Origin of the sequence: Streptosporangium sp. NPDC048047 (genome assembly GCF_040653115.1) — a bacterium.
In the GTDB taxonomy this organism is placed as follows: Bacteria; Actinomycetota; Actinomycetes; order Streptosporangiales; family Streptosporangiaceae; genus Streptosporangium.
Genome location: NZ_JBEZNH010000011.1, coordinates 115,134 through 171,336, shown reverse-complemented (window position 1 = coordinate 171,336; position 56,203 = coordinate 115,134). Strand labels below are relative to the sequence as shown.

Below are 56,203 nucleotides of genomic sequence, written 5' to 3'. Positions count from 1 at the left end.
GTCACGCTTCGGGTGCTTCCTCGTTCTCAGCGAGCCATGCCCGTTTCGGGCGTTTTCTCACCGGGTTCTCGTTCTCTCACCGGGTTCTCACCGGGCTCGCCGTACCGCCGCTTCCCACCGGATCCTCACGGGCCCGCCGTATCGCCGCGCGCGGCCCCGGGCGGCGACACATGATGGGGATCATGGAAGCGAAGCGCATCTACCACGGCACCGGTCCCGGCCCCATCACCCCGGACGGCTGCGCCGTCGACTACTACGCGATGCTGACCCCGAACGGCGAGCCGGAGCTCGTGCACGGCGCCGTCCCGGCCGGCGCGAGCATCCTGGAGCTCGGCTCGGGGGCCGGAAGGGTCACCCACGGTCTCCTGGCCCTCGGCCACCCGGTGGTCGCCGTCGACGAGTCGCCGGAGATGCTCGCGCACATCGAAGGCGCCGAGACCGTCTGCTCCCCCATCCAGACGCTCGCCCTGGGCCGGACGTTCGACGTGGTCCTGCTCATGTCGTTCGTGATCGAGACGGCCGACGACGAGCTGCGCCGGGCGTTCCTGCGCACCTGCCGCGACCACGTCGCCGACGGCGGCCTGGTGATCCTCCAGCGCAAGCCCCCGGAGTGGTACGACACGGTCGGGCCCTCCGAGCGGGTGACCGACGACGGCCACGTCATGCGCATGACCGAGGTCAGCCGGCCGGAGCCCGGCATGCTGGCGGCCACCATGGAGTACACGGTCGGTGACCGGCGCTGGACCCACTTCTTCCTCAGCAGGCGCCTCGACGACGACTTCCTGGCGCGGGAGCTCGACGACGCCGGCCTGGCGATGGACGGCTTCGTCGACGGGGACCGCGGGTGGGTGCGGGCCGTACCGCGCTGACCCATCCGGCGGCGTGCTCTGTTCGGCCCTCCGGCCGAGGGCACGCCGCCGCCGGGCGGGGCGTGCCGGGGCGGCCGGGGGCGGCCGGAGCGCGACGGCGGGACGGGACGTCCGCGCAGGTCACGATGGGTGACGCGGGCCACACGGTTGGGGCGGAACCGATTCAGGCGGAGGGGAACGGGGCAGAAGACCGAGGTGGTCCCGGGCCGCGGGCGGGGTTCCGCGTGTCCGCAGCACGCCGGCGCGGGACGTACGTTGAAGGAGAAGGAGCGGGTGTTCGCCCTGCTCGGCTCACGAAGGGTGTGATCGCGGTGACGGCCCCGGTTGACAACGACACGCTGGTCCTGGCCGACGATGACGACGACTTCAGCGGCGTCTCGGCGTCCGCGACCTCCGACCCGGTCAAGGACTACCTCAAGCAGATCGGCAAGGTCCCCCTGCTCAACGCCGAGCAGGAGGTGGAGCTGGCCAAGCGCATCGAGGCCGGTCTGTTCGCCGAGGAGCAGCTCGCCACCGACGGCGACGGCCTGGCCCCCGACGTCCGCGCGGAGCTGGAGTGGATCGCCGAGGACGGCCGCCGGGCCAAGAACCACCTGCTGGAGGCCAACCTCCGGCTCGTGGTCTCGCTGGCCAAGCGTTACACCGGCCGCGGCATGCTGTTCCTGGACCTCATCCAGGAGGGCAACCTCGGCCTGATCCGCGCGGTGGAGAAGTTCGACTACACCAAGGGTTTCAAGTTCTCCACCTACGCCACCTGGTGGATCAAGCAGGCCGTGACCCGCGCCATGGCCGACCAGGCGCGGACCATCCGCATCCCGGTCCACATGGTCGAGGTGATCAACAAGCTGGCCCGCGTGCAGCGGCAGATGACGGCCGACCTGGGCCGCGACCCCACCCCGGAGGAGCTGGGCCGCGAGCTCGACATGCCGGCGGAGAGGATCGTCGAGGTCCAGAAGTACGGCCGCGAGCCGATCTCCCTGCACAGCCCGCTCGGCACCGAGGGTGACAGCGAGTTCGGCGACCTCATCGAGGACTCCGAGGCGCCCACCCCGGCCGACGCGGTCAGCTTCACGCTCCTGCAGGAGCAGCTGAGCTCGGTGCTCGACACGCTGTCGGAGCGCGAGGCGGGCGTGGTGTCCATGCGGTTCGGCCTGACCGACGGTCAGCCCAAGACGCTCGACGAGATCGGCAAGGTCTACGGCGTGACGCGCGAGCGCATCCGGCAGATCGAGTCCAAGACCATGTCGAAGCTGCGCCACCCGTCCCGGTCCCAGGCCCTGCGCGACTATCTGGCCTGAGGATCCGCTATCCGGCCTGAGGATCCGCGGGACCGTCCTCGGGGCCGTCCTCATCGTGGCCGGCCGGTCCGTGCGGGGGCCGGTCACGCGGGCCCGTGTGGAGCAGGTGCCGTACCGGGGAGTTGTCCAGCACGGCGGCGAACGCCTCGATCACCCCCTCGCCCAGCGGGCGGACCGCCTCCACCACGGCCTGGGTGCGGGCGCCGACCTCCTGGATGATCCCCTCGACGATCTGCGGCAGGGGCGGCGCCGGCAGGCCGAGCCGCTGCCGCGGCGGGGCTTTCTCTGGTGGCGCCCAGCGCATCGAGTCCTCGCTCATGGTGAGCCATTCGTCGACGACTCCGTCGATGGCGTCGAGCACGTGATCGGGATCGCTTGCCATAGCGGCCCCCCGGGTGGCTTATGTCCTATGACTCGACGGTACCGCGCCGGGTCCGGCGGGGCCACGGCGAGCCCGGGCCGATCCTCGGGGAGGCTCGCATAGCCGCAGGTGAAAGAGGGTAAAACGGGGGCCGGGCAGGCGGCGGCGCCCAGCCGCCGGGCGTCGCTCGGGGGAGATGGGTCGTGGCCGGACTGCGGACGGGAAAAGGCGTGCTGCGCCGCAAGCCCTTCGAACAGATCGAAGAGGCCGGGGGCGGCGGGACGGGGCAGCTCACCCGTGTGCTGGGGGTGTGGCAGCTCACCGCGATCGGGGTGGGCGGCATCATCGGCGCGGGCATCTTCACGCTCGCGGGCGCGGTGGCCAACGGCAAGGCCGGTCCCGCCGTCGTGCTGTCGTTCCTGGTCGCCGGGATCGCGAGCGCGGCGGCGGCGTTCTCCTACGCCGAGTTCGCCGGGCTCATCCCGAAGGCGGGGTCCGCCTACACCTACGGCTACGCGGTGCTCGGCGAGCTGCCGGGCTGGTTCATCGGCTGGGACCTGCTGCTGGAGTACACCGCGATCGTCGCGGTGGTCGCCATCGGCATCTCCGGCTACTTCTCCTTCCTGCTGGGCAGTCTCGGCGCCGATCTCCCGGCGTGGATGCTGGGCGCGCCGGGGACGGGCGGCGGGCACCGGGTGGACCTGTTCGCCGCGCTGCTGTGCCTGCTGATCGCCTGGCTGCTGAACCTCGGGATGCGCAACGCGGCCCGGTTCGAGATGGCCGTCGTCGGGCTGAAGGTCGCCGTGGTCATCCTGGTCATCGTGGTCGGCGCCTTCTACGTCAGGTCCTCGAACTACGTCCCCTTCTTCCCCTTCGGCGTCGGGGGCGTGTTCGCGGGCGCGGCCACGGTGTTCTTCGCGGTGTTCGGCTACGACGCGATGAGCACCGCCGCGGAGGAGTCCAAGGACGCCACGCGGCACATGCCGAGGGCGATCATGTACTCGCTCGCCATCGCGATGACGCTGTACGTGCTGGCCTGTCTGGTGCTGACCGGCATGCAGAAGTACACCGAGATCGATCGGGAGAGCGGCTTCTCCACGGCGTTCCAGTCGGTGGGCCTGACCCGGCTCGCGGACGTGATCGCGGTCGGGGCGATCATCGGCATCCTCACCGTGATGTTCACGTTCATGCTCGGGGTGACCCGGGTGTGGTTCGCGATGAGCCGCGACGGGCTGCTGCCGAAGTGGTTCGCCAAGACCCACCCGGTACGGCACGTGCCGTACCGGGTGACCTGGATCGTCGGCGTCCTCTCGGCGCTCATCGCCGGGTTCCTGCCCATCGTGGAGGCGGCGGAGCTGACCAACATCGGCATCCTGCTGGCGTTCGTGGTGGTGTGCGCCGCGGTGATCGTGCTGCGCTACCGGCGGCCCGACCTGCCGCGGACCTTCCGCGTCCCGGGCATGCCGGTCGTCCCGGCCGTCGGCATCGCCTTCTCGCTCTGGCTGATCACCTTCCTGGCGTGGCAGACCTGGGTGCGGTTCGCGGTGTGGTTCGTGATCGGCCTGGTGGTGTACTTCGCCTACTCCTAACGGCACTCGGAGCTGGCCGGGGCCCGGGACGGGGAGGGGACGCCGGAATAAACGCGGGCCGGGGCGGGTTCGCCGCTGACATGGCTCATGACATCTCCGGCGACGTCCCCGGTGACATCCGCGGCGCGGCGCGCGGCTCCGCCGAGGTCCCGCTGTCCATCCTCGACCTGGCGCCCGTCGGCAGGGGCTTCACCGCCACCCAGGCGCTGGCGGGCAGCACCGAGCTGGCCAGACGCGCCGAGGAGTGGGGCTACCACCGCATCTGGGTGGCCGAGCACCACGGGATGCCGTCGGTGGCCAGCTCCTCCCCTGCAGTGCTGATCGCCCACCTTGCCGCGGCGACCCGGACGATCAGGCTGGGCTCCGGCGGCGTGATGCTGCCCAACCACGCGCCGCTGATCATCGCCGAGCAGTTCGGCACCCTGCACGCCCTGCACCCCGGCCGCATCGACCTCGGTCTCGGTCGCGCCCCGGGCACCGACCCGGCCACCGCGCGGGCGCTGCGCCGCGGCGACCTGGGGCCCGACGACTTCCCCGAGCAGCTCGCCGAACTGACCGGCTTCCTCGACGCCTCGTTCCCGGCCGACGACCCCCTGCACCGGCTCTCGGCCGTCCCCCGCTCCCCGGAGTCGGGCCGCCCGCCGATCTGGCTGCTCGGCTCCAGCGGCTTCAGCGCCCAGCTCGCCGGCCTGCTGGGGCTGCCGTTCGCGTTCGCCCACCACTTCAGCTCCGCCAACACCGTCCCCGCTCTGGAGCTGTACCGGTCGGCGTTCCAGCCGTCGGAGGCGCTGGACCGGCCGTACGCGATGATCGGCGTCGCCGCCGTGGCGGCCGGGACCGCCGAGGAGGCGCTGCGCCTGGCCCGGCCGGGCGCGCTGGCCATGCTGCGCCTGCGCCGCGGCGCCCCGGAGCCGATCCCCACGCCCGAGGAGGCGGAGGCGTACCCCTACTCCGCGGCCGAGGCGGCCTTCGTCCACGACCACCTGTCGAACGTGGTGCTGGGCGACGCCGCCGCGGTGCGCGCGGGGCTGGAGGAGCTGCGCAAGCGCACCGAGGCCGACGAGCTGATGATCACCTCGCAGCTCGCCGACCCCGAGGCGCGGATCCGCTCCTACGGTCTGATCGCCGAAGCGTACGGCCTGCCCGGCGCCTGACCGTACGGCGCCCGGCCCGCGTGCCCGCGTGCCCGCGCGAGCGGCCCTGTGCCCGGCCGTACCCGGTGCCCGGCGTCTGACCGGGCGTCAGGGCGTGCAGCCGCCGAAGGCGACGGGCAGGTGGCGGGGGCCGCGCAGCACCGGGTTGCGCCGGTAGGGCGGCGGATCCTCCACCAGCCGGGGCTCGACGAGCCGGCGGGCCAGCTCGGTGAGCGCGACCTGTGCCTCCAGCCGGGCCAGCGGCGCGCCGAAGCAGTAGTGGATGCCGCCGCCGAACCCGAGGTGCTCGTTGCCGGTCCGGCCGGGGTCGAACCGGTCGGGGTCGGTGAAGCGTCTGGGGTCCCGGTTGCCGGAGGCCAGGACCAGCCAGACGGGCGCCCCCCGGGGGATGGTGACGCCGCCGACGTCGATGTCGGCGAGGGCGGTGCGCTGGGGCAGGAGCTGCACCGGCGGTTCGAAGCGCAGCAGCTCCTCCACCAGCGGCACGGCCAGGCCGGGCTCCTCCCGCAGCCTCCGCAGGGCGTCGGGGTGCCGCAGCAGGGTCAGCATGCCGTTGGTGATGAGGTTCACCGTGGTCTCGTGGCCAGCGATGAGCAGCAGGACCGCGGTGACGACCAGCTCCAGCGGCGACATGCGCTCCCGGTCGCCGTGCCCGGCGACCAGCGCGGACAGCATGTCGCCGCCGGGCGCGCGGCGGTGGTCCTCGATCAGTCCGGCCAGGTAGCGGCCCAGCTCCCCGCGGGCCCGCTGGGCGGCGCGCCGCCGTTCGACCGGGCCCTCCCCCTCCTCGCCGGGGTCGAGCCCGGCGACGATCGCCTCGGCCCAGACGTGGAAGCGCGCCTCGTCCTCGTGCGGCACCCCGAGGAGCTCGCAGATCACCATCACCGGGAAGGGGTAGGCGAAGTCCTCGACGAGGTCGGCCTCCTCCCGGTCGCGCAGGCCGTCGATCAGGCCGGAGACCATCCGGGCGAGGTCGCCGCGCATGTCGCTGATCCGCCGGGGGCTGTCCGGCGGCCCGAACGGCCGGTTCGCCAGCCGGCGCAGCCGGTCGTGCTCGGGCGGGTCGAGCCGCAGGAAGGCGGGCGGCAGCCCCTCCTGCTCCTCCTCCAGGAGGTCCTCCTCACCTGCGGTGGGGACCCGGTTGCGGGGGTCGGAGCTGAGGCGGGGGTCGTGCAGCAGGGCGGCGATCTCCCAGTACGTGCTCACCGCGTAGACGCCGTCCTCCTGCCGCGCCACCGGCGTCCTGCGCAGTTCGGCGTAGAGCGGGTAGGGGTCGGCGCGGCTGGCGTAGTCGGTGATCCGCCGCAGCAGGGTGGCTGAGGTCATGACGGGCTCCTCTCGGCGGACGGCCCTCGGAAGGCGGGTACGGTTCCCGGGGTCGGCGGGCGGTTCTCAGCGGTTCTCGGTGGTTCCGTGAAGCGGCGGACGGCTCTCGGATCGGCGGGCGGTCCCTAGAGTCCTCAGCGGTCCTCAGAGGCGGGCCGGGACGAACGTGACGCGCCGCTCGTCGGGCGCGTAGCCGCTCAGGGTGACGGTGGGGCCGTGGGTGGGCAGGGCGGGGTCGGGGAACTCCGCCGGGATCGCCCGCGCACCCCCGGGGGCGCGGTCCACCTGGGCGAAATCCGGCGGGAAGGGCGCGGCCGACTCGATGAGCCGGCCGTAGAACGGCAGCCACCTGCCGTGGTCGAAGGTGACGGCGGCGATGACGCGCCCCTGGTGGCCGTAGGCGGCGACGAACCGGCGCGTCGCCAGGGACCCCTGGACGACGGCCAGCTCGCGGCCCATGGGCGGGACGCCGACGGACTTGATGTTGACGCCGAACTGGGCGGACCAGAACGCCGGCAGCCACAGGTGCGGGCGGCGGTCCGGACCGGGGCTGACCATGTTGTGCGCGGCGACCTCGGCCTGGGCGACCGCGTTGCCCCAGTGCTCCAGCGACAGGAACTGGTAGCCGAACAGCGGGTGCGGGGACCGGGCGACGTCCCCGGCGACGAAGACGTCGTCGGTGACGATGCCGTGCACGTCGAAGGCCCGGCACCCGGCGTCGCAGGCGATTCCCCGCGGCCCGGCGGCCAGCCCGGATCCGGCGAGCCACTCGGTGTTGCGCACCGCGCCCAGCGCGACGACGGCCACGTCCGCCTCCAGCACGGTGCCGTCGGACAGGTGGGCGCACCGCAGCCGCCCGGCCTGGTCGCCCTCCAGCGCGGTGACCGTGATGCCGCAGCGCAGGTCCACGCCGTGCTCGCGGTGCAGCTCGGCCGCCACCGCGCCGACGACGCCGCCCAGCGCTCCGACGAGCGGTGCGGGGCCGCGCTCGGCGACCGTGACGTCGATCCCCCGCTCCCGGCAGGCCGAGGCGATCTCCGAGCCGGTGAACCCGGCGCCGATGACGAGCACCCGGTGGGGCCGCGCGTCCATCCGGCGGGCGAGACCGGCCGCGTCGTCGCTGGTGCGCAGGGTGAAGACGCCGTCCAGGGCGGCCTCGGCCTCCCTGATCCACGGGCGGGCGCGGGTGCCGGTCGCGATCAGCAGGCGATCGTAGCGCACCTCGTCCCCGCCGGCCAGCCGTACCAGCCGTCCGGACGGGTCGAGCCCGGTGGCGGCCTCCCCGAGCAGCCAGCGCGCCTCCAGCGCGCGGCGCCGCGGCAGGAGGGTGTCGCCGGCGCCGGTGAGGCCCAGCAGGACCTGCTTGGACAGCGGCGGCCGGTCGTAGGGCTCGTGCGGCTCGTCACCGATCATGGTCAGTGTCCCGGTGAAGCCCTTCTCGCGGAGCGTCTCGGCGGCCCGCAGGCCCGCCAGGGACGCGCCGACCACGACGGCGTGGCCGCGCCGCCGGAACTCCTCCGCCGCTCCGTCAGCCGCGGGCACCGGTCCCCGCCCCCTCCGGCGCGGCCGCCTCGCCGGGCCACTCGACGAGGATGGCCTGGACCGGGCAGGACGCGGCGGCCCGCATGACCTGCTCGCGCCGCTCGTCCCCGGGGCCGGGCTCGTACATCAGCGCCTCCTCGCCGTGCATGGCGAAGACGTCGGGTGCCTGGAAGACGCACTGCGCGTACGCCTCGCACCGGTTGAGGTCCACGACGATCCTCACGAGAGCTGCCCCCATTCGGCGGGTGCGGCGTCGGACGCTGCCAGCCTAGGGAGCGGACCTGGGGAAACATCATCCGGAAACCGGGGTGTTGCGGCTTTTGGCGGGGTCTTTGCCGCCGTCCGCCCCAACGGAGGGGAACGCCCGCGCCGCGGCCCGTCCGGCCTCGGCGGAGGCCGGCGCCCGGCCTTTCGAGGGACCGCTCCCCGGCCCCGTCGAGGGGCCCGCTCCCCGTCTCGCGGGTGAAACCAGGTCAAAGACGGGTAGAGCACCTGCGATGAAGGTAAACGACTGGTTCCTCACCCCCGAGGAACGGGGAAACCCGGCGACGTCCATCGACGGCCGGCACGATCCCGGTGTCGCCTGGTCGGACGGCAACACGGTCCGGCCCATCCCGCACGGCGCGCCGTACTTCGCCGAGCTGCTCGCCCGGGTCCGCGAACTGCGCGCCGGGGACCTGCTGCTGTTCACCGACTGGCGGGGCGACCCCTCCGAGCGGCTGGACGGCCCCGGCACGGAGGTCGCCCAGATCTTCGGGGAGGCGGCCAAGCGCGGCGTCGTGGTCAAGGGGCTGCTGTGGCGCTCGCACTGGGACGGACTCCGCTTCAGCGAGGCCGAGAACCGCCACCTGGGCGACGAGATCGAGGCCGCCGGCGGCGAGTGCCTGCGCGACATGCGGGTCCCGCCCGGCGGCTCCCACCACCAGAAGCTCGTGGTGCTGCGGCACCGGGACCGCCCGGAACGTGACATCGCCTACGTCGGCGGGATCGACCTGTGCTGGAGCCGCCGCGACGACGCCGCGCACGACGGCGACCCGCAGGCCGCGCCCATGTCCGGGGTGTACGGCGAGCGCCCGCCCTGGCACGACGTGCAGGCGGCGATCCAGGGTCCCGCCGTGGGCGACGTCGAGGCCGTCTTCCGGGAACGCTGGGAGGACCCCGGCCCGCTGACCCGCAACCCCGTGCACCGCCTGGCCGACCTGCTGCGCCGCGAGGACACCCGCCCCGACCCGCTGCCGCGGCAGTTCCCCGACCCGCCCGCCCGCGGGCCGCACGCCGTACAGCTCCTGCGGACCTACGCCCACCGGCTGACCCGCTACCCGTTCGCGCCGCGGGGCGAGCGGAGCATCGCCCGCGGCTACCTCAAGGCGCTGCGCCGCGCCCGCGCCCTGGTCTACATCGAGGACCAGTACCTGTGGTCGCCGCAGGTCGCCGAGTCGTTCGCCGACGCGCTGCGCGACAACCCGGACCTGCTGATGATCAGTGTCCTGCCGTTGCACTCCGACGAGGACGGCCTGCTGGGCGACGTCCCCCAGGTACTGGGCCGCAACCGGGCGCTGTCGGTGCTCCAGGAGGCCGGCGGCGAGCGCTTCGCGGTGTACGGGCTGGAGAACGGGAACGGCACCCCGGTCTACGTCCACGCCAAGGTCTGCGTCGTCGACGACGTGTGGGCGACCATCGGCTCCGACAACTTCAACCGCCGCTCCTGGACCTACGACTCCGAGCTGACCTGCGCGGTGCTCGACGAGACCCCGGACGGCCGCGCGCCGCTGGACCCCGCCGGCCACGGCGACGGAGCCCGCCGCCTCCCCCGGGACCTGCGGCTCACCCTCGCCCGCGAGCACCTCGAGCTGCCGGAGGACGACGACGGCGTCCTGCTGGACCCGCGGTCCTTCTTCGACGCGTTCGCCGCCTGCGCCGCCCGCCTCGACCACTGGCACGAGGAGGGACGGCGCGGCCCCCGGCCGCCCGGCCGGCTGCGTGCCTACCGGTCGCCGGGTCTCTCCCGGTGGACCGCCCTGTGGGCCGACCCGCTCTACCGGATCGTGCACGACCCCGACGGGCGGCCACGCGCCCTGCGCCGCGCCGGCTCCTACTGAACGGCGGAAACCGGACGGCGGAAAGTCCGCTCCGCGCCGGCCGCCGGGGCCTCCCCACCGCCGGGGCGTCCCGGAGGAGCGCGACGGTGCGCGCACCGGATCTCCACGGAATCTGCACCGGCGCCGGTTACGCTCCCACACCATGATCAGGTCAAGGGCGGTCGGTCTCCTGGTGTGGCTCGCGGTGCTGCCGGTCGCGGCGTGGGCGGTGGTCAGGACCGCCGGGTGGACCCCGGCCTGGCAGTGGGTCCCGCTGGTGGCGTTCACGCCGTACGTGGCGGCGCTCTCGGTGGTCACGCTGCTGCTCGCGGCGGTGTCGCGCCGCCGGGCGTCCGCCGCCGTGGCCCTCGCGGCGAGCGTGGCGCTCATCGCGGCCGTGCTCCCCCGGTACGTCGCCGACGGAGGCCCGGCCGCCGGGCCGTCGCGGCTGCGGGTGCTCGCGGCGAACCTGAGGGTGGGCTCGGGCGACACCGCGTCGCTCATGAGGCTGGTGCGCGACCTGAGGCCGGACGTGCTCGCCCTCCAGGAGCTCACCCCCGCCGCGCTCGGCCGCCTGGACGAGGCGGGCCTGCGGGGCCTGATGCCGTACGTCGTGGACCGCTCCCGGCCCGGCGTGTCCGGGTCGGGCATCTACTCCCGCCATCCGCTCACCGAGGCGCCGCTGATCGAGCTGGGCCGCTTCCGCCAGTCGCGGGCCGTCGTCGCGCTGCCGGGCGGCCGGGAGGTCGAGGTCGTCTCGGTGCACCCGTGCGCACCCAGCCAGACCGGCAAGGTGCCCTGCTGGGGCGCGGGCCTGGCGGCGCTGCCGCGGGCGGGCGGCCGTCCGCGGGTGCTGGCCGGCGACTTCAACGCCACCCTCGACCATCCGCCGGTGCGGGACCTGCTGGCGAGCGGCTACCGCGACGCGGCCGACGCCACCGGGCGGGGGCTGACGCCGACCTGGCCGCGGCTCGGGTGGAGGTCCCTGCCCGGCGTGACGATCGACCACGTGCTCGCCGACCGGCGGATGCCGGTGAGCGCGTTCAGCGTGCACTCCCTGCCCGGCAGCGACCACCGCCCGGTCTTCGCCGAACTCGGCCTCCCCTGACGGACCGGCCCCGCCGTACCCGTCACGGCCGCCCGACCAGGTCCGTCCCCGGGTCCCGCCGTGACCGGCGGGACCGCCCCGGCTCAGCCCGCCGTACCGGCCGTGACGGGTACGGCGGGGCCGGCGGGTTCCTGGTCGAACTGGGTCCGGTACAGCTGCTCGTAGCGGCCGCCCGCCGCCAGCAGCTCGGCGTGGGTGCCGCGCTCCACGACCCGCCCGTCCTCGATCACCAGGATGAGGTCGGCCGCGCGGACGGTGGACAGCCGGTGCGCGATCACCACCGCCGTCCGGCCGTCCAGGGCCTCCCCCAGCGCGGCCTGCACCGCGGCCTCGGAGGTGGAGTCCAGGTGCGCGGTGGCCTCATCCAGGATCACCACCCGGGACCGGGCCAGCAGGACCCTGGCGATGGTCAGCCGCTGCCGCTCGCCGCCGGAGAGCCGGTAGCCGCGCTCGCCCACGACGGTGTCCAGACCGTCGGGCAGCGCGTCGACGATCTCGGTCAGGCGGGCGCGGCGCAGCACGTCCAGCAGCTCCTCCTCCGTCGCCTCCGGCCGCGCCAGCAGCAGGTTCGCGCGGATCGTGTCGTGGAACAGGTGCCCGTCCTGGGTGACCATCCCGACGGCCCCGCGGACCGACTCGGCCGTCAGGTCGCGCACGTCCACCCCGGAGAGCCGTACGGCGCCCGCGTCGACGTCGTAGAGCCTCGGGATGAGCTGCGCGATCGTCGACTTCCCCGCCCCCGAGGAGCCGACCAGCGCCACCATGCGGCCCGGCTCGGCGCGGAAGGACACCCCGTGCAGCACCTCCACGCCGCCGCGCGTGTCGAGCCGGGCGACGTCCTCCAGGGAGGCGAGCGACACCTTGTCCGCCGACGGGTAGGCGAACCGGACGTCGTCGAACTCGACCGCCACCGGCCCGTCGGGCACCGCGCGGGCGCCGGGACGCTCGGCGACGAGCGGCTTGAGATCGAGGATTTCGAACACCCGCTCGAAGCTCACCAGCGCGCTCATCACCTCCACGCGGGCGCCGGCCAGGGAGGTCAGCGGCGCGTACAGGCGGGTGAGCAGCAGCGCGAGCGCGACCACGGCGCCCGGGTCGAGCAGCGACCGCAGCGCGTAGGCGCCTCCGACGCCGTAGACGAGGGCCAGGGCCAGGGCCGAGACCAGCGTCAGCGCGGTGACGAACACCGACTGCGTCATCGCCGTGCGCACCCCGATGTCCCGCACCCGGCGGGCGCGGGCGACGAACTCGGCCGACTCCTCGGCCGGGCGGCCGAAGAGCTTCACCAGCGTCGCCCCGGGTGCGGAGAAACGCTCGGTCATCTGCGTGCTCATCGTCGCGTTGTGCGCGGCCGCCTCACGCCTCAGCCGGGCCAGCCGGGAGCCCATCCGCCGGGCGGGCAGCACGAACACCGGCAGCAGGATCAGCGAGAGCAGGGTGATCTGCCAGGAGACGCCGATCATCACCACCAGCGTGAGCAGCAGCGTGACGAGGTTTCCGGCCACGCCGGAGAGGGTGTCGCTGAACGCCCGCTGCGCGCCGATCACGTCGTTGTTCAGCCTGCTGACCAGCGCGCCCGTGCGGGTCCGGGTGAAGAAGGCCACCGGCATGCGCTGCACGTGGTCGAAGACGGCGGCGCGCAGGTCGAGGATGAGCCCCTCGCCCAGGGTCGCCGACAGCCACCTCGTCGCCAGGCCGAGCCCGGCCTCCGCCAGCGCGATCACCGCGATCAGCGCCGAGAGACGGACCACGGCCTCCACCGGGGCGCGGTTGACGATCGCGTCGACGACCTGGCCCGCGAGCACCGGCGTGGCGACCGCCAGCACCGCCCCCACCACGCTGAGCAGCAGGAACAACACCAGCTTGCGGGTGTGCGGCCGGGCGAAGGCTCCGATCCGGCGCAGCGTGGCCATGGAGAACGGCCGTTTGTCCTCCTGCGCCTGCATCGTGGCGTACATCGAGTGCCACGCCGCCATTTCCATGTTCATCAGGACACCACCGGATTTCTTTTAGGATCGAGGGGTCGATCCTAAAACCTCAACTAAGGTCGAGGTCAAGGTGGCGTCCGGGACGGGTCAGCTCGGGCTCTCGCTCGGGCTCTCGCTCGCGCCCTCGCTCGGACCTTCGCTCGCGCGGGCCTCGCGCACCAGGCGCAGGTGCTCCCGGATGACCGGCAGGGCGTCCTGCGCCAGCTTCCTCACCGCCGAGGAGGAGCCGTTGGTCAGCTCCCGGTCGAGGCGCTTGAGCGTCATGCGGTGGTCGGCGGCCTGCGCGGCCAGCCACGCGCTGTCGAAGGCCGGGCCGCTGAGGTTCGACAGCTTCTCGATCTGCTCGCGCTGCATCCGGTTCGGCCGGTCCGGCAGCTGCACGTCCGCCTGCTCCGCCACCGGCCGCAGCTTGTCGTCCAGGGCCGTGTGGTCGGTGATGAGCTTCTGGGCGATGTCCTTGACGTCCTGGGAGTCCGACTTCCTCAGCGCGAGCCTGCTCGACCGGATCTCGGCCAGGTTGCCGCGGTGCGCCTGGACCAGGAACTTCCTGTCCTGCTCGTTGAGGTTCGGCTGGGCCACGGCGGCCTGTACGGCGCCGCCCATCACGACGAGCATGGCGGCCAGCAGGACGACGATCCTTCTGATCATTGGGTCCCCCGTTCGGTGTGCGACTGAACAACCACCTCCTGACGACGTGCTCAGTTATCCACATTTATAGCTATATGAGGCGATAAATGATCAGAAAAGCCTGGTGATGACCGATCAACCACCCCGTACACGCCGCCCGGGAGATATCCCCGCCCCGGCGGGACGCCCAGCGGCGGAAGGGCGACGCCGTACGGCGCCGCCCGGACTCCCGCGTGCCCGCGGCAGTCCCGGACGGCGCCCCGGTCAGCCCTTGGCGACCGAGCAGGAGTAGTCGGCCGTTCCCGAGCCTCCGTACGCCTCCACCTCCAGGTAGTAGGTCCCCGATGACGTCGCGGTGTGGGCGAGCGACTCGTCGGCCCCGGCGCCGGCGTTGACGGACCGGGTGAGGGTGTTCCCCGAGGAGTCGAGCAGGTACAGGTCGGCGTCGTAGGCGGCCGGGACGGCGCAGCCGGCCGTCACCCGCTGCCCGGCGGTCAGGGTGAGCCTGAAGTAGTCGCGGTCGGAGGAGCTCTTCATGTCGCCGGTGACCGTCACCGGGTAGGTCAGGCCGGAGATGTCGTTCGCCGCGGTGCGGGAGTCGTTGGACTCGGCCTCGGCGAAGCCCGAGCCGCCGGTGGGGGGCGGGGTGGTGCAGTCGGTGACCGGCGTCCCGGAGTAGAGGTTCGCGTCGGCCACGCCGTCGGTGACGCTTCTGAGGTAGTAGCCGCACGTCGGCCGATGGGCGAAGTCGTAGGTCTGACCGGGGGCGATCTTCCAGATCTTGAAGCCGGAGAAGGTCAGCGGCCTCCCGGAGACGGCCTGTTCGGGCTGGTGGTCGCCGAGGACGACGTAGGCGGCGGCCCCGGAGAGGGTGGCGAGGCCGTCGCGGCCGATGTAGAGGGAACCGCCCTCCTCGACGCCCACCCCCCAGGCCTTGCCGCCGCTCACCAGCCCGTCCTTGACCGACCGCGCCACGAAGGCCATCAGGCGGCCCATCCGGTCACGGGCCACGAAGTGCGAGTCGTTGATCGTGTTCTGGTAGTTCGGCCAGCGGAACATGCCGGTGGTGAAGGTCATGGACCGGCGGTAGGGGTCGGCCAGGGCCTCGGCGGAGGTGACGCTGCCACCGCAGGCGTCGTAGACGACGTCGCTGTTGACGTGGTGGCCGGCGCTGCCGCCTCCGCTGCCACCGCCCTTGGCGACCACGGACTCCACCGACGCCTCCAGCGCCGTCCCCTTCCAGGCGACGTAGCGGCACTGGTCTCCGCCGGCGAAGTAGACGAACTCGGCGTTGCGGATGTCGGTGTTGGCCTGGGCGTCATTGCCGTCGCCGGTGGCGGTCAGGACGAGGGTGGTGCAGGAGTTGACGCCGGCGAGGCCCATGATGACGTCGCACTCGGGGGTGCCGGTGCCGGATCCGGCGATGACCGTGACGTCCAGGATGCCGGTTCCGCCCCGGATCGCGTCGATGGCCTTGCTCATGGTGGCGGTCACCACGCCTCCGGATCCGTTCATCACGAAGGCCGGACCGGACCAGCCGCTCCGACTGACGTCGGCGGAGCTTCCCCGGCGGACCCGGGTGACGGAGCGCGCGCGGGCCGGCGCGGCGAGGGTTCCGGCCGCCTGCCGTACGGCGTGCGCCCCGGCGGTGGACGCCGTGACAGACGCGGTGCCGGGCACGGCGGCGGAGGCGGCGGGCACGGTGACGAGTGCCGTGACGGGTGCGGTGCTCGCCCCCGCGGGGGCCGGGCCGAGTGACAGGGGGAGAAGGAGGGCCGGCGCCATGACGGCGAGCAACCGGAACCGACCGGAGACGGCCCGGGGGGCGGAACGGAACGGGCGGGAGGCGGACCGGGAAAGGGAACGGAACACGCGGAACGGGCCGGGAGGCCCGAAGAGGCGGGACGGCTCGGACGGCCGGGCGGGAGGGGTCGCCGCGGGGGGCGGGAGGGGGGACATGGGACCTCCGGGGGGACGGCACGATGAAACGCACGTTACATCCACTCGAACTACAGATAAAGACGTAATTTTCAGTACATTTTCCGAGTTCGGCCGGCCACCCAGGAGCCGAGCCCGCCATCCCGGAGGCGACCGGGACTCGATCGTTATATTTGTTACATCTTGGCAGGAATGCAGGGTTTCTGTAATATCCAGGCCACCCCCGCCCCCGATCCCCCGAGGTGTGACGTGCGCAGACACCGCCTTCTGCTGACCGGCCTCTTCCTGCTCGGCGCCGCCGCGTGCGGCCAGACCACCTCCGGCGCGCCCGCGGACGCCGGCGGCGCCTCCGCCGCGGGGACCGCGCCGAAGCCCCAGACGGTCGCCGGTGTCTCCATCACCGCCGACCCGGCCCTCACCGCCCTGCTGCCCGACGCGATCAGGAGCGCCGGCAAGGTCCGCGTCGCCACCGACGCGCCGTACCCGCCGTTCGAGATGTTCGTCTCCGAGGGCGGCACCGAGCTGACCGGCATCGACTACGACCTCGGCCAGGCGCTCGGCGCCAGGCTGGGCGTGCGGTTCGAGTTCGGCCAGCAGAAGTTCGACGGCATCATCCCGGCCATCCAGGCCGGGCAGTACGACGCGGTCATGTCGGCGCTCACCGACAACAAGGAGCGCCAGCAGGTGCTCACCTTCGTCGACTACTCCGTCTCCGGCACCGGCATCCTCGTCAGGAAGGGCAACCCGGAGAAGATCACCGCCCACACCGACCTGTGCGGCAAGGCCGTCGCCGCGCAGGCCGCCACCAACCAGTCGAAGCTGATCGACAAGTGGCAGCCCGACTGCAAGGCCGCGGGCAGGCCGGAGATCTCCAAGAAGGAGTACCCCAAGGACACCGACGCCCAGCTCGCCATCAAGGCCGGCACGGTCGTCGCCAGCCTGCAGACCAAGCCCGCGGCCATCTACACCGCCAAGACCGCCGACGGCGGCGCCGCCTTCGAGGCCGTCGACGACCCGGCCGCCATGGGCGGCTACAACGCCTCCCCCAACGGCATCGGCGTGGCCAAGGCGAACCAGCCGCTCGCCCAGGCCGTCCAGAAGGCGCTGCAGTCCCTCATCGACGACGGCACATACGGGAAGATCCTGGCCGGGTACGGCGCCGAGTCGATCGCCGTGAAGACCGCCACGATCAACGCGGCCGTGGACTAGGCCGTGCAGGACACCTCATCCCGCCCCGCCGCCCCGAACGCGGCGGGCGACGCCGCCGACGTCAGGGCGGTCCCCGTCCGGCACTACGGCCGGTGGGTCGCCGCGGCGGCCGTGCTGTTCCTGCTCGCCGCGCTCGTCAGGTCACTGATCGCCAACCCCAACCTCGGCTGGCCGACGATCAGGTCCTACCTGTTCAAGGACGTGATCCTCCAGGGCCTGGTGACCACCGTCTGGCTCACCGCCGCCGCGATGGCCCTCGGCCTGCTCGGCGGCACCGTCATCGCCGTCATGCGGCTGTCCAGGAACCCGGTGCTGTCGATCACCTCCGGGGCGTTCGTCTGGCTGTTCCGCGGCACGCCACTGCTGGTGCAGATCCTGTTCTGGGGATTCTTCGGGATCTTTTACGCCGACATCCAGCTCGGCGTCCCCTTCACCGGCATCGTCTTCTGGTCGGCCCCCACCAACCAGGTGATCACCCCGATGGTCGCGGCCCTGCTGGCGCTGGGCCTGAACGAGATGGCCTACGCCGCCGAGATCATCAGGGCCGGCATCCAGTCGGTGGACCACGGCCAGACCGAGGCCGCCCACTCCCTGGGCATGTCGCCGCTGCTGACCATGCGCCGCGTGGTGCTGCCGCAGGCCATGCGGGTGATCGTGCCGCCGATGGGCAACGAGACGATCAACATGCTCAAGACCACCGCGCTGGTGTCGGTGATCTCCGCCGCCGAGATGATGACGCAGATCCAGCGGATCTACAGCCAGAACTACCAGACGATCCCGCTGCTCATCGTGGCGAGCGTCTGGTACCTCGTGCTGACCACCCTGCTGTCGGTCCCGCAGTCCTACCTTGAGCGGCGCTTCGGCCGGGGCGTCACCGGGAGCGGACCCGGCGTGTTCCAGCGCATGATCGGAGGAACCCGGTGACGATGGTCCTGGCCGAGAACGTGCGCAAGCGCTTCGGCAGGCTGGAGGTCCTCAAGGGCATCGACCTCGCGGTGGAGCAGGGCCAGGTCATGTGCCTGCTCGGGCCGAGCGGCTCGGGCAAGAGCACCTTCCTGCGCTGCGTCAACCACCTGGAGAAGATCGACGGCGGCCGGCTGTCGGTGGACGGCGAGCTGGTCGGCTACGCCGAACGCGGCGGCCGGCTGCACGAGCTGCGGGAGAAGGAGATCGCCCGCCGGCGCCGCGACATCGGCATGGTCTTCCAGCGGTTCAACCTCTTCCCCCACATGACCGCGCTGGAGAACATCGTCGAGGCCCCGATCCGGGTCCGCGGCGAGTCGAAGGCCGACGCCCTGCGGCACGGCCGCGAGCTGCTGGCCAGGGTCGGCCTCGCCGACAAGGAGCGCGGCTACCCCGGGCAGCTGTCCGGCGGCCAGCAGCAGCGGGTGGCGATCGCCCGCGCCCTGGCCATGCGGCCCAAGCTGATGCTCTTCGACGAGCCGACCTCCGCCCTCGACCCCGAGCTGGTGGGCGACGTGCTGGACGTCATGCGCGACCTCGCCCGCGACGGCATGACCATGATCGTGGTCACCCACGAGATCGGCTTCGCCCGCGAGGTCGCCGACACCGCCGTGTTCATGGACGGCGGCGTGGTGGTGGAGGCCGGCGACCCGCGTCAGGTCCTCGCCGAGCCCCGGCACGAGCGCACCCGCGCCTTCCTGTCCAAGGTCCTTTGACTACTCCCCGCCTTGAAGGACGGGGATTCCGGCCCTCGCAGGCCGGGGTTCCTGCTTCGCCGGCGACCGCACCCGGGAGGAACCGGAGTGTCTGACGTCGCCTCCACAGGCCGACACGGCAAGACCTGCCGCCAGAATGTTCTTCGCGGCGTTGACGTCCCGGTCGTGCCGGGTGCCGCAGTCCGGACACGTCCAGTGCCGGGTGGAAAGATTCAGTGTGGCGAGCAGATGCCCGCACGCCGAACAGGTCTTGCTGGACGGATGCCAGCGGTCGATCACGATCAGGTGGCGGCCGTGTTTGGAAGCCTTGTACTCCAGCAGGCGGCGGAAGGCGCCCCAGCCGCAGTCGGAGATGGCCTTGGCCAGGGACCGGTTGCGGATCATGTTCGCAACGGCGAGGTCTTCGATCACGTCGTGGTCGCGGACCAGCCGGGCCGAGGCGCGGTGCAGGAAGTCGGCGCGGGAGGCGCGGACCTTGCGGTGCGCGCGGGCGACCTTCGCCTTGGCCTTGGCCCGGTTGCTGGAGCCGCGCTGCTTGCGGGCCATGCGCCGCTGGTAGCGGGCCAGGTTGCGTTCCCGCTTGGCCAGGTGGCGCGGGTTGGCGATCTTCTCGCCGTCGGAGGTGACGGCGAAGGCGGTGATCCCGAGGTCCACGCCCACCATCCGGCCGGTCGCCGGGGCCTGCTCGGGGTCGTCGACGTCGACGGCGAAGGAGGCGTACCAGCGCCCGTCCGGGTCCCGCGAGACGGTCACCGTGGTCGGGTCGATCGTGGCCGGGTCGATGTCGGGCCAGGACCACACGAACGCCAGCGGGGCCTCCATCTTCGCCAGAAACAGGCGCCCGTCGCGGTAGCGGAAGGCCGAGCGGGTGTATTCGGCGCTCTGCCGTCCGGTGCGGGACTTGTAGCGCGGGTACCTGGCGCGCCCTGCGAAGAAGTTGCTGAAGGCGACCTGCTGGTGGCGGATGGCCTGCTGCAAGGGGACCGACGACACCTCGTTCAGCCACGCCAGCTCATCGGTGGCCTTCATCGCCGTGAGGTGGGCGCTGGCCTGGGTGAAGTTCGTCGTGACCCGCTCGCCGCGGTAGCGGGCGTGCCGCCAGGCCAGGGTGTGGTTCCACACCACGCGCACGCAGCCGAACGTACGGCTCAGCACCGCTGCCTGCTCGGGGGTGGGATAGGCCCGCACCTTGTAGGCCGTACGCATGTTCGAACCTTATGGGAAATCGCTGTATCCGGTAGGCCGTTTGGCGCTGTGCCGTGTTTCCTCCCGGCTCTGAAGGACCGGGTTTCCACGCTCAAGGAGTTTTGATGAACCTCGCCGACTACCTCAGCGACCTGGAGACCCTGGTCAACATCGACTCCGGCTCCTACGACGCGGCCGGCGTCGACAAGGTCGGCGACTTCGTGGCCGCGCGGCTGACCGCGCTCGGCTGCCGGGTCGAGCGCCGTGCGGTCTCCCCCGGTACGGGCGACATCGTGATCGGCCGCAGGCGCGGCGCGGGCGGCCCGCGCGTCCTGCTGCTCGCCCACATGGACACCGTCTTCGAGGCCGGCACCGCCGCCGCCCGCCCGTTCTCCACCGACGGCCGCCGCGCCTACGGGCCGGGCGTCTGCGACGACAAGGGCGGCCTGCTCGCCGGGCTGTACGCGCTGGAGACGGTGCTGCGGCGCGGGCGGGAGCCGTACGGCGAGCTGATCTTCTGCTGCTCCCCCGACGAGGAGGTCGGCGGCGCGGGCAGCCGCGCGGTCATCGAGGGCCTCGCCCGGGAGAGCGACCACGCGCTCTGCCTGGAGTGCGCCCGGGAGAACGGCGACCTGGTCAGGGCCCGCAAGGGCGTCGCGGACCTGACGATCACCGTCGAGGGCCGGGCCGCGCACGCCGGCATCGAGCCGGAGCGCGGCGCCGACGCAGCCCTGGCCGCCGCCCACCTGGTCATCGGCCTGCACGCGCTCAACGGCCTGGCCGACGGCGTGACCGTCAACGCCGGGGTCGTCCGGGCCGGCTCCCGGCCGAACATCGTCTGCCCCGAGGCGACGATCGAGGCCGAGATCCGGGCGGGCGCCCTGCGCGACCTGGACGCCGCGCTGCACGCCGTGGACCTGCTGGCCGCCGTACCGCAGGTGCCCGGCACCCGGGCCACCGTACGGCGCGGCACGGTCTGCCCGCCGATGGAGACCACGCCCGCGTCGCTGCGCATGCTCGACCTGGCCCGCGCCATCGCCCGCGACGCCGGTTTCACGCTGGAGGCGGCGGCCACCGGCGGCGTGGGCGACGCCAACCTCACCGCCGGGGCCGGCACCCCCACCCTCGACGGGCTCGGCCCGATCGGCGGCGCCGACCACTCCGAGGACGAGTGGCTCGACCTGTCCAGCGTCGAGCCCCGCGTCATGCTCTTGGCCGACCTCATCGAACGACTCGCGGAGGCATCATGATCACTGCTCTCATCAGGGGGGCCGCCGCCGTGCTCCTCGCCGGCGCGCTGGCCGCGACGGCCGCCGCCGCGCCCGCCGGGGCACAGGCGAAGGCGCAGGACCGGGAACGGGACGGCGGCGGCACGCTGGTGCTCGTCGGCGGCGGCCTGAAGGACGGCAACGCCGAGATCTACGGCGAGATCGTCCGCCGCGCGGGCGGCCCGGTCGCCCGGTTCGGGGTGATCACCGCCGCCTCGGTGCCGCCCAGCCAGGACCCCGACGCCGGCACGCCCGACGCGGCCAACAGCGAGGCCAACGGGGCGTTCTACGCCGGCCTGCTGACCCGGTACGGCGCGGGCTCGGCCGAGTGGCTGCCGATCGACCTCGACCACCCCGACGCCGCCGACTCCCCCGAGCTGGCCGCGAAGGTGCGGACGATGACCGGCTTCTTCTTCGGCGGCGGCGACCAGTACCGCTACGTGCGGACGATGATCCGCGACGGCCGCGACTCGCCCGTCCTCGCGGCCATCCGCGACCGGCTGGAGCACGGCGCGGTCGTCGCGGGCAGCAGCGCCGGCGCGCAGATCCAGGCCGGGCCCGACATGGTGACCGGCGGCGAGTCCTACGAGGGCCTGCGCGACGGCGCCCGCCCGGGATACTTCGACGATTCCACCGTCCTCGCCTACCACCCGGCCGGCGGCTTCGGGTTCTTCCGGCACGGCCTGCTCGACACCCACTTCTCGGTGTACGGCAGGCAGGGCCGGGCCGTCCGGCTGGCCGCCGACACCGGCCACGACCGGGTGTTCGGCCTGGACGAGAACACCGCGCTGCTGGTCACCGGCGTCGGCACCCGCCGCGAGGACGTCCGGGTGATCGGCGAACACGGGGTCTCGGTGCTCGACCTCTCCCGGGCCCGAGTCACCCGGAACCCGTGGTCGATCGACGGCGTGAGCTGGAGCCACCTGACCCGGGGCGACCGGTGGACGCCCCAGGGGGTGCGCACCGCCCCCGGCAAACGGCCCGACCGGCCCGAGGACCGGACCGCCCGCCCGGCGAGCCAGGACGTCTTCGACTCCCCCGCGGGCACCGGCGACGGCTACGAGCTGTTCGACGTCGCCCGGGACCTCGCCACCGCCGGGCGCTCGCGCTCGGTGACCGGCTACACCCTGGAGACCGGCCCGCGCTTCGCGGTCACGCTCACCGAGCCGCACGGGTTCCGCTCCCGCACCGACGGGTCCTTCACCGGGCTGCGCCTGGCCGTCGCACCGGCCTGACCGCGCCCGGCCGGCCGGTACCGCCACGGGCAGAGGGCGGGCCGACCGGTCCGGCGCGAGTGGACACCGGCGCCGGACGGCGAACATCATCTTCACGGCGGGGGCGTCGCGCCCCCGCCCCGTCACCCGGGGAAAGGAATCGCGGCATGGCGCGGATCAGCGACATGATCAGGGAGCGGCTGGGCGAGTGCAGCCCGGCCGAGCGCAAGGTCGCCCGCGCCCTGCTCGCCTCCTATCCCGCCGCCGGGCTTGAGACCGTCGCCCGGCTGGCCGAGCGCGCCGGGGTGAGCGCGCCGACCGTGCTCCGGTTCGCCGGGCGGCTCGGCTTCGGGGGCTTCCCCGAGTTGCAGGACGCCCTCCGCGCCGAACTGGGCGAACGCGACGCCTCACCGGCCACCCTGTACGAGGCCACCGGGTACGGCTCGCGCGACTCCTCCTCGGCCGAGCTGCTGCAGCGGGCGGGCCGGGCGTTCGGCGACTCCGTCGCCCAGACCTTCGCCGACATGCCGCCCGGCGACCTGCAGGCCGCGATCGATCTGCTGGCCGACCCCTCCCGCAGGATCCTCATCACCGGGGGCCGCTTCAGCGGGCTCCTCGGCCACTACCTCGCCCTGCACCTGATCCAGATGCGCGGCAACGTCTGCCCGCTGCCCGAGGCGAAGGTCGAACGCACGGCCGTCCTCGCCGGGACCGGGCGCAAGGACGTCCTGGTCGTCCTCGACTACCGCCGCTACGAGCCGGAGTCGCTGGAGCTGGCCCGCTACGTCCGCGACCGGGGGGCCCGGGTGGTGCTGCTCACCGACCCGTGGCTGTCGCCGATCGCCTCGATCGCCGACGTCGTGCTGCCGGGCCACGTCGGGGCGCCCTCGCCGTACGACAGCCTGGTCCCCACGCTGGCGGTGATCGAGACGGTCGTCGCGGGCGTCCTGACCGCCCTCGGCCCGGCCGGGCACGACCACCTGCGCCGCAACGAGGAGGTCGCCCGCGCCGCCGGCCTGTACGGCTGACCGGCGCCGCCGCGTCGGCCGGGAGCGGCGGGATCGGCGTTCACCCGCTGTCCTCCGCCGATACACCGCTAAGGTGGCCGATGATCCCTCACCCCCTCCGGGCGGGTGACGTCTTCCGCGCGCCGAGCGCCGAGCCATGTACAGGAGAACCGATGACCGGCCCGACGGCCACCGTCGACGTGGTGGTCCTCACCATGAACGACCGGCCCGCCGAGTTCCCCAGGGCGATGGAGTCCCTCCTCGCCCAGCGCGGAGTCGATCTGCGCGTGGTCATCGTGGGCAACGGGGTGGAGCCCGACCACGTGCCGGACGGCGTGCGCACCGTCGCCCTGCCCGCCAACGTGGGCATCCCCGGGGGCCGCAACGTCGGCGCCGACGCCCTCTCCGGCCCCGGCGCCGGCGAGTTCGTCTTCTTCTTCGACAACGACGCCGTCCTGCCCGCCCCGGACGTGCTGGCGCGGCTCGTCGCCGAGGCCCGCCGCCGTCCCGGGGCGGCCTACATCCAGCCGCGCATCGCCGATCCCGGCTCCGGGGTCACCCTGCGCCGCTGGGTGCCGCGGCTGCGGGCCGGTGAGGCGACCCGGCCGGGCGTCGTCACCGTCATGGCCGAGGGCGTCGTGCTCGTGCGCCGCGCCGACTACGAGGAGGCCGGGGGCTGGCCGGGCCGGTTCTTCCTCTTCCACGAGGGGGTGGACCTGGCCTGGCGGCTGTGGGACCTCGGCCGCACCGGCTGGTACGCGCCCGGCGTGGTCGTCCACCACCCCGCCACCGACCCCGCCCGGCACGCCGGCTACTACCGGCTCGTCGCCCGCAACCGGGTCTGGCTCGCCTACCGCCGCCTGCCCCTCCCCCTGATCCCCGTCTACCTGGTGGTCTGGACGCTGCTCAGCGTCGCCCGGATCCGGTCCCGCGCGCACCTCGCCGTATGGGCCGCCGGTCTGCGGGAGGGCCTGGCGGGCGGGCACGGGACGCGCCGTCCGATGTCCTGGACCACGGTGCTGCGTCTGCTCCGCGCCGGCCGCCCGCCGATCGTTTAGCGCCGGTTCCCGTACGGCGGGGCGGGCCGGCCGTACGGCGCGGCGGCGTCCGTTCCGCGGCTCACGCCTGGCGGGTGGGGTTCCGCGGTTCACGCCTGGCGGGTGGGCAGGACGACGATCTGGCGCAGGTTGACGTGGCGGGGGCGGCTGGTCACGTAGGCGACGAGGTCGGCGATCTCGCCGGCCGACAGCGAGCCGAGCGCGGCGGCCATCTCCTTGAGCAGGCCCTCCTCCCCCAGTTCGGGGTTGTCGACGTGCGAGCCCAGCTCGGTGTCGGTCAGGCCGGGCTCGATGTTGGTCACCCGCACGTCCCGCGGCCCGAGCTCGGTGCGCAGCGACGCCGACAGGTGGGTCAGCGCTGCCTTGGTCGCGGCGTAGACGGTGTAGCCGGGGAAGAGCGAGTGCGCGCCGATCGAGGAGATGTTCACCAGGTCGGCGACGTCCCCGCGGGCCGCGGCGGCGACGAGGTCGGCGGTGAACGCGCGGATGATCCGCAGGGCGCCGGTGACGTTGGTGTCGATCATCCGGGTCCACTCGTCGGCGCGGCCGTCGTCGATCGGGTTGGCCAGCATCACGCCGGCGGCGTTGACCACCAGGTCGGCCGCGCCCAGCTCGGCGTGGACACGGGCGGCTCCGGCGTCGACGGACGCCTGGTCGGTGACGTCCACGGCCACGGCGATCGCCCGGCCGCCGTCCCGCTCGATCTCGGCGGCGAGCTCCTTGAGACGGTCCTCGCGGCGGGCCAGCAGCGCCACGCGGGCACCGCGCGCGGCCAGCAGCCGGGCGGTCGCGGCGCCCATGCCGCTCGCGGCCCCGGTGACGACGGCGGTGCGGCCGGAAAGGGAGGTGTGGTCCACGATGTTCTCCAGGTTCTGCCAGGTTCTGCATGGTTCGGTGAAGTCCTGCGAGGTCCCCGCCCGGGTCTCCCTGGGGTTTTCCGGGGTCTCGCTCCGGGATGTCCTCCCGGTGTGAGATCACTGTGCCGCCGGCCGCGCCGTCTACCCAGAGCACCGGTTTTCCTGGGTCTGCGGTTACCACCTTCGCGGGCGGTGTCCCTCGGCAACGGGACGGCCACCCGGCCGCTCCCCTCCTCTGCGGCCCCGGTCCCGCCGCGCCACGGCGGGCCGCGACCCGGCCGCTCCCGCCCGTACCGTGGCGGACCATCGCGCCGGAACCGTACCGGGACCACCGCTAAGGTCGCGGGCATGGAGGGAACCAATCTGGACGAACTCGGCGGCTTCCTGCGGTCCCGCCGTGCCCGTATCCGGCCAGAGGAGGTGAACCTGCCGGACGCGGGTCGGCGGCGGCGGGTGCCCGGACTGCGCCGCGAGGAGGTCGCCCTGCTCGCCGGGGTGAGCGTCGACTACTACGTCCGGCTGGAGCAGGGACGCGGGCACAACGTCTCGGACGCCGTGCTCGACGCGGTCGCCCGCGTGCTGCGGCTCGACGCGACCGAGCGGGCGCACCTGTACGACCTGGCCCGGCCGCCGCGCGAGGCGGAGCCGCCGGCCCCGGCCGCCGTCCGGCCGCAGGTCCAGACGATGCTGGACGCCCTGCAGGCCCCCGCCTTCGTGCTGGGCCGGTACATGGACGTCCTGGCGTGGAACGCGCTGGGCGACGCCGTCGCCGGCTTCTCCGCGATGCCGCCCGGCGAGCGCAACATGGCCCGGCAGGCGTTCCTGGACCCCGCCGCCCGGACGATCTACCCGCGCTGGACGGAGGTCGCGACCGAGACCGCGGCGTACCTGCGGCTGGACGCGGCGCGCCACCCGGGCGACCCCCGGATGGCCGCCCTGGTCGCGGAGCTGTCCGCGGGCAACCCCGGGTTCCGGGACCTGTGGGAGGACCACACGGTCCGGGAGAAGGCGGGCGGCCGCAAGCTGATCCGCCATCCGGTCGCCGGCCTGCTCGACGTCGGCTACGAGACGCTGGCCCTGCCCGGCGACCCCGACCAGCTGATCGTCGTCTACGTGGTGGCCCCGGACTCGGCGGAGGCGGAGACGCTCGCGTCCCTCGCCGCCGCGGGCCGGAGCGGGCGCGGCTGACCCGCCGTGCGGAGGGCCGCCCGCGCCGCCCGGCCGTACGGCCGCGGCGCACCGGCGGGGTTCGACCTGCGGAGGGTGCGGGTCACGGCATCAGGACGATCTTCCCGGTCGCCCGGCCGCTCTCGCTGAGCTCGTGGGCCCTGGCCGCCTGCTCCAGCGGCAGGACCTCCTCGACGGCGACGCGTAGGGCCCCGCCGGTCACCAGTGCGGCGAGGTCCGCGAGGTCGGTACCCGAGGGGGTGAAGCCGAACTCGACGAACCGGAGGCCGCGCGCCCGTGCCAGCTCCCGTACGGCGGTGCGGTCCGGACCGCTGCCGCGGACGTCCACGAGCGTCCCGCCGGGCGTGAGGGTGTCCAGCGAGCGGGGCCCGTAGTCTCCGGCGATGGGATCGAACACGACGTCGACGTCCCGCACCGCCTCGGCGAAGTCGGTCCGGGTGTAGTCGACGAGTTCGTCGGCGCCCAGGTCGCGCAGGAACGCGTGCTTGGCCGCGCGGGCCGTGCCGATCACGTGGGCGCCACGTGCCTTGGCGATCTGGACGGCGAGATGGCCGACCCCGCCCGCCGCGGCGTGGACCAGCACGCGCCGCCCCGCGTCCACCGGGGCGGCCCGTGTCAGCGGCTGCCAGGCGGTGAGTCCTGCGGTCGGCAGCGCCGCGGCGTGGACGTGGTCGAGGCCGGGCGGCACGGCGGCCAGCCACTCCTGCGGCACGACCGTGTACTCGGCGTGGGAGCCCCGGGGTGGGAAGGCGTTGCCGAACACCGCGTCGCCGGGGCGGAACCGTGTCACCCCCGCACCCGTGGCCTCCACCGTCCCGGACAGGTCCAGACCCAGCGTGAGGGGCGGCTCGCCGAGTCTCCGCACGGTCCCTGAGCGGATCCGCCAGTCGGCGGGATTCACCCCGGCGGCGCGCACGCGGACCAGGACCTCCCCGGGCCCCGGCTCCCCCTTCCGGTCTCGACGATCTCCAGCACCTCCGGGCCGCCGTAGGTCCGCTGGCTCACGGCGCGCATCTGTGCGGGCATCTGCATCTCTCCCCATGGACGTGTGTCTGCGTGATCTCGGCGTCCATGCTGATGGGAGAAGGTATCTGTTGTGAAGAAGGCACCTTTCCGATATCTAGATACCTCATGGATACCGCCTCCGCCCCGCCCACCGAATGCTGGACCGCCGCCTACCGCCGCGACTGCCCCTCGCGCACCGTCGTCGAGGTGCTCGCCAACAAGTGGTCCCTGTACGTCCTCGCCGCGCTGCGGCGCCGGAACGGGCCGATGCGGTTCAACGAGCTGCGCCGGCTCCTCGACGGCATCACACAGAAGATGCTGACCCAGACGCTGCGCTCACTGGAGCGCGACGGCCTCGTCCGCCGCACCGTCTACCCCACCGTGCCGCCCCGGGTGGAGTACGCCCTGACCGGCCTGGGGGTCGAGGCCGGGCGGCTGACCGCCGCGATCGCCGAGTGGTCGACGGCGCACGCCCGGGAGATCGTCGCCGCCCGCGAGGTGTTCGACGCCCGCGCCGCCGTCCCGCCGGCACCCGTCCCGGCGGATCGCCTCTGAAAAGGATTCGGAACTCCGTGAGGCGCACCCTGACGCGGAGATCTCCTCGTGATCTGTCTCTAACCCAGAGGGCGCGTAGACGCCCACGAGGTGGGCGCTCACGCACCGGAGGACCGGCGAGCCGGGCGAGATCGCCATGGTCTACGACCGCCTCCGCTGAGTCGGCCGATCACCGTCGCCCACGGCCGGACCGGCCTCACGCCGGGTCACAGCAGCACGGCGGCCCACAGGGCGGTGTGCGCGTCGAGGTGGTCGGCGGTCGCCTTCCAGTAGGGGCCGTCCTCGGTCCAGATGCGGGCCCATGGCTCGCGGCCCCGGCGGGCGCCGTCGCGCAGCAGGTCGTACATGGCGCGGGCCCGGCGGCCCAGCATGGCGGCCAGGGCCGGTCGCGCCTCCCCGGCGAGGCCGTAGCCGTCGACGAGGGCGCGCAGCCGGGCGGCCGATTCCTCCGGCGGGCGGCGGTCGCCGAGGCCGCCCATGCTCTGGGCGGCGTAGGCCAGCTCCCACAGTCGCGAGGCCGGGGCGGCGGCGTCCCAGTCGATCAGCACCCAGCCCCGGGGTGCCCTGATGAGGTTCCACGGGGCGGCGTCGTTGTGGCAGACGAGCTCCTCGGCGTCCGGGAGGATGACCCGGTTCCACACCGCCGGCTCCGGCGGTGTGAAGCCGGCCGCGGCAGCGTGCAGGTCGGCCAGCAGGCTGCCGATCTCCGCCAGCTCGGTCATGGTGTAGGTACCGGTCACGTCGCCGGTCCGCCCGGGGACGTACTCCAGGACCTGGCGGCCCTTGTCGTCGCGGCCCAGCGGGCGGGGCGCGCCGGTGAAACCGGCGTTGTGGAGGTGGAGCAGGAAGGCGTCCACCGTGCCGGTCCACGGCCCGGCCGGACGGCGCACGGTGTCACCGATCCGCACGACATCGGTGGTGGCGTTGCCGGGCAGGGGCTCCTCGGTCTCCGTCATTCCGGGATCATATGCACCGGTCCGGGGGTCCTCGCCATGGCGAGGACCCCCGGGATCATCAGCCGCGGGCGGACTCCCCCGAACCCGGGGAACGGTCCACGCCGCCCGCGCCGAAACCGGGACCGGCGGCAGGGCCGGGGGCACCCGAGGGCAGGCCCAGGGCGGCCGAGAGCCTGCGGGCCGTCTCGGCGACGGCGGTTCCCATCTCCCTCAGCCGGGGCTCGGCGGTGGCGCGGGTGACCGACACGCTGATGGCGGCCACGATCAGCCCCCGGTGCTCCCGCACCGGCGCCGAGACCCCGGCGGCGCTGTCCTCCAGCTCGACGTCGGTCACCGCGTATCCGGCGGCCCGCACATGCTCGATGTCGGCCAGCCACTGCTCCTCGCCGCCGATCGAGGAGTCCAGGCCGCCGGGGAGTGCGGCTCGGAGCAGCCCGCGGATCTGCTCGTCCTCCCAGTCCGCGAGGAGTGACCGCCCCGCGGCCGCCATGACCACCGGGACGGAGACGCCCTCCCAGACCCGGTGGTAGGCCCGGGACGACGGCACCGATGACAGTGTGAGAACCGTCTCACCGCGCAGCACGCACAGGTGCGTGTCCTCGTCGAAGAGCGTGGCCAGATGCCGCAGGAAGGGCTCGGCCACCCGGACGAGCCTCGACTGCTGGGTCCGCGCCGCGAGTGAGAACAGCCGCCAGCCCAGGCGGTAGCGGCGCGTCACCGGGTCACGCTCCACCATGCCCTCGGCTTCGAGTGCGCGCAGCGCCCGTGAGACCTGGCTCTTCTCCCTGCCCAGGCGCTGGGCGATCCAGTTGACGCCGAATCCGTCGGCGTCCGGGCCGTCCCCGTGACCGGCGAGCACCTCGAGGATCTCCATGTCCCGGCGCAGCCCGGCCGAGGACACCGCCTTCTCGCTCATCCCCATCCGTTCATAACGAAAGCATTGCGTTATGTTGCGACAGCTGCAACTTATTTTGCGATGAATGCAACCAAACGCATACGTTTACAAGTCCTGCAAGCGTAAGCGAAGGTGGTTCCCCCATGAACTTTGGCGAGTACGTGGTCTCTCGCTGGGACACTCTCTCGCTGGCCGCCGCCGAACACGTCCTCGCCGTGGCGATCGCGATCGGCGTCGCCGCGCTCGTCGGGATCGGGACGGGCCTCCTCGTCCACGAGACGCCGAGGGCCCGGAACGCCTCGCTGACGCTCTCCGCGGCGGTCCTGACGGTCCCCTCCCTCGCCCTGCTCACCCTGCTGATCCCCCTCACCGGCCTCGGCTGGGGCTCCACGCTCGTCGCGCTGACCGCGTACGCGCTCCTGCCCATCATCCGCAACACGGTGACGGGGCTGAACGGCGTGGACGCCACCACGGTGGAGGCCGGGCGCGGGATGGGCATGAGCCGTACCCGCGTCCTGATGAAGGTGCGGCTCCCACTGGCCTGGCCGCTGATCCTGACCGGGGTGCGCGTCTCGACACAGATGATCATCGGCATCGCGGCGATCGCGGCCTACGTCGACGGGCCGGGCCTCGGCACGCAGATCTTCGAGGGGCTCTCCCGGCTCGGGTCGGTGAACGCTCTCAACGCCACGCTCGCGGGAACGCTCGGCATCGTGGTCATCGCCGTGCTGTTCGACCTGTTCTTCTACGCCGTTCGCCAACTGACCGTCCCCAGGGGGCTCCGTGTTCGACACTGAGACAGAGGGCGCGCGCATCGAACTGCGCGCGCTGACCAAGCACTATCCCGGGCAGTCGGCGCCCGCGGTCGACGGCATCGACCTCGACATCCCCGCCGGGGAGCTGGTGGTCTTCGTCGGCCCGTCCGGCTGCGGCAAGACGACCACCATGAAGATGATCAACCGCCTGGTCGAGCCCACGTCGGGCGAGATCCGCATCGGCGGCGAGGACGTCCTGAGCCTGCAGCCCGACGAACTCCGCCGGCACATCGGCTACGCCATCCAGCAGGTGGGCCTGTTCCCCCACCTGACGATCGGGCAGAACATCGGGCTGGTGCCCAAGCTGCTGGGCTGGCCGACGAAGCGGATCGCCGCGCGGGTGGAGGAGCTCCTCTCGCTGGTGAACCTGGAGCCGTCGCAGTTCCACGACCGCCACCCCCGCCAGCTGTCCGGCGGCCAGCAGCAGCGCGTGGGCGTCGCCCGGGCGCTGGCGGCCGACCCGCCCGTGATGCTGATGGACGAACCGTTCGGCGCGACCGACCCCATCACGCGCGAGCACCTGCAGAAGGAGTTCGTCCGGCTGCAGAAGCGCCTGCGTAAGACGATCATCTTCGTCACCCACGACTTCGAGGAGGCCATCAAGCTGGGCGACCGCATCGTCGTGCTCCGGGAGCGCTCGCACATCGCGCAGTACGCCACCCCGGCCGAGATCCTCGCCCACCCCGCCGACGACTACGTCGCCGGCTTCGTCGGCCAGGACGCCACGCTCAAGCGGCTCGCGCTGCTGCGCGTGGAGGACGTGACGCCGGCCGGGCCGCCCCAGCCGGTCGGGTTGCCGCAGGTCGCGGCCGGGACGAGCCTGCGCGAGGCCCTGGACGTCATGATCGCCCACGGCTCCGACCGCTGCAGCTCCCCCTCCGGCGTCCTCACCTACGCCGCGCTGTGCGGGGCCGTGGGAACCGGACGGCCTCCGTCCCCCGGGCGGGAGCCGGAGGCGGAGCCCTCCCTCCCCGCGCCGGAGAAGGCAGTGGCCGGTGGCCGCTGACACCCTCACCGCCGGCGTCCCCGACTCCGAAGCGGCACAGACCCTGAAGACCCCGGGCACCCCCGAAGCCCTCGACGCCACCGGCGCCCTCACCGCGGGCGCGGCGCGGCCGTCCCGGCGCGCCACGCGCCTGCGCCTCCTCCTCACCCCCGCCGCCGTGTGCGCCGTACTGGCCGTCCTGTACGCCTGGGTGAGCGCCCAGGATCTCGACTCCATCGAACGGCGCAGCCTCAACGGGCCGGTGATCCTGGCCAAGGCCGTGGAGCACCTGCAGATGACCCTCGCCGCGACCGCGCTCGTGGTGGTCATCGCGATCCCGCTGGGCATCGTCGCCTCCCGCTCCCGCAACCGGATCATCACGCCGGTCATCCTCACCGCGGCCAACCTCGGCCAGGCGGTGCCGTGCATCGGGCTCCTCGTCCTGTGCACCTTCCTGCTGGGGGTGGGCTTCCAGACCGCGCTGGTCGGGCTGGTGGCGTACTCCGTCCTGCCGGTCCTGCGCAACACGATGGTCGGGGTCCAGCAGGTGGACCCGGCGCTCGTCGAGGCCGCCCGCGGGATGGGCATGACCAGGGGCCAGGTGCTACGCCGGGTGGAGCTCAGGCTCGCCGTGCCCGCGATCCTCGCCGGGCTGCGCACCGCGCTCGTGCTGACCGTCGGCGTCGCCACGCTCGGCGCGTTCGTCGCCGCGGGCGGTTTCGGCGAACTGATCATCAACGGTCTCAAGCTGAACCGGATGCCCGTCACCGTGGTCGGCGGCGTGCTGACCGCGTGCATCGCCTTCCTGATCGACTGGCTCGGCGCGCTCGCCGAGGACGTGCTCAGACCCCGTGGCCTCTGACCCGCGACGGCCTGGCCCGGCCGGTCCCTGTCCCTTCCCCATACGAGAACGAAGAGGTGTCCTTTCCATGCGTTCCCATCCCCTCCGTGATACGGCCCCCCTCCGCAGGACGGCCGCCGCGCTCGCCGCCGCGGCGCTGACCCTCACCGCCGTGAGCGCCTGCGGCTCCGCCGAGGCCGTCGAGACCGCCGCCGCGGGCGACGAGCTCTCCGGGGCGAAGTTCGTCGTCGGCTCCAAGGACTTCACCGAGAACATCGTCCTCGGCAAGATCGCGGTGCAGGTGCTGAAGGCGCACGGGGCCGAGGTCGTCGACAAGACCAACCTCGGCGGCACCGTCCCCAACCGCAAGGCGCTGGAGTCCAAGGCGATCGACATGTACTGGGACTACTCCGGCACCGGGTGGATCGAGCACCTGAAGAACGCGAAGCCCATCCAGGACTCGGCCGAGCAGTTCAAGGCCACCGCCGCGGCCGACCTCGCCGAGAACGGGATCCACTGGATCGGCCCGACCCCGCTGAACAACACCTACGCCCTGGCGATCCGCTCGGAGAAGGCCCAGGAGCTGGGGGTCAAGACGCTCTCCGACGTGGCCGAGCTGGCGAAGACCAAGCCGGAGGAGGTCACGCTGTGCATCGAGACGGAGTTCTCCACCCGCGACGACGGCCTGCCGGGGCTGTCCAAGGCCTACGGCATGGACATCCCGAAGAACCGGGTCAGCCTGCTGGACACCGGCGTCGTCTACACCGAGACGGACAAGGGGAAGACCTGCAACTTCGGTGAGGTGTTCACGACCGACGGGCGCATCGCCTCCCTCGGCCTCACCGTGCTGGAGGACGACAAGAAGTTCTTCCCGGTCTACAACGCCGCCGTGACCCTGCGGGAGGACGTCTACAAGAAGTACCCGGCGCTGGAGAAGGTGCTCCAGCCGGTGATCGCCAAGCTGGACGACGCCACGATGCAGAAGCTCAACGCCGAGGTCGACGTCGAGGGCAGGGAGCCCGGCAAGGTCTCCGCCGACTGGCTCGACCAGCAGGGCTTCCTCGGCGGCAAGGCCTGACGGCACTGAGGCCGCTGAGGCCGCTGAGGCCGCTGAGGCCCCGGCGGCCTCGACGGCCTCGACGGTCCCGGCGGCGGCCCGCCGGCACGGCGTCGCGGGACGTCACGGTGCCGGCGGTACGGCCGGCCGCCCCGCCGTAGCGGCACGGACCGCCCTCAGCAGGGGTGGTGCCCCGAGACGGTGTCGCGCAGCGCGCGGATCGCGTCAGCCAGCCGTTCCGGGGCGCCCTCGGCGGCGGGCCCCGGCTCGGCGGGGACACGCCGCCGGCGGATGGACTCGGCGATCTCCTCCAGGGAGTCGGCCATCGTCCGCACCGCCTCCGGCGGCGGCGGGGGCGCGCCGTACTCGGCGCGCGCCACGGTGGCGGCCGTGGTGTCGGCCACCTTCTCCAGCGCGGTCATCGCGGGCATCCAGGTGGTGATCCGCCTGCTGACGGCGGGCGGCTCGGTCACCGCGCGCTGGAAGACCGCCCGCAGGTCCGCCATGGCCTCGTAGGCCCTGCGGCGGCGCACCGGCCGGTCGGGGCTGCCGGGGTCGAAGGCGTCGCGCAGGTAGCGCGCGGTGGCCGACACGGCGTCGGCGAAGGCCCCCCGGACCGGGGCGTGCCAGCTCCCCGGCCACGGCAGGTAGCCCAGCAGCAGCACGATCAGGCACCCGGCGAGGGTGTCCACCAGGCGGATCTCCGCCAGCCGCGGCCCGCCACGGGTCAGCAGGTCCACCAGGAACAGCACCAGCGGCGCCTGGAAGGTCGACATCAGCCCCCAGTTGCGCTGCAGGCCGTACGGGATGAGCGCGGCGAACACCGCGATCGGGACGAGGATCAGCGGGCCGTACGGGATCACCAGGAGCACCACGACGGCGACGAGGGTGCCTGCGAACGTGCCGAGGGCCCGCTGCAGGGCCCTCGCGAACACCGACCCGAAGTCGGGCTTGAGCACCAGCGCGACGGTCAGCACCATCCAGTAGGACCGCTCGAACAGGCCGAACCCGCTGACCGCGGCGGCCACGCCCATGCACAGGGCGAGCCGGACGGCGTACAGGCGGGTGAAGTGGCCGTACCACATCTTCGCCCAGGCCTTGCGGAACCGCTCGCCGTGGCCGACCGGCCGGTACGGCAGCTGCTCGGCCTCGACGTCGCCGCCGGAGGCCAGCTCGACGGCCCCGTCCACGGCGGAGTTCAGCGCCCGCAGCGCGGGCGAGTCGCCACCGGGGCGCGGCGGCCGGTGCGGCGGCCGGCCCTCGTCCAGCGCCGCGACGATCTCCTCGACGGCGGCGGCCGTCTCCCCCGGCGGGTCGAGCCCCTCCTGGCCGAGGGAGATCAGCGCGTTGCGGATCAGTGACGCCTGGTTCAGCAGCGCGATCAGCCGGGTCTGCGCGGGGTCCTGGCCCGCGGAGGCGGAGCGGGCGCCGAAGACGGCGTCATAGCCGCTCTCCAGCGCGGCGTCGAACGCGGCCAGGGCGTCGGCGTCGCGGTCGTCGATCAGCCGGCCGAGCGCCCGGTAGACCTGGACGGTCGCGGTCTCCTCCGGGTTCCGCGAGCGCAGCGGCCGGTCCGCCACGCCGAGCACGATCACCCAGGCCGTGCCGAGCAAAAACAGCGCGGCCCCGGAGAGGGGGCCGCCGGGCAGCGGGATGCCGCTGCCGATCACGGCCATCACCAGGAGCTGCAGGCCCGCCAGCGACCCCTTGGCCCCGACGGTGCTGATCAGCGCCGAGGCCACCGAGACCACCATGATCACCGGGACCGTCCACCAGCCGTGGCCGCGCACCGTCGCGCCGATGGCGTAGCCCGCCGCCCCGCCGAGACCGACCAGGCCGATCCGGGCGACCTTCTCCCGGTACGGCCCGCCCCGGTCGGCCAGGCCGGGGCCCATCGCCCCCATGGAGGGCAGCAGGCCCAGCGTGACGTTCCCGGCGGCGGCGCCCACGAGGAGCGGGGCGGTCACCGCGAGGGCCATGCGGATCATCGGCCACCAGGCGGGTTTCGCCGGGGCGGGCCGTACGGTCTCCACCAGCCAGCCCGGCGCCGCGTCGGCCAGCCGGTCGGCGGCGGAGCGGAACAGGCGGGGCATCGTCGGCGACCGTCGGCGGCCGGATCCGCGGCGCGCTCAGCGCACCAGTTTGTCGAGCCGGATCGGCAGGTCGCGGATCCGGACGCCGGTGGCGTGGTGGACGGCGTTGGCGACGGCGGCGGCGGTGCCGACGATGCCGATCTCCCCGATGCCCTTGACGCCCAGCGGGTTGAGGTGCGGGTCGTCCTCCTCGACCCAGTACGCCTGCACGTCGGGCAGGTCCATGGCGGTCGGGATGTGGTACTGGGCGAAGTCGTGGTTGAGGTAGTCGCCGAACTCGTGGTCCATGACGCTCTCCTCCAGCAGGGCCATCGACGCGCCCATGGTCATGCCGCCGACGAGCTGCGAGCGCGCGGTGACGGGGTTGACGATCCGGCCCGCGGCGAACACCCCGAGCAGCCGCAGCACCCGCGTCTCCCCGGTGTCGGGGTCCACGCCCACCTCGGCGAACTGGGCGCCGAAGGCGTGCCGGGCGTAGTCCCGCTGCCCGCCCACCTCCTCGGCGGTGTCGGCGGCCGCCTCCAGTCCCCCGGCGGGCACGCCGCCGCCGTGCCGGTCGAGCTCGTCCAGCAGGGCCTCGCAGGCCCGCACCACGGCCGTCCCCCAGGAGGCGGTGCCCATCGAGCCGCCTGCCAGCGGGGCGTCGGGCAGCTCGGTGTCACCGATCTCCACCCGGACCCGGTCCGGGGTGACGCGCAGCGCGTCGGCGGCGGCCTGGGTCAGGACCGTCCGGGCGCCGGTGCCGATGTCTGCGGCGGCGATCCGCACGGTGAACCGGCCGCCCGGCTCGCAGCGGGCGCTCGCCCGCGAGGGGCGCCGGTAGGCCGGGTAGGTGGACGCCGCCACGCCGGTGCCGACGAGCATCCGGCCGCGGAGCCGGGCCGCGGGCGCGGGGTCGCGGCCGGCCCAGCCGAACCGGCGGGCGCCCTCGCGCAGGCAGGCGACCAGGTTGCGGGAGCTGAACGGCAGGCCGCTCTCCGGATCGGCGGCGGGCTCGTTGCGGATCCGCAGCTCGACCGGGTCGATCCCGCAGGCGACGGCCAGCTCGTCCATGGCCGACTCCAGCGCGAACATGCCCGGGGCCTCGCCGGGGGCGCGCATCCAGGACGGGGTCGGCACGTCGAGCCGGACCAGGCGGTGCGTGGTGCGCCGGTCGGGCGCGGCGTACATCATCCGGGTCGGGGTGGTGGTCTGCTCGGCGAACTCGCGGAGCCGGGAGCTCTGCTCGAACGCCTCGTGCACGATCGCGGTCAGCCTTCCGTCGTCGTCCGCGCCGAGCCGTACCCGCTGGATCGTGGGGGTGCGGTAGCCGGTCACCGCGAACATCTGCTGCCGGGTCACCGCGAGCTTGACCGGACGGCCGGTGTGCTTGGCGGCGAGCGCGGCGAGCACCACGGGCGGCAGCGCGGCGCCCTTGGAGCCGAAGCCGCCGCCCACGTGCGGGGATATGACGCGGACGTTCTCCGGCGGCATGCCGAACAGCGGGGCGATCGTCCGGCGCAGCGCGGACACCCCCTGCGTGGAGTCGTGCAGGACGAGGCCGTCGTCGTGCCAGACGGCGACCGTGGCGTGCGGCTCCATCGGGTTGTTGTGCTCGGCCGGGGTGCGGTACGTCGCGTCGACGACGACCGGCGCCGCGGCGAGCGCCGCGTCCGGGTCGCCCAGCTCGCTGTCGGCGGGGTAGCCGGCGTTGACGCGGTCGGGCCGGTACATCTCCGGGTGGTCGGCGCGCAGCTCGACGTCGTGCGGTTCGGCGTCGTAGTCGATCCGCAGCAGCCGGGCGGCCTCCCGGGCGCACTGGAGCGTCTCGGCCACCACGACCGCGACGTACTGGCCGCGGTAGGCCACCCGGTCCGACTGCAGCACCGCCAGCTCGGCGTTGTCGGCCGGGGCCAGCCGGGGGGCGTTGCCGTGCCAGATGGCGGCGATCACTCCGGGAAGCCGCACGACGGCGTCGACGTCGGCCGCGCGGACCGTGCCGCGGGCGACGGTCGCCTGCACCGGCATGGCGTAGGCGAGGTCGGCCGGGAAGTTCTCGTAGGCGTAGCGGGCCCGGCCCGTCACCTTCTCGACGCCCTCGACGCGTTCCAGCGCCGCGCCGACGGACGGCCTGGCCTCGGTCTTCACGGCGCCTCCACGATGTCGGTGAGGGTACGGACCAGGACGTTGCGCAGCAGCGGCGCCTTGAAGGCGTTGTGCGGCAGCGGGCTGGAGCGGGCCAGCTCGGCGTCGGCCGCCCGGGCGAACTCCTCCGGTGTGGCCGCCGCGCCGCGCAGCGCCGCCTCGGCCGCCTCGGCCCGCCACGGCGCGTGGGCCACGCCGCCCAGCGCGATGCGGCAGTCGCGCACCACCCCGCCGGCCACGTCCAGCGCGGCCGCCACCGACACCACCGCGAACGCGAAGGACGCCCGGTCGCGCACCTTGCGGTAGCGCGAGCGCGCCGCGAACGGCAGGCGGGGCACCTCGACCGCGGTGATCAGCTCGCCGGGCGCGAGGACGGTGTCGCGGTCCGGCTCGTCGCCGGGCAGCCGGTGCAGGCCCGGCATCGGCACCGTACGGGCGCCGCCGGGCCCCTCCACGTGGACGAGGGCGTCCAGCGCGGCGAGCGCGACGGCCATGTCGGAGGGGTGGGTGGCCACGCAGTGCTCCGAGTGACCGAAGATCGCGAGATTGCGGTGGTCGCCCTGGCGGGCCGGGCACCCGGAGCCGGGCCGCCGCTTGTTGCAGGGCTTGGTCACGTCCTGGAAGTAGGGGCAGCGGGTGCGCTGCATCAGGTTGCCGGCGACCGTGGCCATGTTGCGGATCTGCCCGGAGGCGCCCTCCAGCACGGCGCGGGCGAGCAGCGGGTGGACCCGCCGGACGAGCGGGTCGGCGGCGAGGTCGCCGTTGCGGGCGCCCGCGCCGATCAGCAGACCGCCGTCCGTCTCCTCGATGGCGCGGGAGGAGATCCGGGTGACGTCCACCAGGGTCTGCGGCGTGGCGACGCCGAGCCGCATCAGGTCGACCAGGTTCGTGCCGCCGCCGAGGTAGGCGGTGTCCGGCCGTCCGGCCGCGGCGGCCACCGCGGCCCGCACGTCGACGGGCCGCTCGTAGGTGAAGGGTCTCATCGCGTCACCCGCGTCATCCGTGTCCCCTGGTCCGTGCCGTACGGCCGCACCGTCCGCGCCGCCGTGCCGTACGGCCGTGCCGTACGGGCCCTCATGGCGCCACCTGCGCGACGGCCGCGGCGATGCCGGGGTAGGCGCCGCACCGGCACAGGTTTCCGCTCATCCGCTCGCGGATCTCCGTCTCGTCCAGCCGGGGCTGGACCGACAGGTCGGGGGTGACGGCGCTCGGCCACCCGTCGGCGGCCTCGGCCAGCACGCCGGCGGCCGAGCAGAGCTGGCCGGGGGTGCAGTAGCCGCACTGGAGGGCGTCGTTCTCGATGAAGGCGGCCTGCAGCGGGTGCAGGGCGTCGCCGTCGGCGAGTCCCTCCACCGTGACGATCTCCACATCGTCCGCGGTCACGGTGAGCGTCAGGCACGACAGCGCGCGCCGGCCGTCCGTCAGCACCGTGCAGGCGCCGCACTGGCCGTGGTCGCAGCCCTTCTTCGCGCCGGTCAGCCCGAGCCGCTCGCGCAGCGTGTCCAGCAGCGTCTCGCGGGTGTCCACGGTGACCGGGCGGGGGACGCCGTTCACCGACAGGAGGAGGTCCGCCGTGACGGGTTCCGGGACCCCGTCGGCCGCCGTGATGTCTGTTTCGCCGTTCACGGGCGCTCCCCTACCCCGTCGGCCGTCCGTGTACCTCCCGGCCGGACGCTTGACGGTTCCTTGACCGGTCCCGTCCTTTCTCGGGGTCGTCGTGTCGTCCGCCCGGTTCACTGGGCGATCACCCGGGCGTCGCGTGGCGCGGGTATCCGCGTCGTTCACCGAACGAAGTATCGAAAACGCCTTTCCAGATCATTTTTCACCTTAAGGTTTTTACAACTGCTTTTCATTTTATTGCCGTCCTAATACTTTTTTTCACCCTATTTCCGGGGGGTACACGCTTAGCGTCGTCATCAGGGGGACCAATAAGTCGGTGATGTTTGGACAAATCTGGTCATTGCGTGTTCGGATGACGCTGCTGTCCAGTGTCGTCATGGCACTGCTGTGCGGGGGCATCTGCGCCCTGGTCCTGATCGGCGTGCGCGACCGCGCCGTCGCCGACCTGACCGACCGGCTTCTCCTGTCCGGCATGCAGGTGGTCCGCCTCATCGAGCACGGCCAGGTCCCCCCGGTGCTCCCCGTCCGGAAGTCCGCCCTCATCCAGGTGATCGGACCCGGCGGCCAGATCGTGGCGGCGAGCCCGTCACTGGCCGGCAGGCCCCGGCTGACCCGCCTCACGCCGCGGGACGAAGACTCGTCGGCGAACCGGGTGATCTGCGACGCCGCGGGGTTCCCCGGCACCTGCCTGCGCGTCGTGGCCATCCGGGTCCCCACCGGCAACGGCAGCTGGATCGTCTACGGCGCCGGCCTCTCCACCCCGTGGTACGTCAGCCGCTCGCTGCTGCTCGGCCTCCTGGCCGCGTCCGGCCTGCTGGTCGGGGCCACCGCGATCGGCGCCTACCGCACCGTCAGCAGGACCCTCGATCCGGTGGAGGACATCTGCGCCGAACTGGCCGAGATCACCTCCTCCGACCTGGGCCGCCGGGTGCCCGTGCCCCCGTACCGCGACGAGATCCGGAGGCTGGCGGAGACGGTGAACCAGACGCTGGACCGGCTGGAGGCCGCGGTCGAGCGGGAGAGGCGGTTCGCCTCCGACGCCTCGCACGACCTTCGCAGTCCCATCACCGCGATGCGCACCCAGGTGGAGGAGGCGCTGCTGCACCGGGAGGACAGCGACTGGCCCTCCGTGGCCGCGGCGGTGCTCGCCAGCCTCGGGCGGCTGCAGGCGATCGTCACGGACCTGCTGGTGCTCTCCCGTCTCGAAGCCGGCGCCGGCGGCCCGTGCGCCCGGGTCGACCTGGGAGAGCTGGCCGGCTCGGAGCTGGCGCGCCGCGTCCACCGGATGCCCGTCGTGATGCACATGGAGCCCGGCGTGATGGTCGACGCCGACCGCATGCAGCTCGTCCGGCTGCTCGCCAACCTCGTGGACAACGCCGACCGGCACGCCGAGTCGACGATCGTCGTGACGGTGCGGCCCGAGGACGGGCGGAGCGTGCTGGAGGTGCTCGACGACGGCCCCGGGATCCCGCCGGAACAGCGGGAGTACGTGTTCCAGCGCTTCGCCCGGCTCGACGCCGCGCGCAGCAAGGACAAGGGCGGGACCGGGCTCGGCCTGGCGATCTGCCGGGAGATCGTCGAACGGCACGGCGGGACGCTGACCATCCGCGACTCGGAGAAGGGCGCGCGGTTCGTGGTGAGCCTCCCCGCCGCCCCCGCGGGCGCCGCGGGCGACCGTACGGCGGATCCGGAGACGCTCGGCTGAGCGGGCCGGCGGAGTCCGGCGGGCCGCTGCGGGCCGGAAGGCGCGCCGGAGGATCCCTGGCGGGACGAGGAGGGCCCCGGCCGCCCCGCGCCGGTCAGTAGACCGAGATGTGGACGTGGTCGAAGTGGTTGGCGGTGACGCCGCCCCGGTCGGACATCCCGCGCCAGCTCCCGGTGCGGACGTGCCAGATGCGCTGGCGGTAGATGATGTACATGACGCCCAGCCGCCGGGAGTTCTTGATCGCCCAGGCGGCGATCTCGTCGCCGCGCCCGGCCTCGCCGGCCGACGGCATGGCGCCCCCGCCGCTGAGCATGAAGTCGCAGGCTCGGCCTAGGGGGTGCTCGCCGCCGCCCGCGATGCCGCCGTCGACCCGGAAGCATCCGATCCCGAAGTGCGGGCCGAACCGCTGGGCCACGAGCTGCCGGATCAGCCGCATCCGCGGGGTGATGTTGTCGGGGCCCGACGGAAGCTGGGGCACCCACGTGCCGTCGGCCCGGCGGACGCCCGGGGTGGGATAGAGCAGGTCGATCCGGTCCTTGATCTTCTCGATCAGCCTCTCCGCCCGGTCCTTCTCCTTGTCGAGCTTCGACATGCTCTTCTTCAGCTCGGCCTCGCGGGTCCTGGCCTCGTCCCGGGCCCGGCGGTGGTCGTCGCGGACCCGGACGAACACCCGGAGCCTGGCGTCCTGCTCGTCGAGGATCTGCTGGGTGAGCGCCATGCGGCTCAGCAGGGCTGCGGGGTCGCCCGCCCCCGTCAGCGCGGAGATCCCCTCCATCCCGCCGCTCCGGTACCGCGCGTCGGCCAGCAGGCGGACCTCCCGCGCGGCCAGGTCGAGCTCGCCCTGCGCCCGGCTCAGACGGTCCTTGGCCGCCTTCTCGGTCTTCTCGGCCTTCTGCAGCTCGACGCGGGAGTCGTAGTAGCGGGCGATCAGGGACTCGGACTGCTTCTGCATGTCCGCCAGCTCCTTGCGGAGCTGCTTGGTGGTCGGCTTCGGCTCGGCGAGGCCGGATCCGGCCGGGCCGAGGCACAGCGCCACGGCGGTGATCGACGCGGCAAGACCCCGGATCGCGCCCCGCCGCAGGACGTCGCGGGACACAGCCGCCACATCGCTCCCTTTCCCTGATCCCCGGGCACCGGCCCCGGCTCCACGGCCGGGCGGCGCCCCACGCCCGGCGGGCGATCGGAAAGGATGCTCCCGCAATTACGGCACTTGCGGCAAATCTTGCATTACGGTCGTCCGTTGCGGGACCGGGGGCGCCGGGTCGGGCAGGCGGGCCGCCGGAGCAGGCAGGGCGGCCGGGAGGACCGGGTCAGGAGGGGGCGGCGGCCCCCTCGTCCGGCGAGCCGTCCCCGGCAGGCCGGTTCTCGGGCGAGGGCACCACAACGACCGGGCAGCGGGCGTGGTGCAGCACCCCGTGGCCGACCGAGCCGAGCACCGCCGATCCCAGCCTCCCCAGCCCGCGCGAGCCGACCACCAGCAGGTCGGCGGTCTCCGACGCCTCCCGCAGGGCGACCACCGGATGCTCGCACACCACCGACCTGATCACCGGGACGTGCGGGTAGCGCTCCATCCACGGGGCGAGCGCCCTCTCGGCCGTCTTCTCCGCCGCGGTGGAGACCTCCTCCAGCATCGGCGTGTAGACCACCGTGTACGGTCCCATGACCGGCGCCTCCCAGGCGTGCACCGCGCGCACCCGGGCCCCGCGCCGCGCCGCCTCCTCGAAGGCGTGACCCAGCGCCGCCTCCGAGGACGGGGACCCGTCGAAGCCGACCGCGACCTCGCCGCTCCCGCGTTCCTCCTCGCCCTGGACGACCACGACCGGCACGGCCACGTGGCCCGCCAGCCGCTGCGGGACCGACCCCAGCAGCAGCTCGCGGAACCCGCCCCGCCCCCGGTGGCCGAGCACGAGCACCGCCGCGTCCCCGGACGCGCGGCGCAGCGCCTCGGCCGCGGGTCCGCTCTCCAGCCTCTCCTCCACCTCCAGCCCGGGAACGCGGCCCCGCGCCAGATCGGCCGCCTCCGCCAGCACCCGGCGGCACTGCTCCGACACCGCCGCGCCGTACTCCGGCTCCGAGAACACCGGGAGGTCGTAGTCCATGCCCTCACAGGCGTGCACGACCCGCAGGACGGCGCCGCGCCGCACCGCGTCACCGGCGGCCCACCCGACCGCCGCCAGGGACGGGGGCGAACCGTCGGCTCCCGCCACGACCACGTCCGTCGCCATGTCACCCTCCTCGCGACCGTTCCCACCTCGTCTTGTGCCCGCCCACCTTCACCCCGGTCAAAAGAGCGGGTCATCGATCATCTCCGGGACGGATTCCACCGCCCGCGGCGCGGGGACGGGTAGGACGCGGCGCGCGGATGCCCGCCGTACGGCTCTCCGGCCCGCGACGCGGGGAACGCCCGCGGGGAACGCCGGGGAGGACGCGAACGGAGGGCGCCATGACCGGGCACGTGACGGTTCCCGAGGAGATGGACGCCTGGGTGGTCGCCCGGCCAGGGCCGATCGCCTCGGGCCCCCTGGAGCGGGTCCGCCTGCCGGTCCCCCGGCCGGGTCCGGGCGAGGTGCTGGTCGAGGTGGAGGCGTGCGCCGTCTGCCGCACCGACCTGCACCTGGCCGAGGGCGACCTGCCACCGCGACGCCCGCGGACCGTCCCGGGTCACGAGGTGGTGGGCCGGGTGGCGGCCCGCGGCCCGGAGACCGTACGGCTCGCCGCCGGGGAACGGGTGGGCGTGGCCTGGCTCCGCTCGACCTGCGGGCGCTGCCCCTACTGCCTGCGCGGCGCGGAGAACCTGTGCCCGCGTTCCTCCTACACCGGCTGGGACGCCGACGGCGGCTACGCCCGCTACCTCACCGTCCCGGAGGACTACGCCTACCGGCTGCCCGAGGGCGGCGCGGCCGGGAAGCTGGCGCCGCTGCTGTGCGCCGGGATCATCGGCTACCGCGCCCTGCTCCGCAGCGAGCTGCCGCCCGGCGGGCGCCTGGGAATCTACGGCTTCGGCGCCTCGGCGCACCTGACCGCGCAGGTCGCCATCGCCCAGGGGGCCACCGTGCACGTGCTGACCCGCTCGGCCAGGGCCCGGGAGCTGGCCCTGGAGCTGGGGGCGGCCTCGGCGGGCGGCGCGGCGGACGCCCCGCCCGAGCCGCTGGACGCCGCGATCCTGTTCGCCCCGGCGGGCGAGCTGGTGCCCGTCGCCCTGGAGGCGCTGGACCGCGGCGGCACGCTGGCCGTGGCGGGCATCCACCTCAGTGACGTGCCGGTGCTCGACTACGGACGGCACCTGTTCCAGGAGCGGACGCTGCGCAGCGTCACCGCCAACACCCGGGCCGACGGCCGGGCGTTCCTGGAGGCCGCCGCGGCCCACCCGCCGAGGGTCACGACCGTGCCCTACCCGTTCGACGCGGCCGACCGGGCGCTGGCCGACCTGGCCGCCGACCGCGTCGAGGGCGCCGCCGTACTCCTCATCTGATCTGACCCTCCCCCGGGCTCGGGCTCCCGGCTGAGGTACGGCGGGCCGGCTCGGCTCGCCCTCAGGCGACGCGCGGGGCGGCCGACAGCTCGGTGAACAGGTTCTCCCATATCGGCATGATCGCCTCGGGAGCGTAGTCACGGGCTGTGCGGGCGGCGGCGGAACCCAGCCGCAGGCGCAGCTCGCGGTCGCCGATGACGCGGATCAGCGTCCCGGCCAGCTCGTCGACGTCCATGGGCGGGACCAGCAGGCCGTCCACCCCGTCGGTCAGCACGTCGCGCGGGCCGGTCGGGCAGTCGAACGCGACGACCGGCAGCGCGTGGGACATCGCCTCGATCATGACCATCGGCAGGCCCTCGAACCGGGAGCTGAGCGCGTACACCGAGGCCCGGGCCAGCTCCTCGTCCAGCCGGGGGGTACGGCCCATCAGCTTGACGCTGCCGTCGAGGCCCAGCTCGCCGACGAGGGCGCTCAGCTCGGTCTTCTTGGGGCCGGTGCCGTAGATGTGCAGCCGCCAGTCGGGGAAGCGCCGCACGACCTGGGCGAACGCCGGGATGAGCAGGTCGAGGCCCTTCTGCTTGACGAGCCTGCCCGCCGCGATCACGATCGCGTTCTCCTGCGCCGAGGGCCTCCGGCGCAGGGTGTGGACGGCGTTCGGGATACGGACGACCGGCGTGCCGGGCAGCAGGCGCCGGTACGTGTCGCGGTCGGTGCCGGTGAGCACCGCGACCGCGTCCAGCCTGCCGTAGTGGCGGGCGATCTGCCGCCGCACGCTCTCGCGGTGGGTGGTGAAGTTCATGTGCTCCTGGGCGACGCGGACCACGCCGCTCGGGCCGTGCCGGGCGGAGATGAGGTTCAGCGCCGGGCGGGTGGTGACCAGGACGCCTCCGTCGAGGGCGGAGACGTGGTCGATGACGGCCTTCTCCACGCGCTCGGTGAAGTAGCCGGCGGCGAACTCCCCTCGCGGGACGACCTTGCCGCGCACCCTCCGCCAGATCCGGCGGCCCATCGAGTCGGTGCGCACGCCGCCGCGCTGGTCGACCAGCGTGGTGATCTCCACGCGCCCGTCGATGGGGAACTGGGGCCTGGCGCGGCGCCGTACCACGCTGATGATCTCGACGTCGTGCCCGGCCGCGGCCATGGCGTTGGCCTGGTTGACCACCGTCCGGATCGTGCCGCCCATGCCGTAGGCGTGCAGGAGCATGTAGCGGATCCTCACCGGCTCTCGTCCCCGCCGAGGTAGCCCCAGGTCCGGGCCATCGGACGGAGTTCCCCGGGGATCTCCTCCGGGCGGGGCAGGGCGCGTCCCTCCTGGACCTTCCCGGACCGGATCTTGTCCTTCCAGTCGCCGAGCCCCTTCTGGACGACCGTCTGCTCTCCGTAGGCGAGCATCACCGGCTCCCACGGGATGCCCAGGAAGTCGCAGATCCGGCGGGTCTCGGCCTCGGGGTCCGCGGTCAGGTCCTCGTAGCGGACGGTCAGGCCGGGCAGGTCGCCCCTGGCACGTTCCACGGCCTTCATGTAACGCAGCGCGTCGAGCGCCGCCTCGTGCGGGGTCCGCCGGTCGGGGCTCGCCTCGTGCCAGGAGGCCGCGATGGAGGCGGGGTGGCGCAGCAGGAAGACGAAGCGGGCATCGGGCCAGCAGGTGGCGATGCGCCGGTGGGCGAAGGCGTTGGCCGGGGTCTTGTCCACGATGTGGGCCTTGCCGCTGCGGACCAGCTCACGGTGGAGGACCCGGTCCCACAGCAGGTGCTCCAGGTCGGCCTGGTTGTGGCCTAGAGCCTCCATGGCGCGTGCGGCGAGCGGGGTGGTGAGCCCGACGGACAGCCGCCGCACGTGCAGTTCGTGGGGGGCGTGCAGCATCGGGTGGGCGTTGAGCATCGCGCGCAGCAGGGTGGAGCCTGACCTGACCGGCGAGAGGATGAAGATGGGGGCGGTGAGCAGCCGGTCGGTCCGGGGGTCGTCGGGGAGACGGACGAGGTCGTCCGCCGCCACCGCGGGCGCCCGTCCCGCGCCCCTGGCGGCGGACCCGGCCCCGGCTTCCACCTTCGCGACGCGAGTGATCTGGAACCCGGTCAGCTCCTTCACGGCGGCGTTGGCCTTACGTTTCCAGTTCATCCCATGGACGCTATCGAGCTTTCCTGACAGTGACCTGGGGATTCCTGACGGTTACCTGGAAGTCCCCTGGGAGTGCCCGCGCCGTCCGGCCGGGGCCGGACGGTGCGGAGACGGGCCGGGCCGGAGACGGACTCGGGCCCGGATCCGGGGCGGAGACGGGCGGAGACGGACATGCGGCGGCGGCCCCGCTCCCCGCCCTGATGGGCGTCGGGGAGCGGGGCCGCCGGCGGTTCTCACCGTCCCGCACCGTTGCGGGGGTGGAGGCGCTTACCGGACGCCGCGCCTGCGGTACAGGCTGACGGTCAGGATGACGCCGATCGCCGCGACGACCACCTGCAGGAGCAGCTCGATCCAGTCGATGCCCGAGGTGTGGGCCACGCCGAGGGCACCGGCGATGGCGGTACCGATGAAGGCGGCGACGATGCCGATCACGATGGTCAGCCAGATCGGGATGTGCTGCTTGCCCGGCACGGCGAGCCGGCCGAGGGCACCGACGATGGCACCGATGACGATGGCGGTGATGATTCCAGTGACAGTCATGTTCATACTTCCTTTTGCTCGGCTGCCGATCGTCTGCCCCGGCACGGGGCGGCAACACATAACAGAACAATTACGGCCTGATGGGATGGATGAACATCCAGCTCAGAGCCCATTCCGGCACTCGCAGAAAAAGCCGTGACAGCCCGGGAGGGCCTTCCGGAGAGGGCTTCGGTCGCGTGACGGAAGGGCCGGGAGGAGCCGGGGAGAACTCTGGGAAAGGCCGCGGGAAGGCGCGGGGACGACACGGAGAGAACACGGAGGGAACACAGGAAGAACACGGAAAGAACACGGGAGACACGGCCCGGGGCGGAAGCGGCATCGACGGCCGGCCTCGGCAATACCTTCCCTATGGATAAGCATGAACCTTTCTTGAGGGATAAAGCCGTGTGACGAGTGCTTCGGTTGGATATTTCGTTCCTTATTGGGCAAGTCTGCTCGGTTTCGGAGCGGGAGGGCGAGCCGTACGGCTTCCAGAAGGGGCGTGCATGGCGGACCCGCGGAAACTCCCCGGTCTCATCGCCGAGCTGGCGGCGGAGTTCGCCGGCACGGCGATCCTGATCCTGTTCGGGGTGGGCGTCGTGGCGCAGGTCGTCGCCGCCCACATCGGCGACCACGACAGCGTCTCGTGGGCCTGGGGCCTGGGCGTCACCTTCGGCGTATACACCGCCGGCCGGATCAGCGGCGCGCACCTCAACCCCGCCGTCACCGTCGCCCTCGCGGTCTTCAAGGGCTTCTCCTGGCGCAGGGTGCTGCCGTACTGCGTGGCGCAGATCGCCGGGGCGTTCGTCGCCGCCCTCCTCGTGCGGTGGAACTACACCGAGATGCTGCACGCCGCCGACCCGGGACTGACGATCAAAACGCAGGGCGTCTTCTCCACGCTGCCCGGCAACGGCTCGCTGCCCGTCGGCCTCTGGGGGGCCTTCCGCGACCAGGTGATGGGCACCGCGATCCTGCTCTTCCTCATCTTCGCCGTCATCGACGTCCTGAACACCCCTCCCGGCGCGAACCTCGCCCCCTTCGTCATCGGGCTGATCGTGGTGGCGATCGGCATGGCCTGGGGCACGAACGCCGGCTACGCCATCAACCCCGCCCGCGACTTCGGGCCGCGCCTGGCGTCCTTCCTCACCGGCTACGAGACCGCCTGGCGGGACCAGTACGGCCAGATCTACTTCTGGGTGCCGATCGTGGCCCCGCTGATCGGCGGTGTGCTGGGCGGAGCCCTGTACGAGCTCCTCGTCGGCCGGTTCCTGCGCGCCGGGGAGGAACCGGAGCCCGGCAGGCTGCCCCCGGACCGCCCTCCCCCTGAGAAGGCGTCACCGGAACAGTGAAGGAGGGAACCCATGGCGGACTTCGTCGGAGCGGTCGACCAGGGGACGACGAGCACCCGATTCATGATCTTCGACCACGGCGGCAACGAGATCGCCCGCCACCAGCTCGAACACGAGCAGATCCTGCCCCGGGCCGGCTGGGTCGAGCACAATCCGGTGGAGATCTGGGAACGCACCCGCTCGGTGATCGAGACCACCCTGGCCAGATCCCGCGTGACCGCCGCCGACCTCGTCGCCCTCGGGATCACCAACCAGCGCGAGACCGCGGTGGTGTGGAACCGGCGCACCGGCAGGCCGTACTACAACGCGATCGTCTGGCAGGACACCCGCACCGACCGCATCGCCTCTGCCCTGGACCGCGACGGCCGCGGTGACGTCATCCGCCGTAAGGCGGGCCTGCCGCCGGCCACCTACTTCTCCGGCGGGAAGATCCAGTGGATCCTGGAGAACGTCGACGGGGTCCGGCAGGCCGCCGAGGACGGCGAGGCGATCTTCGGCAACACCGACACCTGGCTGCTGTGGAACCTCACGGGGGGAAGGGACGACGGAGTCCACGTCACCGATCCCACCAACGCCAGCCGCACCATGCTGATGGACCTCGAGACGCTGGAGTGGGACGACGAGCTGCTGTCGTTCTTCGGCATCCCCCGCGCCATGCTGCCCGCCATCAGACCCTCCTCCGACCCCGGCCTGTACGGCGTCACCCGGGCGAACGGGCCGCTGGGCCGCGAGGTTCCCCTCTCCGGCGACCTGGGCGACCAGCAGGCCGCGACCGTCGGGCAGGTCTGCTTCGGCGTCGGTGAGGCCAAGAACACCTACGGCACCGGCAACTTCCTGCTGCTCAACACCGGCCACGAGCCGGTCCGCTCCCAGAACGGCCTGCTGACCACCGTCTGCTACCGGTTCGGCGACGAGCCGCCGGTGTACGCGCTGGAGGGGTCGATCGCGGTGACCGGCTCGGCGGTGCAGTGGCTGCGCGACCAGCTCGGCATCATCTCCGGGGCCGCCGAGAGCGAGGCGCTGGCCCGCCAGGTGGCCGACAACGGCGGCATCTACTTCGTGCCGGCGTTCTCCGGCCTGTTCGCCCCCTACTGGCGCTCCGACGCCCGGGGCGCGATCGTGGGCCTGTCGCGCTACAACACCAACGCCCACCTGGCCCGCGCCACCCTGGAGGCGATCTGCTACCAGAGCCGCGACGTGGTCGAGGCGATGCGGCAGGACTCCGGCGTCACCCTGGACGTGCTGCGGGTCGACGGCGGCGTCACCGCGAACAACCTGTGCATGCAGATCCAGGCCGACGTGCTGGGCGTGCCCGTCTCCAAGCCGGTCGTCGCCGAGACCACCGCCCTGGGCGCCGCCTACGCCGCCGGCCTGGCGATGGGTTTCTGGAAGTCCACCGAGGAGCTGAAGCAGAACTGGAACGAGGACCGGCGCTGGGAGCCGAGATGGACCGAGGAGCAGCGCGAGCACGGATACGCCTGCTGGAAGAAGGCCGTGGAACGCACGTTCGGCTGGGTGGACGTCGACTGACCGCGCCCGGACCGTCCGGACCGCCCGGATCATCCGGATCGGGGAGCCCGGGGAGCCCGGGGAGCCCGGGAAGCCTGAGGAGTCCGGGAAGCACGCCCGTCCCGCGCAGGCGGGACGACGACACGGGAGGTGCCCGTTGAACGAGCCCGCATTGGGACCGCTGTACCGGGAGTCGGCGCTGCGGCGGATGGGCGAGAAGGAGTACGACGTGCTGGTCGTCGGCGGCGGGATCGTCGGCGCGGGAGCCGCGCTCGACGCCGCGTCGCGCGGCCTGACGGTCGCGCTGGTCGAGGCGAACGACTGGGCGGCCGGCAGCTCCAGCAGATCCAGCAAGCTGATCCACGGGGGCCTGCGCTATCTGGAGCAGTTCGACTTCGGGCTGGTACGGGAGGCGCTGAAGGAACGCCACCTGCTGCTGACCCGGCTGGCGCCGCACCTCGTCTGGCCGGTGCCGTTCCTCTACCCGCTGACCCACCGCCTCTGGGAGCGGTTCTACGTCGGCGCGGGCATGACCCTCTACGACTTCCTGGGCGGGCTGCGCGCCGTCATGCCCCGGCACCGGCACCTGACCCGCCGCGGCGCACTGCGGGAGGCCCCCGCCCTGCGCCCCGACTCGCTGGTCGGCGCCCTGCAGTACTTCGACGCCCACACCGACGACGCGCGGCTGGCGATCGCGATCGTGCGGACGGCCGCCCGGTACGGCGCCGCCGTCGCCAACCGGGTCCGCGCCGGCAGCCTGCTCCGCGACGGCGAGCGCGTCGTGGGCGCGCACGTGACGGACCTGGAGAGCGGCCGGGAGATGGACGTCCGGGCCCGCGTGGTGATCGGCGCCACCGGGGTCTGGACCGACGAGACGCTGCGGATGGCCGGGGCCGGGAAGAGCCTCACCGTCAAGCCGTCGAAGGGCGTCCACATCGTGGTCCGCCGCGACCGGCTCGACCTGAACACGGCGCTGATCCTGCGGACCGAGAAGAGCGTGCTGTTCGTGATCCCCTGGGACGACTACTGGATCATCGGCACCACCGACACGCCGTGGACCCTGGCCCGGGACCACCCGGTGGCCAGCCGCGCCGACATCGACTACATCCTCGACCACGTCAACGCGGTGCTGACCACCCCCCTGGGCCACGACGACGTCGAGGGCGTCTACGCCGGGCTGCGGCCGCTGATCGCCGGCGCCGCGACCGGCACCGAGAAGCTCTCGCGCGAGCACCTGGTCGCCAATCCGGTGCCGGGCCTGGTGACGGTCAGCGGCGGCAAGTACACCACCTACCGCGTCATGGCCAGGGACGCCGTCGACGCCGCCGCCGAGGAACTGGGCTCCGGCGTGCCGGAGTCGGCCACCGAGCGGCTGCCGCTGCTGGGCGCGACCGGCTACGAGGCCGTGTGGAACGGCCGCCGCAACCTCGCCGAACGGTACGGGCTCGGCGTGGGCCGGATGGAGCGGCTGCTGCGCCGCTACGGGTCCGGCGTCGAGGAGCTGCTGGAGATCGTCGGGGCCGACCCCGCTCTGGGGGAGCCGCTGCCCGCGGCGCCGGACTACCTGCGGGCCGAGATCGTCTACGCGGCGTCGCACGAGCAGGCTCTGCACCTCGCGGACGTGCTGGCCCGCCGTACCCACGTCGCCATCGAGCAGCGGGACCGGGGCCTGGCGGCCGCGCCCGAGGCGGCGGCCCTCGTCGCGCCCGTGCTGGGCTGGGACGAGGAGACGGTCCGGCGCGAGACCGAGGAGTACCGCCGGCTGGTCCACGCCGAACTGGCCGCCGAGAGCCAGCCGGACGACGAGCACGCCGAGGAGGCCCTGCTCTCCTCCGGCTGACGGTGGAGCCGGCGGTGGAAAGCCGGGGTGTGGATGGCGTACGGTCCTGTCATGTGCCGGAGCATCAAGACCCTTCGTGAGCCGTACTCCAGCGACGTGACGGACGAGGACGTGCGGGCCGCCGCGTTGCAGTACGTCCGTAAGATCTCCGGTTTCCGGGCCCCGTCGGCGCGCAACGCCGAGGTCTTCGACCGGGCCGTGGAGACCATCGCCGCCGCGACCCAGGTCCTGCTGGACGACCTGCACCTCCCCCGCCCGGCCGCGCCGCGGCCGGGGGCCTGACGGCCGTCCCGCTCCCCGGAGCGGGACGCCCGGGTAGCCCGGGTGGGCCGCCCCGGTCAGGCAGTACGGTCAGGCCGGGTCGGCGGGCTCGCCGTCGCGGGGCCGTACGAGATCGCGCAGGCTCTCCGGGACGGGCGCGCCCGCGGGGAGTGATCCCTGCCCCGGTGACGCGGTGCTCTTCGGCACGGCGCCCTTCGAGACGGCGCCCGCCATCCGGTCGAAGAAGCGCAGCATCTCGACCGGGAAGGGCATCACCAGCGTGGAGTTGCGCTCCGCCGCGACCTCCACGACGGTCTGCAGCAGGCGCAGCTGCATGGCTCCCGGGGTGTCGTGCATGATGCCCGCCGCGTCGGCGAGCTTCCTGGACGCCTGGAACTCCCCGTCCGCCGTGATGACGCGGGCCCGGCGCTCGCGCTCGGCCTCGGCCTGGCGCGACATCGACCGCTTCATGGTCTCGGGAAGCTGCACGTCCTTGATCTCCACGCGGTCGATGTGGATGCCCCAGCCGATCGCCGGGCTGTCGATCATCAGCTCCAGGCCCTCGTGCAGGCGCTCGCGGTTGCACAGCAGGTCGTCCAGCTCGCTCTTGCCGATGATCGAGCGCAGCGACGTCTGGGCCACCTGGCCGACGGCGAACAGGTAGTCCTCCACCTCGATGGCCGCCTTCATCGGGTCCACGACCCGGAAGTAGACGACCGCGTCCACCTTGACCGAGACGTTGTCGCGGGTGATGCCCTCCTGGGCGGGCACCGGCATCGTGACGATCTGGACGTTGACCTTCCTCATCCGGTCCACGACCGGGATGAGGATCGCCAGGCCCGGACGGCGCGGGTTCGGCAGCGCCCTGCCGAACCGGAAGACGATGCCCCGCTCGACCTGGTTGACCACGCGGGCCCCGCCCAGCACGACCCAGGCGACGATGAAGGCGATGATCCCGTACAGGATTTCGATGAACATCTCAAACCCCCTTTTCTCAGCATTCGCCCGGCCTCTCACCGGCCTGTAGGGCCGAAGGTCCCGAACCCGGCGCGGTCGCCCGCCGTGAGCGCCGGGCGGGAAGGCGGCGGCCACGCCCGGAGGGCGGGGACACGGCGGGCGGGGACGCGGCGGGCGGGGACGCGGCGGTCACGGTCCCGCCCGGCGGGCGACGGGCGCGGCGGGCCGCGGACGGGACGACCACCGCGAGCGGCGGACACGGGATCCGCGGCCCGGCGGGCGCAAGGACCTTCCCGGGCGGGTCCAAGGTCCCTTCCTCCGGGGCCCGGCAGAGGTGACGCTGTGGCATAGGGGGTGTTCGCCATGGAAGCCAAACAGTGGAACGTGCAGATCTTCATCAGCGAGGACGACAACGACGACGTCACCACGGCCAGAGCCGTGCTGTTCACCGACCGCGGCAAGCGGCACGAGGGCGTCGCGCACGCGCGGCGCAACCCCGTCGACCAGCCGGTGCCGGAGATCGGCGACGAACTGGCGGTGGGCCGCGCGCTGTCCACCCTGGCCGCCCAGCTCATCCAGGACGGCGCCCAGGACGTCGCCCAGATGGCGGGATCCTCCCGCGAGTACGGAGGCTAGCCGGGTCCGCTCCTCCGCCCATGTCCACCCATGGCCTCGCCGGACCGTCGGCGGGGCCTTCGGCGCGCCCGGAGGGAGGCCGCGGGGCGGAGCCGCCGACGGTCCGGGACAGGGGCCACCCGGATCGGGCCGTGCGTCCGGGGACGGGACCGCGAGGCGGGGCCCGCGTGTGTTCCACATCACAGAGATGAAGAGTGTGTGCCCGGGACATGTCCGGGGGGTTTCGGCGGATCTACCTTTCCCTGAAAGGACCGGTGAACCCGGTTGTCAAAGGAGTACGTCATGGCCGCACCCCCCGCACCGCCCGCACCCTCCTCGTCCCCCCGGCTCCGCCCGTCACGGCCCTCCGCCGTCCTCACCGCCGCCGCGACCGCGCTGCTCGTGCTGCTCTGCCTGCTCGGGGCGTCCCTGGCCGGGCCTCCCGCGCGGGCGGCGTCACTGACCCAGGTCGGCTCGTTCGGTTCGAACCCCGGCAACCTCGCCATGTACGCCTACCGGCCCGACGGCCTGCCCTCCGGCCGGCCGCTCGTCGTGGCCCTGCACGGCTGCACGCAGGACGCGAACGGCTACTTCACCAACTCCGGCTGGCGCAAGTACGCCGACCAGTGGGGTTTCGCCCTCGTCCTGCCGCAGACCAGCGGTTCCAACAACTCCTCGAAGTGCTTCAACTGGTTCGAGACGGGTGACACCAGCCGGGGCCAGGGTGAGGCCGCCTCGATCCGCGCCATGGTCGCCTACGCGGTCGCCAACTACGGCACCGACCCCGCGCGGGTCTACGTCACCGGCCTGTCGGCGGGCGGCGCGATGTCCGCGGTGATGCTCGCCACCTACCCCGACGTCTTCAAGGCCGGTTCGGTCGGGGCCGGGATCGCCTACCGCTGCGCCGCCGGCCTGACCCAGGCCACCTCCTGCCAGTACGGCGCCACGAACAAGACCCCCCAGCAGTGGGGCGACCTGGTCCGGGCCGCCTACAGCGGCTACTCCGGCCCCTACCCCCGCGTCGCCGTATGGCAGGGCACGTCCGACTACACGGTCACACCGGCCAACGGCGCCCAGCTGCGCGACCAGTGGACGAACGTGCGGGGCGTCTCCCAGACCCCGGTCTCGACGTCGAGCCTCCCCGGCGGCACGTCCCTGAAGGTGTACGGCAACGACGACGTGCGCCTGTACGAGATATCCGGGATGGGCCACGGCCTGCCGGTCGACCCGGGCAGCGGCCCCGACCAGTGCGGCAACGCCGCGGCGTACTTCCTCGACACCATCTGCTCGGCCTACCACGACGCGCGGTTCTTCGGCCTGGACGGCGGAGGCGGGCCGACCGCCACCCCGACGGCCACCCCGACCGTCACCCCGACGGCCACCCCGACGGTCGCCCCGGTCTGCGTGACGGCGAGCAACTACGCCCACACCACGGCGGGCCGCGCCTACGCCTCCGGCGGATACACCTACGCCAAGGGGTCCAACGATCCCATGGGACTGTGGAACGTCCTGACCACCCACACGCTGATGCAGACCGGCCCCGCCTACTGGGTCCTGGCCGACGGCCGGTGCTGATCCGCGCGGGGTCGTGCTCCCCGGTACGGCGGGGCGCGCGACCCCGCCGTACCGCGGGTCACGGCCGCCCGCACGGCACCGTCCGGTCACGGCGGCACGCGGAGCCCCCGGGTCACGGATCGCGTGGCCGCCAGCGGGCCCGCGATCCGTACCGGCTTCCGGCCCGATTACCGGTGGAAGTTCATGTTCGGGTAGACAGAAGGTAATCCACCTTCCTTCGGTGAAGGTCCCCGCGTGACGTGCGGTCACGTGATCGTCGAGGACCGGGGCGTCCCGTCCCCCGTCCGGTCTTTCCCCTCCGGGGCACGGCGGCCGCTTTTCTCCGGTCACGCCCGGCACCTGCCCGCCACCCCATCGGAAAGCCGCTCCATGAGCAACGAGAGCAACGACAGCACCGGCGTGCCCGCCGGGTTCCGGATCGCCTTCGACCTGTCCTCCCATGAGACGCGGCGGCGAGCCGCGGTCGTCGCCGCGCTCGGGGTCGACTGGGATCCCCCGGCGGTGATGCGCGCCGAGCAGGAGGCCCACGACCTCCTCTACTCCGGCCTCGACCCGCGGCAGCGGGAGATCTACGACATGCTCGTGGCGGCCGGGGTCCTCCCCGGAGGGGAGACCGGCGATGCTGCCCATTGACCCCTGCGCCGACCTGGGCCGCAGGGCCTGGGTCCCCTGCCCGGGATGCCGCGACCACCGGGACTGCGCCGCCTGCGGCGCGGGCCGCAACTGCGCCGACCACTGGCGCTACCTCCTGGGCGTCACCGGCAGCCGTCTGCACCTGCAGTGCCCCGGCTGCA

The 56,203-nt window shown here is 73.2% G+C and carries 51 protein-coding genes and 1 pseudogene (1 of these 52 running past the window's edge); 29 read left to right on the top strand and 23 right to left on the bottom strand.

Translation table 11 applies throughout. From position 1 onward, the window contains the following. The first annotated feature begins 182 nt into the window (after positions 1-182). Together AB0D67_RS12970 and AB0D67_RS12965 are read left to right on the top strand one after the other, a co-directional pair. On the top strand, positions 183-869 hold the full coding sequence (locus AB0D67_RS12970; protein ID WP_362933245.1) for a class I SAM-dependent methyltransferase: 687 nt from the start codon (positions 183-185) through the stop codon (positions 867-869). Positions 870-1,195: 326 nt separating this feature from the next. After that, a pseudogene (locus AB0D67_RS12965) lies at positions 1,196-2,167 on the top strand (RNA polymerase sigma factor); the annotation flags it as partial. Positions 2,168-2,174: 7 nt separating this feature from the next. Here the strand turns inward: AB0D67_RS12965 and AB0D67_RS12960 are convergent. Continuing rightward, positions 2,175-2,549: a hypothetical protein gene (locus AB0D67_RS12960; protein ID WP_362933243.1), complete on the bottom strand. Its 375-nt coding sequence runs from the start codon at positions 2,547-2,549 to the stop codon at positions 2,175-2,177. 182 nt (positions 2,550-2,731) lie between these two features. Here AB0D67_RS12960 and AB0D67_RS12955 point away from each other — a divergent pair, with 182 nt between their 5' ends. Next, positions 2,732-4,117, top strand: a complete 1,386-nt coding sequence (locus AB0D67_RS12955) for an amino acid permease (RefSeq protein ID WP_362933240.1) — start codon at positions 2,732-2,734, stop codon at positions 4,115-4,117. Positions 4,118-4,197: 80 nt separating this feature from the next. After that, the gene (locus AB0D67_RS12950; RefSeq protein WP_362933237.1) at positions 4,198-5,271 is read left to right on the top strand and encodes an LLM class flavin-dependent oxidoreductase; all 1,074 of its coding nucleotides are present in this window, start codon (positions 4,198-4,200) and stop codon (positions 5,269-5,271) included. Positions 5,272-5,358: 87 nt separating this feature from the next. On the opposite strand, the gene AB0D67_RS12945 is transcribed toward AB0D67_RS12950, so the two are convergent. From AB0D67_RS12945 to AB0D67_RS12935, 3 genes are all read right to left on the bottom strand, one after another. Beyond that, the gene (locus AB0D67_RS12945; protein ID WP_362933234.1) at positions 5,359-6,597 is read right to left on the bottom strand and encodes a cytochrome P450; all 1,239 of its coding nucleotides are present in this window, start codon (positions 6,595-6,597) and stop codon (positions 5,359-5,361) included. A gap of 144 nt (positions 6,598-6,741) precedes the next feature. Next, the gene (locus AB0D67_RS12940) at positions 6,742-8,139 is read right to left on the bottom strand and encodes an FAD-dependent oxidoreductase (RefSeq protein WP_362933231.1); all 1,398 of its coding nucleotides are present in this window, start codon (positions 8,137-8,139) and stop codon (positions 6,742-6,744) included. Further along, positions 8,126-8,362, bottom strand: a complete 237-nt coding sequence (locus tag AB0D67_RS12935; RefSeq protein WP_362933228.1) for a ferredoxin — start codon at positions 8,360-8,362, stop codon at positions 8,126-8,128. Before AB0D67_RS12935 ends, AB0D67_RS12940 begins: the two co-directional genes overlap by 14 nt. 274 nt (positions 8,363-8,636) lie before the next feature. Here AB0D67_RS12935 and AB0D67_RS12930 point away from each other — a divergent pair, with 274 nt between their 5' ends. Both AB0D67_RS12930 and AB0D67_RS12925 read left to right on the top strand, forming a co-directional pair. Then, on the top strand, positions 8,637-10,238 hold the full coding sequence (locus tag AB0D67_RS12930) for a phospholipase D family protein (RefSeq protein ID WP_362933225.1): 1,602 nt from the start codon (positions 8,637-8,639) through the stop codon (positions 10,236-10,238). A 142-nt stretch (positions 10,239-10,380) separates the two neighbouring features. Then, positions 10,381-11,325, top strand: a complete 945-nt coding sequence (locus AB0D67_RS12925) for an endonuclease/exonuclease/phosphatase family protein (protein ID WP_362933222.1) — start codon at positions 10,381-10,383, stop codon at positions 11,323-11,325. An 83-nt stretch (positions 11,326-11,408) separates the two neighbouring features. On the opposite strand, the gene AB0D67_RS12920 is transcribed toward AB0D67_RS12925, so the two are convergent. From AB0D67_RS12920 to AB0D67_RS12910, 3 genes are all read right to left on the bottom strand, one after another. Next, positions 11,409-13,313: an ABC transporter ATP-binding protein gene (locus tag AB0D67_RS12920; RefSeq protein ID WP_362933219.1), complete on the bottom strand. Its 1,905-nt coding sequence runs from the start codon at positions 13,311-13,313 to the stop codon at positions 11,409-11,411. An 87-nt stretch (positions 13,314-13,400) separates the two neighbouring features. Next, positions 13,401-13,961 (bottom strand): DUF4142 domain-containing protein, encoded by a 561-nt coding sequence (locus AB0D67_RS12915; RefSeq protein ID WP_362933216.1) that lies wholly within the window; start codon positions 13,959-13,961, stop codon positions 13,401-13,403. A 243-nt stretch (positions 13,962-14,204) separates the two neighbouring features. Further along, positions 14,205-15,725, bottom strand: a complete 1,521-nt coding sequence (locus AB0D67_RS12910) for a pre-peptidase C-terminal domain-containing protein (protein WP_362933213.1) — start codon at positions 15,723-15,725, stop codon at positions 14,205-14,207. A 402-nt stretch (positions 15,726-16,127) separates the two neighbouring features. On the opposite strand from AB0D67_RS12910, the gene AB0D67_RS12905 reads away from it, so the two are divergent. Genes AB0D67_RS12905 through AB0D67_RS12895 form a run of 3 tightly spaced genes read left to right on the top strand, consistent with a single transcriptional unit; the run spans position 16,128 to position 18,766 of the window. Beyond that, positions 16,128-17,087: an ABC transporter substrate-binding protein gene (locus AB0D67_RS12905; RefSeq protein ID WP_362933210.1), complete on the top strand. Its 960-nt coding sequence runs from the start codon at positions 16,128-16,130 to the stop codon at positions 17,085-17,087. A gap of 3 nt (positions 17,088-17,090) precedes the next feature. Continuing rightward, positions 17,091-18,011, top strand: a complete 921-nt coding sequence (locus tag AB0D67_RS12900; protein WP_362933207.1) for an amino acid ABC transporter permease — start codon at positions 17,091-17,093, stop codon at positions 18,009-18,011. A gap of 2 nt (positions 18,012-18,013) precedes the next feature. Next, the gene (locus tag AB0D67_RS12895; RefSeq protein WP_362933353.1) at positions 18,014-18,766 is read left to right on the top strand and encodes an amino acid ABC transporter ATP-binding protein; all 753 of its coding nucleotides are present in this window, start codon (positions 18,014-18,016) and stop codon (positions 18,764-18,766) included. On the opposite strand, the gene AB0D67_RS12890 is transcribed toward AB0D67_RS12895, so the two are convergent. Continuing rightward, a complete protein-coding gene (locus AB0D67_RS12890) occupies positions 18,767-19,972 on the bottom strand; it encodes an RNA-guided endonuclease TnpB family protein (RefSeq protein WP_362933203.1) in 1,206 nt (401 codons plus the stop codon). A 104-nt stretch (positions 19,973-20,076) separates the two neighbouring features. Between AB0D67_RS12890 and AB0D67_RS12885 the strand changes: the two genes are divergently transcribed. From AB0D67_RS12885 to AB0D67_RS12870, 4 genes are all read left to right on the top strand, one after another. Further along, positions 20,077-21,201: a M20 family metallopeptidase gene (locus AB0D67_RS12885; protein ID WP_362933201.1), complete on the top strand. Its 1,125-nt coding sequence runs from the start codon at positions 20,077-20,079 to the stop codon at positions 21,199-21,201. After that, positions 21,198-22,454, top strand: coding sequence for a cyanophycinase (locus AB0D67_RS12880; protein WP_362933198.1), 1,257 nt, complete (start codon positions 21,198-21,200; stop codon positions 22,452-22,454). The genes AB0D67_RS12885 and AB0D67_RS12880 overlap by 4 nt, the downstream gene beginning before the upstream one ends. A 146-nt stretch (positions 22,455-22,600) precedes the next feature. Then, positions 22,601-23,461 (top strand): MurR/RpiR family transcriptional regulator, encoded by an 861-nt coding sequence (locus AB0D67_RS12875; RefSeq protein ID WP_362933195.1) that lies wholly within the window; start codon positions 22,601-22,603, stop codon positions 23,459-23,461. Positions 23,462-23,613: 152 nt separating this feature from the next. After that, entirely contained in the window at positions 23,614-24,498 is an 885-nt protein-coding gene (locus AB0D67_RS12870) for a glycosyltransferase (protein ID WP_362933192.1), read from the top strand. 89 nt (positions 24,499-24,587) lie between these two features. Here AB0D67_RS12870 and AB0D67_RS12865 read toward each other — a convergent pair whose 3' ends face one another. Further along, positions 24,588-25,355, bottom strand: coding sequence for an SDR family oxidoreductase (locus AB0D67_RS12865; protein WP_362933189.1), 768 nt, complete (start codon positions 25,353-25,355; stop codon positions 24,588-24,590). 348 nt (positions 25,356-25,703) lie between these two features. On the opposite strand from AB0D67_RS12865, the gene AB0D67_RS12860 reads away from it, so the two are divergent. Then, positions 25,704-26,543 carry a helix-turn-helix transcriptional regulator gene (locus AB0D67_RS12860; RefSeq protein WP_362933186.1) on the top strand — a complete coding sequence of 280 codons (840 nt, stop codon included), beginning with the start codon at positions 25,704-25,706 and terminating at the stop codon, positions 26,541-26,543. A gap of 82 nt (positions 26,544-26,625) precedes the next feature. On the opposite strand, the gene AB0D67_RS12855 is transcribed toward AB0D67_RS12860, so the two are convergent. Continuing rightward, positions 26,626-27,459 carry an NADP-dependent oxidoreductase gene (locus tag AB0D67_RS12855; protein WP_362933183.1) on the bottom strand — a complete coding sequence of 278 codons (834 nt, stop codon included), beginning with the start codon at positions 27,457-27,459 and terminating at the stop codon, positions 26,626-26,628. Beyond that, the gene (locus AB0D67_RS12850; protein WP_362933180.1) at positions 27,441-27,569 is read right to left on the bottom strand and encodes a hypothetical protein; all 129 of its coding nucleotides are present in this window, start codon (positions 27,567-27,569) and stop codon (positions 27,441-27,443) included. Before AB0D67_RS12850 ends, AB0D67_RS12855 begins: the two co-directional genes overlap by 19 nt. Before the next feature lie 105 nt (positions 27,570-27,674). Here AB0D67_RS12850 and AB0D67_RS12845 point away from each other — a divergent pair, with 105 nt between their 5' ends. Beyond that, positions 27,675-28,103, top strand: a complete 429-nt coding sequence (locus AB0D67_RS12845; RefSeq protein ID WP_362933177.1) for a helix-turn-helix domain-containing protein — start codon at positions 27,675-27,677, stop codon at positions 28,101-28,103. Positions 28,104-28,309: 206 nt separating this feature from the next. On the opposite strand, the gene AB0D67_RS12840 is transcribed toward AB0D67_RS12845, so the two are convergent. Beyond that, a complete protein-coding gene (locus AB0D67_RS12840; protein ID WP_362933174.1) occupies positions 28,310-29,059 on the bottom strand; it encodes a phosphotransferase in 750 nt (249 codons plus the stop codon). A 58-nt stretch (positions 29,060-29,117) separates the two neighbouring features. Then, positions 29,118-29,975, bottom strand: coding sequence for an IclR family transcriptional regulator (locus AB0D67_RS12835; RefSeq protein WP_362933171.1), 858 nt, complete (start codon positions 29,973-29,975; stop codon positions 29,118-29,120). A gap of 122 nt (positions 29,976-30,097) precedes the next feature. On the opposite strand from AB0D67_RS12835, the gene AB0D67_RS12830 reads away from it, so the two are divergent. The 4 genes from AB0D67_RS12830 to AB0D67_RS12815 all read left to right on the top strand — a co-directional run bounded on the left by AB0D67_RS12830 (position 30,098) and on the right by AB0D67_RS12815 (position 33,673). Then, complete coding sequence (locus AB0D67_RS12830; protein ID WP_362933168.1) at positions 30,098-30,751, top strand: ABC transporter permease; 654 nt, start codon at positions 30,098-30,100, stop codon at positions 30,749-30,751. Further along, on the top strand, positions 30,738-31,775 hold the full coding sequence (locus tag AB0D67_RS12825) for an ATP-binding cassette domain-containing protein (RefSeq protein WP_362933165.1): 1,038 nt from the start codon (positions 30,738-30,740) through the stop codon (positions 31,773-31,775). Before AB0D67_RS12830 ends, AB0D67_RS12825 begins: the two co-directional genes overlap by 14 nt. Continuing rightward, complete coding sequence (locus tag AB0D67_RS12820) at positions 31,765-32,616, top strand: ABC transporter permease (protein ID WP_362933162.1); 852 nt, start codon at positions 31,765-31,767, stop codon at positions 32,614-32,616. The genes AB0D67_RS12825 and AB0D67_RS12820 overlap by 11 nt, the downstream gene beginning before the upstream one ends. A 67-nt stretch (positions 32,617-32,683) precedes the next feature. Further along, positions 32,684-33,673 (top strand): glycine betaine ABC transporter substrate-binding protein, encoded by a 990-nt coding sequence (locus tag AB0D67_RS12815; RefSeq protein WP_362933159.1) that lies wholly within the window; start codon positions 32,684-32,686, stop codon positions 33,671-33,673. A gap of 155 nt (positions 33,674-33,828) precedes the next feature. Here the strand turns inward: AB0D67_RS12815 and AB0D67_RS12810 are convergent, their stop codons facing one another. The 4 genes from AB0D67_RS12810 to AB0D67_RS12795 form a co-directional block, all read right to left on the bottom strand. Beyond that, the gene (locus AB0D67_RS12810) at positions 33,829-35,745 is read right to left on the bottom strand and encodes an FUSC family protein (RefSeq protein ID WP_362933156.1); all 1,917 of its coding nucleotides are present in this window, start codon (positions 35,743-35,745) and stop codon (positions 33,829-33,831) included. A 36-nt stretch (positions 35,746-35,781) separates the two neighbouring features. Beyond that, complete coding sequence (locus AB0D67_RS12805) at positions 35,782-37,872, bottom strand: xanthine dehydrogenase family protein molybdopterin-binding subunit (RefSeq protein ID WP_362933153.1); 2,091 nt, start codon at positions 37,870-37,872, stop codon at positions 35,782-35,784. Next, the gene (locus tag AB0D67_RS12800; RefSeq protein WP_362933150.1) at positions 37,869-38,852 is read right to left on the bottom strand and encodes an FAD binding domain-containing protein; all 984 of its coding nucleotides are present in this window, start codon (positions 38,850-38,852) and stop codon (positions 37,869-37,871) included. The genes AB0D67_RS12805 and AB0D67_RS12800 overlap by 4 nt, the downstream gene beginning before the upstream one ends. A gap of 91 nt (positions 38,853-38,943) precedes the next feature. Continuing rightward, positions 38,944-39,495, bottom strand: coding sequence for a 2Fe-2S iron-sulfur cluster-binding protein (locus tag AB0D67_RS12795; protein WP_362933147.1), 552 nt, complete (start codon positions 39,493-39,495; stop codon positions 38,944-38,946). A gap of 346 nt (positions 39,496-39,841) precedes the next feature. Here AB0D67_RS12795 and AB0D67_RS12790 point away from each other — a divergent pair, with 346 nt between their 5' ends. Then, the gene (locus AB0D67_RS12790) at positions 39,842-41,194 is read left to right on the top strand and encodes a HAMP domain-containing sensor histidine kinase (RefSeq protein WP_362933144.1); all 1,353 of its coding nucleotides are present in this window, start codon (positions 39,842-39,844) and stop codon (positions 41,192-41,194) included. Between the two features lie 94 nt (positions 41,195-41,288). On the opposite strand, the gene AB0D67_RS12785 is transcribed toward AB0D67_RS12790, so the two are convergent. Beyond that, the gene (locus AB0D67_RS12785) at positions 41,289-42,299 is read right to left on the bottom strand and encodes a hypothetical protein (RefSeq protein WP_362933141.1); all 1,011 of its coding nucleotides are present in this window, start codon (positions 42,297-42,299) and stop codon (positions 41,289-41,291) included. A 205-nt stretch (positions 42,300-42,504) separates the two neighbouring features. Further along, positions 42,505-43,419: a universal stress protein gene (locus AB0D67_RS12780; protein WP_362933138.1), complete on the bottom strand. Its 915-nt coding sequence runs from the start codon at positions 43,417-43,419 to the stop codon at positions 42,505-42,507. Positions 43,420-43,667: 248 nt separating this feature from the next. On the opposite strand from AB0D67_RS12780, the gene AB0D67_RS12775 reads away from it, so the two are divergent. Beyond that, positions 43,668-44,666: a zinc-binding alcohol dehydrogenase family protein gene (locus AB0D67_RS12775; RefSeq protein WP_362933350.1), complete on the top strand. Its 999-nt coding sequence runs from the start codon at positions 43,668-43,670 to the stop codon at positions 44,664-44,666. A 61-nt stretch (positions 44,667-44,727) separates the two neighbouring features. Here the strand turns inward: AB0D67_RS12775 and AB0D67_RS12770 are convergent, their stop codons facing one another. The 3 genes from AB0D67_RS12770 to AB0D67_RS12760 form a co-directional block, all read right to left on the bottom strand. Continuing rightward, positions 44,728-45,885 carry a glycosyltransferase family 4 protein gene (locus AB0D67_RS12770; protein ID WP_362933135.1) on the bottom strand — a complete coding sequence of 386 codons (1,158 nt, stop codon included), beginning with the start codon at positions 45,883-45,885 and terminating at the stop codon, positions 44,728-44,730. Further along, entirely contained in the window at positions 45,882-46,784 is a 903-nt protein-coding gene (locus AB0D67_RS12765) for a sulfotransferase (RefSeq protein ID WP_362933132.1), read from the bottom strand. Before AB0D67_RS12765 ends, AB0D67_RS12770 begins: the two co-directional genes overlap by 4 nt. A 267-nt stretch (positions 46,785-47,051) precedes the next feature. Further along, positions 47,052-47,324, bottom strand: coding sequence for a GlsB/YeaQ/YmgE family stress response membrane protein (locus AB0D67_RS12760; RefSeq protein ID WP_362933129.1), 273 nt, complete (start codon positions 47,322-47,324; stop codon positions 47,052-47,054). Between the two features lie 485 nt (positions 47,325-47,809). Between AB0D67_RS12760 and AB0D67_RS12755 the strand changes: the two genes are divergently transcribed. The 4 genes from AB0D67_RS12755 to AB0D67_RS12740 all read left to right on the top strand — a co-directional run bounded on the left by AB0D67_RS12755 (position 47,810) and on the right by AB0D67_RS12740 (position 52,283). After that, positions 47,810-48,652, top strand: coding sequence for an MIP/aquaporin family protein (locus AB0D67_RS12755; RefSeq protein ID WP_362933126.1), 843 nt, complete (start codon positions 47,810-47,812; stop codon positions 48,650-48,652). Between the two features lie 12 nt (positions 48,653-48,664). Then, positions 48,665-50,182, top strand: coding sequence for a glycerol kinase GlpK (glpK, locus tag AB0D67_RS12750; RefSeq protein WP_362933123.1), 1,518 nt, complete (start codon positions 48,665-48,667; stop codon positions 50,180-50,182). Positions 50,183-50,369: 187 nt separating this feature from the next. Next, positions 50,370-52,001: a glycerol-3-phosphate dehydrogenase/oxidase gene (locus AB0D67_RS12745; protein ID WP_362933347.1), complete on the top strand. Its 1,632-nt coding sequence runs from the start codon at positions 50,370-50,372 to the stop codon at positions 51,999-52,001. A gap of 51 nt (positions 52,002-52,052) precedes the next feature. Beyond that, positions 52,053-52,283 carry a DUF2277 domain-containing protein gene (locus AB0D67_RS12740; RefSeq protein ID WP_362933120.1) on the top strand — a complete coding sequence of 77 codons (231 nt, stop codon included), beginning with the start codon at positions 52,053-52,055 and terminating at the stop codon, positions 52,281-52,283. A 69-nt stretch (positions 52,284-52,352) separates the two neighbouring features. On the opposite strand, the gene AB0D67_RS12735 is transcribed toward AB0D67_RS12740, so the two are convergent. Beyond that, on the bottom strand, positions 52,353-53,240 hold the full coding sequence (locus tag AB0D67_RS12735) for a slipin family protein (RefSeq protein ID WP_362933117.1): 888 nt from the start codon (positions 53,238-53,240) through the stop codon (positions 52,353-52,355). Positions 53,241-53,582: 342 nt separating this feature from the next. On the opposite strand from AB0D67_RS12735, the gene AB0D67_RS12730 reads away from it, so the two are divergent. The 4 genes from AB0D67_RS12730 to AB0D67_RS12715 form a co-directional block, all read left to right on the top strand. Then, positions 53,583-53,855, top strand: a complete 273-nt coding sequence (locus tag AB0D67_RS12730; RefSeq protein ID WP_362933114.1) for a DUF1876 domain-containing protein — start codon at positions 53,583-53,585, stop codon at positions 53,853-53,855. A 282-nt stretch (positions 53,856-54,137) separates the two neighbouring features. Further along, positions 54,138-55,409, top strand: coding sequence for a PHB depolymerase family esterase (locus AB0D67_RS12725; RefSeq protein ID WP_362933111.1), 1,272 nt, complete (start codon positions 54,138-54,140; stop codon positions 55,407-55,409). A 369-nt stretch (positions 55,410-55,778) separates the two neighbouring features. Further along, positions 55,779-56,042, top strand: coding sequence for a DUF6400 family protein (locus AB0D67_RS12720; protein WP_362933108.1), 264 nt, complete (start codon positions 55,779-55,781; stop codon positions 56,040-56,042). Then, on the top strand, positions 56,029-56,203 hold the 5' portion of the coding sequence (locus AB0D67_RS12715) for a hypothetical protein (protein ID WP_362933105.1). 56 nt of this gene lie beyond the right edge of the window; the window shows 175 of its 231 coding nt (coding positions 1-175); its start codon is at positions 56,029-56,031; its stop codon lies off the right edge, out of view. Before AB0D67_RS12720 ends, AB0D67_RS12715 begins: the two co-directional genes overlap by 14 nt.

Coding starts and splice junctions, on each gene's coding strand:
- AB0D67_RS12970 (WP_362933245.1), top strand. CDS start 183: ATGGAAGCGAAGCGCATCTACCACGGCACCGGTCCCGGCCCCATCACC.
- AB0D67_RS12960 (WP_362933243.1), bottom strand. CDS start 2,549: ATGGCAAGCGATCCCGATCACGTGCTCGACGCCATCGACGGAGTCGTC.
- AB0D67_RS12950 (WP_362933237.1), top strand. CDS start 4,198: ATGGCTCATGACATCTCCGGCGACGTCCCCGGTGACATCCGCGGCGCG.
- AB0D67_RS12945 (WP_362933234.1), bottom strand. CDS start 6,597: ATGACCTCAGCCACCCTGCTGCGGCGGATCACCGACTACGCCAGCCGC.
- AB0D67_RS12930 (WP_362933225.1), top strand. CDS start 8,637: ATGAAGGTAAACGACTGGTTCCTCACCCCCGAGGAACGGGGAAACCCG.
- AB0D67_RS12925 (WP_362933222.1), top strand. CDS start 10,381: ATGATCAGGTCAAGGGCGGTCGGTCTCCTGGTGTGGCTCGCGGTGCTG.
- AB0D67_RS12920 (WP_362933219.1), bottom strand. CDS start 13,313: ATGAACATGGAAATGGCGGCGTGGCACTCGATGTACGCCACGATGCAG.
- AB0D67_RS12915 (WP_362933216.1), bottom strand. CDS start 13,961: ATGATCAGAAGGATCGTCGTCCTGCTGGCCGCCATGCTCGTCGTGATG.
- AB0D67_RS12910 (WP_362933213.1), bottom strand. CDS start 15,725: ATGGCGCCGGCCCTCCTTCTCCCCCTGTCACTCGGCCCGGCCCCCGCG.
- AB0D67_RS12895 (WP_362933353.1), top strand. CDS start 18,014: ATGGTCCTGGCCGAGAACGTGCGCAAGCGCTTCGGCAGGCTGGAGGTC.
- AB0D67_RS12890 (WP_362933203.1), bottom strand. CDS start 19,972: ATGCGTACGGCCTACAAGGTGCGGGCCTATCCCACCCCCGAGCAGGCA.
- AB0D67_RS12885 (WP_362933201.1), top strand. CDS start 20,077: ATGAACCTCGCCGACTACCTCAGCGACCTGGAGACCCTGGTCAACATC.
- AB0D67_RS12880 (WP_362933198.1), top strand. CDS start 21,198: ATGATCACTGCTCTCATCAGGGGGGCCGCCGCCGTGCTCCTCGCCGGC.
- AB0D67_RS12875 (WP_362933195.1), top strand. CDS start 22,601: ATGGCGCGGATCAGCGACATGATCAGGGAGCGGCTGGGCGAGTGCAGC.
- AB0D67_RS12870 (WP_362933192.1), top strand. CDS start 23,614: ATGACCGGCCCGACGGCCACCGTCGACGTGGTGGTCCTCACCATGAAC.
- AB0D67_RS12860 (WP_362933186.1), top strand. CDS start 25,704: ATGGAGGGAACCAATCTGGACGAACTCGGCGGCTTCCTGCGGTCCCGC.
- AB0D67_RS12850 (WP_362933180.1), bottom strand. CDS start 27,569: ATGCCCGCACAGATGCGCGCCGTGAGCCAGCGGACCTACGGCGGCCCG.
- AB0D67_RS12845 (WP_362933177.1), top strand. CDS start 27,675: ATGGATACCGCCTCCGCCCCGCCCACCGAATGCTGGACCGCCGCCTAC.
- AB0D67_RS12840 (WP_362933174.1), bottom strand. CDS start 29,059: ATGACGGAGACCGAGGAGCCCCTGCCCGGCAACGCCACCACCGATGTC.
- AB0D67_RS12835 (WP_362933171.1), bottom strand. CDS start 29,975: ATGAGCGAGAAGGCGGTGTCCTCGGCCGGGCTGCGCCGGGACATGGAG.
- AB0D67_RS12830 (WP_362933168.1), top strand. CDS start 30,098: ATGAACTTTGGCGAGTACGTGGTCTCTCGCTGGGACACTCTCTCGCTG.
- AB0D67_RS12815 (WP_362933159.1), top strand. CDS start 32,684: ATGCGTTCCCATCCCCTCCGTGATACGGCCCCCCTCCGCAGGACGGCC.
- AB0D67_RS12810 (WP_362933156.1), bottom strand. CDS start 35,745: ATGCCCCGCCTGTTCCGCTCCGCCGCCGACCGGCTGGCCGACGCGGCG.
- AB0D67_RS12800 (WP_362933150.1), bottom strand. CDS start 38,852: ATGAGACCCTTCACCTACGAGCGGCCCGTCGACGTGCGGGCCGCGGTG.
- AB0D67_RS12790 (WP_362933144.1), top strand. CDS start 39,842: ATGACGCTGCTGTCCAGTGTCGTCATGGCACTGCTGTGCGGGGGCATC.
- AB0D67_RS12780 (WP_362933138.1), bottom strand. CDS start 43,419: ATGGCGACGGACGTGGTCGTGGCGGGAGCCGACGGTTCGCCCCCGTCC.
- AB0D67_RS12775 (WP_362933350.1), top strand. CDS start 43,668: ATGGACGCCTGGGTGGTCGCCCGGCCAGGGCCGATCGCCTCGGGCCCC.
- AB0D67_RS12765 (WP_362933132.1), bottom strand. CDS start 46,784: ATGAACTGGAAACGTAAGGCCAACGCCGCCGTGAAGGAGCTGACCGGG.
- AB0D67_RS12760 (WP_362933129.1), bottom strand. CDS start 47,324: ATGACTGTCACTGGAATCATCACCGCCATCGTCATCGGTGCCATCGTC.
- AB0D67_RS12755 (WP_362933126.1), top strand. CDS start 47,810: ATGGCGGACCCGCGGAAACTCCCCGGTCTCATCGCCGAGCTGGCGGCG.
- glpK (WP_362933123.1), top strand. CDS start 48,665: ATGGCGGACTTCGTCGGAGCGGTCGACCAGGGGACGACGAGCACCCGA.
- AB0D67_RS12745 (WP_362933347.1), top strand. CDS start 50,370: ATGGGCGAGAAGGAGTACGACGTGCTGGTCGTCGGCGGCGGGATCGTC.
- AB0D67_RS12740 (WP_362933120.1), top strand. CDS start 52,053: ATGTGCCGGAGCATCAAGACCCTTCGTGAGCCGTACTCCAGCGACGTG.
- AB0D67_RS12735 (WP_362933117.1), bottom strand. CDS start 53,240: ATGTTCATCGAAATCCTGTACGGGATCATCGCCTTCATCGTCGCCTGG.
- AB0D67_RS12730 (WP_362933114.1), top strand. CDS start 53,583: ATGGAAGCCAAACAGTGGAACGTGCAGATCTTCATCAGCGAGGACGAC.
- AB0D67_RS12725 (WP_362933111.1), top strand. CDS start 54,138: ATGGCCGCACCCCCCGCACCGCCCGCACCCTCCTCGTCCCCCCGGCTC.
- AB0D67_RS12720 (WP_362933108.1), top strand. CDS start 55,779: ATGAGCAACGAGAGCAACGACAGCACCGGCGTGCCCGCCGGGTTCCGG.